Origin of the sequence: Pseudomonas sp. NPDC087342, assembly GCF_044744265.1 — a bacterium.
GTDB lineage: Bacteria > Pseudomonadota > Gammaproteobacteria > Pseudomonadales > Pseudomonadaceae > Aquipseudomonas > Aquipseudomonas nunensis.
Genome location: NZ_JBIUXZ010000015.1, coordinates 42,326 through 90,239, shown reverse-complemented (window position 1 = coordinate 90,239; position 47,914 = coordinate 42,326). Strand labels below are relative to the sequence as shown.

The window sequence follows — 47,914 nt, the reverse complement described above, 5'->3', positions numbered from 1 at the left end:
TGGCGTCCGGGTATTACATCCAGCCGACCTTGCTCAAGGGCACCAACAAAATGCGTGTGTTCCAGGAAGAAATCTTTGGCCCGGTGGTGAGCATCACCACGTTCAAGGACGAAGCCGAAGCCCTGGCCATCGCCAACGACACCGAGTTCGGCCTGGGGGCCGGCCTCTGGACCCGCGACATCAACCGCGCCTACCGCATGGGCCGCGCCATCAAGGCCGGTCGTGTGTGGACCAACTGCTATCACCTGTACCCGGCGCACGCCGCGTTCGGTGGTTACAAAAAGTCCGGCGTCGGGCGTGAAACCCACAAAATGATGCTCGATCACTATCAGCAGACCAAAAACCTGCTGGTGAGCTACGACATCAATCCGTTGGGCTTCTTCTAACTCGACGCGTGACTGCGTAACGGCTTTCGCGGGCAAGCCTCGCTCCTACAGGAGCATGGCTTGCCAGCGAAGGCGCCCTCAATCACACCGAAAATCAACGCCCTGCCCCTCTGGCACGGGCTTTGCGTGCCCGCTGTACCCGCTACACCCGAAAGTCCAACCGATCAAACAATAAAAAACAGAGAGGACTTATGACTTCTACCACACAGCTCAAACCCACACTCGGCACCCTGCACTTATGGGGCATTGCCGTCGGCCTGGTGATTTCCGGCGAGTACTTCGGCTGGAGTTACGGCTGGGGCACCGCGGGCACGCTGGGTTTCCTCGTCACCGCTTTGATGGTGGCGACGATGTACACCTGTTTCATCTTCAGTTTCACCGAACTGACCACCGCGATTCCCCACGCGGGCGGGCCGTTTGCCTACAGCCGACGGGCGTTTGGCGAGAAAGGCGGATTGATCGCCGGCATCGCCACCCTGATCGAATTCGTCTTTGCGCCGCCAGCGATTGCCATGGCCATCGGCGCTTATCTCAACGTGCAGTACCCGGAACTGGACCCGAAGATTGCGGCGGTCGGCGCCTACTTTGTGTTCATGACCCTGAACATCCTCGGCGTCAGCATCGCCGCGACTTTTGAACTGGTGGTCACCGTGCTCGCGGTCGCCGAATTGCTGGTGTTCATGGGCGTGGTGGCGCCGGGCTTCAGCTTCAGTAACTTCGTGCTCAACGGCTGGTCGGGTTCCAACGAATTCACCATGGCCTCGATCCCGGGGATTTTTGCGGCGATCCCGTTTGCGATCTGGTTCTTCCTGGCGATTGAAGGCGCGGCGATGGCAGCCGAAGAAGCCAAGGACCCGAAACGCACGATTCCCAAGGCCTACGTCAGCGGCATTCTGACCCTGGTGTTCCTGGCTATTGGCGTGATGGTGATGGCCGGCGGCGTCGGCGACTGGCGTCAACTGTCGAACATCAACGATCCGCTGCCCCAGGCGATGAAAGCCGTGGTCGGCAACAATTCGAGCTGGATGCACATGCTGGTCTGGATCGGCCTGTTTGGTCTGGTGGCGAGTTTCCACGGGATCATCCTTGGCTACTCGCGGCAGTTCTTCGCCCTGGCCCGCGCCGGTTACCTGCCTAAAGGCCTGGCCAAACTCTCGCGCTTCCAGACTCCGCACCGGGCAATCCTGGCCGGCGGCGTGATCGGCATCGCGGCGATCTACAGCGATGGTCTGGTCAATCTGCAAGGCATGACCCTGACGGCGGCGATGATCACCATGTCGGTGTTCGGCGCCATCGTGATGTACATCATCAGCATGCTGAGCCTGTTCAAACTGCGCAAAACCGAGCCCAACCTTGAACGCACCTTCCGCGCGCCGGGTTATCCGATCGTGCCGGGGATTGCGCTGTTCCTGGCGGTGGTGTGCCTGGTGGCGATGGCGTGGTTCAACACGCTGATCGGCCTGGTATTCCTGGGGTTCATGGCTGCCGGTTACCTGTATTTCCAACTGACCGCCAAGCAACGCCTCGCGGCACCGGCGGACGCTATGCTCACAGGTGTCTGAGTTGCACCGGCGCCGGGCTCGTTGCCCTATTTGAGAGCACCCCGTTCCGTAGGAGCGAGGCTTGCCCGCGAAGAACGATGACGCGGTTAATCTATCGGACCGCGTTATCGTTCTTCGCGGGCAAGCCTCGCTCCTACGGGGCAAACTTAATCAGGAGGAACCCGTCCCATGGCCGCATTTGCCCATTCCGTCGGCGCCCAGACCTACCGCTTCGAGAGCCTCAAGGAAGTCATGGCCAAGGCCAGTCCGGCACGTTCCGGGGATTTCCTGGCCGGTGTCGCCGCGCTCAACGATGGCGAGCGCGTGGCTGCGCAAATGGCGTTGGCCGACATCCCGTTGACTCACTTCCTACAGGAAGTGCTGATTCCCTACGAGTCCGATGAAGTCACCCGACTGATCATCGACACGCACGACAAACAAGCCTTCGCGGTGGTCAGCCACCTCACCGTCGGCGGCTTCCGCGACTGGCTGCTCAGCGACGCCGCCGACGAACAGAGCCTGCGCGCCCTAGCCCCCGGCCTGACCCCGGAAATGGCTGCCGCCGTGTCGAAGATCATGCGCGTGCAGGATTTGGTGCTGGTGGCGCAAAAGATCCGCGTGGTCACGCAATTCCGCGGCACCATGGGCCTGCGTGGCCGCCTATCCACCCGCCTGCAACCCAATCACCCGACCGACGAACCGGCCGGCATCGCCGCGAGCATTCTCGACGGCCTGCTGTACGGCAACGGCGACGCGATGATCGGCATCAACCCGGCCACCGACAGCATCGCCTCGATCTGCGCCATGCTGGAAATGCTCGACGCGATCATCCAGCGCTACGAAATTCCTACACAAGCTTGCGTTTTAACCCACGTCACAACGTCTATCGAAGCGGTCAATCGCGGGGTTCCGCTGGACCTGGTGTTCCAGTCGATCGCCGGCACCGAAGCGGCCAACGCCAGTTTCGGCATCAACCTGAACGTGTTGCAGGAAGGCTACGACGCCGGTTTGAGCCTGAATCGCGGCACCCTCGGCCAGAACCTGATGTATTTCGAAACCGGCCAGGGTAGCGCCCTGTCGGCCAACGCCCACCACGGCATCGATCAACAGACCTGCGAGACACGGGCCTACGCCGTAGCGCGACATTTCAAACCGTTCCTGGTGAACACCGTCGTAGGATTTATCGGCCCGGAATACCTCTACAACGGCAAACAGATCATCCGCGCCGGTCTCGAGGACCACTTCTGCGGCAAGTTGCTCGGTGTGCCGATGGGTTGCGACATTTGCTACACCAACCACGCCGAAGCCGACCAGGACGACATGGACACCCTGCTGACCCTGCTGGGCGTGGCCGGGATCAACTTCATCATGGGCATCCCCGGCTCCGACGACATCATGCTCAACTACCAGACCACCTCATTCCACGACGCCCTCTACGCCCGGCAAACCCTCGGTTTGAAACCGGCACCGGAGTTCGAACAGTGGCTGGCGAAGATGGGGATTTTCACTCAGGCGGACGGCAAGATTCACTTTGGTAACAACCTGCCGCCGGCCTTCCGCCAGGCCTTGGCGCAACTGGGATGAGTGTTGATATGGATAAACCACCCGTTGACCCACAGAACCCGTGGCTGGAACTGCGGCGCCTGACCCCGGCGCGGATTGCTCTGGGCCGCACCGGCACCAGCATGCCCACCAGCGCGCAACTGGATTTCCAGTACGCCCACGCCCAGGCCCGGGACGCAGTGCATTTGCCGTTCGACCATGCCGGGCTCAGCGCGCAACTGGCCGAGCGCGGGCGCGAGAGCTTGTTGCTGCACAGCGCCGCCACGGACCGCAACAGCTATTTGCAGCGCCCGGATCTGGGACGCAAGTTGAGCGATGAGTCGGCGCAGACCTTGCGCGATTACGCTTCCGCCCATCCGGGCGGCGTGGATTTGGTGATCGTGGTCGCCGATGGCTTGTCAGCGTTGGCCGTTCATCGGCATACGCTGCCGTTTTTGACTCGCATGGAGGAACAGTCGGCGGCGGATGGCTGGTCTTTGGCCCCGGTGATATTGGTCGAACAGGGCCGCGTGGCCGTGGCCGACGAGATCGGCGAGCTGTTGGGCGCCAAAATGGTAGTGATCCTGATTGGTGAACGCCCGGGTCTCAGCTCTCCTGATAGTCTGGGTTTATATTTCACCTACAATCCCAAGATTGGTCTCACGGATGCCTATCGCAACTGCATCTCCAACGTCCGTCTCGAAGGTCTCAGTTACGGCATGGCGGCACACCGCTTGCTGTACCTGATGCGCGAAGCCTGTCGGCGGCAGTTGTCGGGGGTCAATCTGAAGGACGAAGCCCAGGTTCAGACATTGGAGTCGGAAACTGGAGCGGACATAAAAGGAAATTTCCTACTCAGTCCGCCGGATGCCTGAACCGTTTCCGCATTGCGTTTACGACTCGGTTTCAGGCAGGATCGACGCACGGCCGCCAGGGGTTTCCCATCGCCGTCACGCACGTATGACAGCCACTTGAAGCGAGACCTACCATGCGGATTATTCAAGCGACCCTCGAACACCTGGACCTGCTGACCCCGTTGTTCGTCAAATATCGCGAGTTTTATGGCTCCCTGCCGTATCCGGACTCGTCCCGGGCGTTCCTCGAAAAACGCCTGCGTCGCAAGGAATCGGTGATCTACCTGGCCCTGGCCGATGACGACAACAACAAACTGATGGGTTTCTGTCAGCTGTACCCGAGCTTTTCGTCGCTTTCTCTCAAACGTGTGTGGATCCTCAACGACATTTACGTCGCCGAAGACGCCCGCCGCCAACTGGTTGCCGACAACTTGATCCGCACCGCGAAGAAAATGGCCAAGGAAACCAATGCCGTGCGCATGCGTGTGTCCACCAGCAGCAACAACGAAGTGGCGCAGAAGACTTACGAGTCGATCGGGTTCAAGGAAGACACCGAATTCAAGAACTACGTGTTGCCGATTAGCGACGAGTTATAACAATTCCGCGATGTGGCGAGCGCGTGTAGCGGGTGGCTTTTGTGGCGAGGGGGCTTGCCCCCGTTCGGCTGCGAAGCAGTCGTAAAACCAGGCAACACGGTGTAACTGCATGAATTGCTGGGGCCGCTTCGCGACCCAACGGGGGCAAGCCCCCTCGCCACAGCAAGCTCCCTCGCCACAGGGATTTGTATACAGCCTGTCGGACGCTGATTACCCGCGACATCCCCCGCTACAAACTCGACGCGCTTTTCACTTTTCACCCCGTATAATCCCGAGCTTCCCGGCTTGTAAGAAAAACTACATCCGCTTGTAGGCTTACATGAAGTCATACGCACAGGTCTGCTGAGTCGGACCGTCACCACAGGTGCCCCCCATGGATTTCAACCCGATCGATCTTGTCCTGCATCTCGATGTGTACCTCGACATGCTGGTAAACAACTACGGGCCATGGATCTACGCCATCCTGTTTCTGGTGATCTTCTGCGAAACCGGCCTGGTGGTGATGCCTTTCCTGCCGGGCGACTCCCTGCTGTTCATTGCCGGTGCCGTTGCGGCCGGTGGCGGTATGGACCCGGTGCTGTTGGGCGGCCTGCTGATGCTGGCGGCGATCCTCGGTGACAGCACCAACTACGTAATCGGACGAACGACGGGGGAGAAGCTCTTCAGCAACCCGAACTCGAAAATCTTCCGCCGCGATTACCTGCAACAAACCCACGATTTCTACGACAAGCACGGCGGCAAAACCGTGACCATGGCGCGCTTCCTGCCGATCATTCGCACCTTTGCACCGTTCGTCGCCGGCATCGCCCGGATGCCTTACCCGCGCTTCTTCTTCTTTAGTGTGCTCGGCACGATCCTGTGGGTCGGCGGCCTGGTGACCCTCGGTTACTTCTTCGGTAACGTACCGTTCATCAAGAAAAACCTGTCGTTGCTGGTGGTGGGCATCATCCTGCTGTCGCTGATCCCGATGATCATCGGCATCGTGCGCAGCCGCTTCGGCGGTTCGAGCTCCAAAGCCGAAACCCGCTGAGCGCCCATGTGGTCCCTGAGCGCCTGGCGTCGCCGGCGCATCTTGGCCAGGCACCCGATTGCCGATGACATGTGGCAGCGGGTGCGCCATCACTTGAGCTTCCTGGACGGCATCAGCGCCGCCGAGGACCAGTGGCTGCGTGAAGCCAGCGTGTTGTTCCTGGAAGACAAATACCTGACCGCCCTGCCCGGCGTCGAACTGCACCAGGAACAACGCCTGTTGCTCGCCGCCCAGGCACAATTGCCGTTGCTGAACCTCGGCGAGTTGAACTGGTATCAGGGCTTCCACGAAATCGTCCTCTACCCCGACGACTTCCTCAGCCCCCAGCGCCATCGCGATGCCAGCGGCGTCGAACACGAATGGGACGGCGAACACAGCGGCGAAGCCTGGCAGCAAGGCCCGATAATCCTCGCTTGGCCCGGCGTCATGGCCAGCGGCGGTTGGGAAGGCTACAACCTGGTGATCCACGAGCTCGCGCACAAACTTGACATGCTCAACGGCGACGCCAACGGTCTGCCGCCGCTGCATCCCGATATGCGCGTCAGCGACTGGGCCAAAGTCATGCAACAAGCCTACGATGACCTCAACCGCCATCTGGACCGCAACCCGGACGCCGAAACCGCCATCGACCCCTACGCCGCCGAGAACCCGGCCGAATTCTTCGCCGTCACCAGCGAATACTTCTTCAGCGCTCCGGATTTGCTGCACGAGGCTTATCCACAGGTCTACCAGCAGTTGAAGCTTTTCTATCGACAGGATCCGCTGGCCCGGCTGCAGCAACTTCTGGCCGAGAACCCGGTCTATCAGGCACACGACTAAGGTCTACACGACCCAAGGCGCATGGCATCGGCGGCGGAATATGCCTATAATCGCCGCCACTTTTTGGTCAATCCGGCCAAGTGTTTTTGGTCAACTAACGGGGGCACCGCCCAATGAGCTACAGCAAGATTCCGGCTGGCAAAGACCTGCCGAACGACATCTACGTCGCGATCGAGATCCCGGCCAACCACGCGCCGATCAAGTACGAAATCGACAAAGACAGCGATTGCCTGTTCGTTGACCGTTTCATGGCCACCCCGATGTTCTACCCGGCCAACTACGGTTTCATCCCGAACACCCTGGCTGACGACGGTGATCCCCTCGACGTGCTGGTCGTGACCCCTTACCCGGTTGCTCCAGGTTCGGTTATCCGCGCCCGTCCAATCGGCATTCTGCACATGACCGACGACGGCGGCGGCGATGCCAAAGTCATCGCAGTCCCACACGACAAGCTGTCCCAGCTGTACGTCGATGTGAAGGAATGCAGCGACCTGCCACAACTGCTGATCCAGCAGATCGAGCACTTCTTCGCGAACTACAAAGACCTCGAAAAAGGCAAATGGGTGAAGATCGAAGGTTGGGGCGACTCAGAAGCCGCTCGCACCGAGATCATGAAGTCGGTTGCTGCTTACAAGGGCTAAAGCCAGCTTCAAGCTGCAAGCTTTAAGCTTCAAGAAAACCCCGGTTGATCCGGGGTTTTTTGTGGGCGCGGATCGAGGTTTAAACGGCATGTTTAACAATCTGGGCGCTCGGTTTTTTCTTGTTTAAAACTGGCGTAAGACGTCTTACATCCGGTCTTAAAATTCCCGCGCAATTTGAACGGTTCGTTTATTCAAAGCCCTGCCCCGCGCCCGTAAACTCGCGTTCATGAAAAAGAACACTAGCGGTCCACGGTTCAAAGCGCTGCTCAAAGCAGCGAACATTACGACAACAGGATTTGCCGAATTCCTGGATACGTCGCCGCAAAACGTCCACAACTGGTACACCCGTGGCGTGCCCGCTCACTGCATGGAAGAAGTCGCGCGAAAACTCTCCGTCAACAGCACCTGGCTGAAAGCCGCCGAAGGCCCGAAAGACCTGTGCCTGTTCGACGAAACCGGCAACACCTACAACACCCAGGCCATCCGCGGCGTCTATACCGTCATCGAACCCAACGACGTCGAACTGCCCTTCTACAAAGAAACACCCATCGCCCCAGGCTCCAGCAAAACCCACGTCATCGAAGACATCAGCCACCCCATCCGCCTGCCCCGCGGCCACCTCGACTCCCTGGAAATCAACCACAAAGACGCCATCTGCGCCTACATGGTCGGCAACAGCATGGCCGAGAAGATTGCAGACGGCTCCACCATCGCCATCGATCGCGGGCTGACACAGATAGTTGATGGGGAGATTTATGCGATCGAGCATGACGGCATGCTGCGCATCAAATACCTGCACCGAATGCCGGGGAATGGGTTGCGGTTGCGCAGCCACAACAGCGCGGAATATCCGGATGAAGTGTTCAGACCTGCGCAGATTGAAGAGCAGAACATTCGGGTGTTGGGGTGGGTGTTCTGGTGCTCGACACTGAACAAACGACGGCCGCCGGTGCCGTTCTTGTGAGGCACGCCCCCGTAGCAGCTGGCGAAGCCTGCGTCCGGCTGCGCAGCAGTCGTAAACCATCATTTGCGGTACCCAAGGAAGACCGCGATTGCCGGATTTACGACTGCTACGCAGCCTGCGGCAGCTGCTACACATCTGCGCAATCGCTCTACCCGGCACTTCCTACTGGGAATTCCCCAAAAAAATCAGTATGCTGCGCCCCACATTTGCGCATCACCCCGCCCCGCGGCTCTGATCGCACCGACAAGGCAGATGATTTTCTCGCCAAGTCCCACAGCCGGACGCAAGATCCGGGTGTACGTTTTGAAGGCTGGCGCGGTTTACCAAAAATGAACCAAGCCAGTCCCCGAGAAGCCGGCCACAAGCCGGCTTTTTAATGCCTGAATATACCCACACCACCAGAATGCCCAGTCAAAGCTCAAACCGTATCCGGGTTTCGCGACGCTGTGCCTGTGGCAGATCCTCCCCCCGCTTCACGGCGGCCAGCAGTTGCTCAACTCCAATATGTACGGCATCCGCTTGCACATTGGCAGGTTTGAAATCCGCTACGTTGTCGAGGCCTTGTCGGTGCGCCTGAATTATCTTCACGTCCTGGCGAATGACGATGCGTGTGTACAAGTGGATGAACGGACGCAACATCCGCAGCGCCCAGCGGGGGAACCGAAATCGATAGGCGATGTAGGTATAAACTCGCGACTGGCGTGAATCGATGGGCGTGATCTGGCTGATGATCAAAAACGCCGAACGTTCGCCCCACGAGTAGTCGCAGCGCGTGACGTTGGGCGCATAAAAACGATCGGTGTGCACAAGTGGCTCGCCGTCGGGATTACTCAGCCAATTCATGAAACCGATCTTGTCCCCGTCATCGTGATAGGTCACTTCAATGCTCTGCGCTCTACACGCGAGCGTGGCTTGCATCGTCCGCCCCGTACTGGACCTGAAGATACCCTCGTGTACAAAAACGGTATGCGGCACGTCCATGAAGTTCTGCACCAGGCTACCGACGTCCGCCTCAAAGGCGTTGATCATAAAATATGACTGCCAGCGTTTGTCATCGTAACCCGGCAGTCTGAATACAGGCTTGGCCTGCGGGTCACCTTTACCTGTGTATACCCAAATCAATCCGTCCAGTACCTGCACCGCAAAATGACGCTGTTTGTACCGAGGCTGACGCGATGTCGATGAACACTGTTTTTCGCCGACACTGGGAATATGAACCACTTCCCCTTGAGCATCGTAGCGCCAGCCATGGTAGGGACAGACGAGGCAGTCGTCGGCGATCTTGCCGGCCGACAATCGGGTTCCCCGATGCACGCACTGGTCGAGCAACGCTGCAACCTGACCGTCACGCTGACGAAAAAGCACCAGGTTCAAGCCCAGAATTTTTGCCCTGAAGGGTTTGTTTTTACGCAATTCCTTTTGAGCGCACGCCACATACCATTGCTCGAGGGTTTCATCACAGGGTGCCTCGAGGGGACTATTTAAAAATGCGGACATGAACGTTCCGTCAGAGCGAGAATGGCTTCGGCTGTCTCAAGCCGATTGATAAGTGGGCGAGGTTTGACATCGCCCGCGCGGATGCCGCTCAACTCCGCCGCCTGTTGCAGTAACCGGGCGAGCAAATCTGCGCCACCCTCGAGCAAGCAAACCCGGACAGGCCCGAGTTGCCCCAAACTGCGTGCCTGGTTGTAGTGAAAGACATTCGATAACGCCGACTCGATAGCAAGCGCCAGCGCATTCGCCTCGATACTTTCAGAGGGCGCAACCAGCGCTACGTAATGAGGTGGCGTCGCCGAGGCATTGGGTATCAGGCACACAGTCGCCGTGGTCGGGACGCAACTGTCAAAAATGCTCTGCACGATTTGCTCATCCAGTTTTTCCCCGACCAGATCACTGGTCACCCCGGAACGCCCGACAAATTCCACACGCGGAGTAGCCCCCTGCATTCCGGTAACCCGGACCCGGTCCCCCAATGCGTAGCGATACAAACCGCCGCCGGTTGTCAGCAGGACTTGCGCACTTTCTCCCAGGCGTAACGAATGGGCCTGACGTAAAGAACCGTCGTCGCAGAGAAACTCCAGGTAATGGCTGCCAATCGCCAATGGACACCCGAATCCTTCATCAAACGGGACGCTGACAACGCCCTCGGTGGCAAACAGACCTTTGGGTAACCATTGTGCTTGAGGAAACCGCGCCGCCAATTGTGTGAAGTAGTGGCGACTGGGGCCATCCATCCAGCAACTGACGGCAGCCAGTTGCGGCCATAATTCACTGCATACGCCCTGGGATCTCGCCCGGCGCAAAGCGGATCTTCGGGCGGCTGGAAGTGCATCCTCCAGCCACGCAAACGTCTGCTCGTTTTCAGGTGTTTCGCTGTCAAACAGGGGTTGCAACAGGCTGGCCAGGAACGTCGGGCTCCACACACTGATAAAACTCAAGTCAGCATCTGCCACCAACGCAAGCAGTGTCTGTCTACGCCAGTGCGATGGATCGCCACTAAACGCAGGGATCAGCAACGTCCCGGCCAATGCCGCAATGTTACTGCCGCTCAGGTATTCCAGATCACTGGTTGAACCAACAGAAATACCATTGGGCCCCGCAACTGGTACTCGCAGTGGCGGAGACATCGACCAGTAACCTGATCCATGACCGATACCCGGAACTTGACGGTACATATCAGCAAGCCAGACATTTAGAGAACGGTGCATCTCAGACAGAAAGTCGCGGGTATAAGGAATCGCTTTTTGCTGCGCACTGCTACCACTCGTACGCTCAAAGAACAGTGGCGGACGGGAGGTCAAAATCGGCTCCGACTCATTTTGTGCCCGCTGAATCCAAGGCTGCAGTTGCGAGTAAGAGTGAATCGGTACGTTGTCGCGAAACTGCGTTGAATCAGAGATATGCGCAAAGTTGTGGGCACGCCCGAACGCACAATCACTATTGGCCTTTAACAGTCGTTGCAAGAAGCGTTCTTGCGTCCTTTCTGGCTGCGCAAGTTGTTCGTGCCACTGATCAAGCGTGGGTTGGGCGCTTTCTATAAAACTCCGCCACAGCGCGCGTTTGACGCCATCTTGAGTGCTCATCAAAAGTACGTCTTGTCGAGTTGCGTCAAGTCGCTCGGCAATCGTTGGGGCGGCAAGAAAACCTGCAGCCAGCCAAACCATAATGGGCGGGTTTCCCTCAGGTTCGATGCCCGGTGCATCTGCTGCCAGTGCAGTCCGGATTGACGATGGTGGGTGAGGTTGTAGTTAAAATTCAGGAATGCCCAACGCACAAGGCGCGGAGCCCTCATGTTGTAAGCCCCCTCAACAACGTCCAATGGCGTGCGCATGTGGTAAACCCACTGCAGCGACGACCAGGAAAAAGCAAAAACGATGTAGGCAACCAGCACAACATGCCACGTCCATCCCAGCAGTAACCCGGCCGATAACCACACCGCCACACTGGCAATCACCTCCAGGCGAATACGCTTGAAATCTCTTTTTGAAAAGTCTTTGAAGGCGGCCGCATACGTATTGACCTCTGCGGTCTGCGACCACCTGTCAGTGATACGCGCCGGCAGCAACGGCAATAAAAGACTGCCGACAAACGCCGCTAACCAGATACCGCCCAAAATCGCGAAATAGTATTCGATTCGCTTGCGCAGCAACGACTCATCCGCCACCGCGAAATCAGCCAGTTCTGCACGTGTGCGATTACGCGTGTGATGCCCAAGATGGTTGACATGGATCAGCGTGGCAGAAGCGCCAAACAGCGTTGATGCCCACCACATAACCAGGTAATTCAGCTTTTTTTCACTATGGGCCAACTCATGAAATGCCTCGTGCATCATCGAAAACACGCCTTGCATGACCAGGCAAAAAGGAATCAGAACAAGCCACTTGTACCAACCCGCTTCCGTGCAGGACAGCCAGGTCAGAGTTACCGCCCAAACTAACGTTTGCAACGTCAGTACACACAGATTTGCCACGTCGTAACGACTAGAGGGTGAAACATCACCAGAGCTGCGCATAAGGGGCCTATGGAAAGTCGGATATAAAAAGTATAACGCCCTGACCTCGGTGCTCACGACAACTGACTTGTTCTATTGGTGAACCAGGCAACGCTTAAAATATTTCGTCACTGTCAAACTGCGATATCTAAGGGCTCCGGTCGCCCTCGCACGAAAAGTCCGGGGCAGCTTTTTCAACAAAATGAATATCGGGAGGTCACGTATATCCACTCACACGACCACCGACAAAAGAGATAGCCTATAGCTTTTCAGGGCCGCGTCCTTAGATATGTCGTATCTCAAACGCCTGTTATCCAGGCGCTCGCCTGCAAAATCACCTTCCACGGAAATCCCTCGCCGACACGTACATTTTGTGCTCGACGAGAGTATTCCTCGTTATTGGTATCGGGACTGGCCTCATGTAACGCGCTTTTTTGATGGTCTGTCGATTATGTTTCCGCTCGGCGAAAAACTCTTCATTGATAGTGTCATGCACTTTCGTAAAGAGATCGAAACAGCCCCCTCACTTTCCATAGCCGTTGCAGATTTCGTTTATCAGGAGGCCTCGCATATTCGTGAGCATCGGCTGTATAACCAACTGCTCGCGGCACAAGGCGCGCCTATAGATGCGCTGGAAAAACTCCTGTTACGCCGTCAGGAGGTTGGCAACCGGTTTGCGCCCGCGACTCGTCTTGCGATGACCGCCAGCCTGGAACATTTCACAGCCATTCTTTCTGATCAGCTACTGCGCAATCCCGCGGTACTCAAAGGGGCGGATTCGAGGATGGCCATGCTGTGGCGTTGGCATGCCATAGAGGAAACCGAACACAAAGCCGTCGCTTACGACGTGTTGTGCCTGGTTGTGCGCAATTCACTTTGGCGATACCTGATGCGGTGCGGGGTCATGCTGACAATGACCGCGTACTTCGCAGTCGATGTCATGTATTTCATTTACCAACTCGCAGGCAACGACGGACAACGCCGTAACTGGCGGGGGTGGGCGCGTTTGCATTGGTGGTTACTCGTAAATCCTGGTCCGCTGACACGTGCATTTCCGAGGTGGCTAGCCTGGTTCGTTCCGGGCTTTCACCCCAACCACCTCAACAACAGTGAAGCCCTGGAAGCCGCCCGCCGAACACTTAATGAATACGCTGAGCCCAATCCATGAGGCCATTCTTGCCGAGGAAAAAACCCTGGACGCCAGAAGGCTTTGACGATTGGCCACTTCATTTTCCAGCAACAGAATTGGCGAGGCCTGCCGCACACCTTGATTGGACGGAACAATTCATATCGTGCTGGCACGCCCCCGTGCAATGCCTTCCTCGAAGTACGTTGGTGGTGCTGGTTGCCGGGCTGTTTTCCGAATGGTTGCCGCGTTGTTTTCAAGAGTGTGCCCAGACGCTACGCAGCGCGGGCTATCAGGTCCTGCGCATGTCCGTACGCTCTTCGCGTGGGGTCATGGCTCAAGGAAGGCATATCAGCAAGGTACTGACGACCGAACTCAAGCAAGAACAACGGTTTGTGATTTTGGCGCACAGCAAGGGTGGCCTCGATGCGCTCGCGGCACTGTCACACAACAAAGCCTTGAGCGACGCGTGTGATGGTATTGCGTTGGTGCAACCGCCGGCAGGTCCGTCGACCGTAATGGACGAGGTGCTGGGGTGCAGCACACAGCAACCAACCCAAGGCTACCCGTTAGACCGCGTTAGCCGGGCACTTGCGAAAACGCCTTGGATGGCCGATGGCACGCGGGACATCAGCAGCCTGCGCGACCCGCAAATAACCCACATGCTCAATCACCTGCCCGCTGACTTACATTTCGCACATGTCGTCAGTTGGACCTGCGCTCCCAGTTCGCGGTTTGACACCCATCATGCCCGCCTCAATGCACGGCGACCGGGCTGGGCCCATGACGGCCAGTTTTACCTCGACAACCAGATAATCAATGGCGTGCCGCAGATTTGCCTTCCTCGGCTCGATCACGGCCAACCTATATTGGGAGGCGGTGGCTTTGACGCCACCCGTTTCTGGCTGACGCTGTTAGACACCTTGCACGAGACCAGATCCGGACGGGGCAGTCAGACGAGGTAGATCTCAAACCCCGGAGTGCTTGCGGCATCCATCGGAGACAACGCGGGTGCATGACCGATACAGGGCGCCGTGTACAGGTCCATGGGAATGCTCACGCTGCGATAACGGTTCATGGCTGTCCAGAGTGGATCATTGTCATACAGGCACAGTTGCATCAACGCGTACTGACCACGAAGACGCGCCCAAGCGGCATCCAGCAACGCAGCAAAAATATGCGGGTTTCGTTGCCGCACCTGTAAATGGGTCAGGTAGATGTCCTGCAGCGCCTCGCCCGGTGCGGCAATCGCCGGACGCCCCAAGGCCGGAGCACAGGCGTTGAACGCGAGACGCAGCGACTTGTATGACAAGGGCAGTTTCTCCACCACCACCCGCTTGATTCGTCCGGCATCCCAAGGGGCAACACAACCGAGCACATTGTTTCGTGCGTCCAGTGCCAGGAGAAATGACGGGATACCGAAATCCGGCCAGGTTTCCAGGCGCCGGGAGAACTGCGCTTCACTAAAAACGCAACCAAAGGGCTGGTCAACCGACTCACTGTCGAGAAAAGCGCGCAATGCATCCGCATGCCCAGGCTGCGCTTGAACGATGCGAACGTTATTCACCGTTCGGGGAGTGCCACGCCACCCACGCTGGCCGTACACGGCGACGTTGCTGTAGCCCCGCCAGTGCGAAAGCATGAGTGGATTGTTCCGCCGCCCGCCCAGAAGCGAATGTGCGGCAAGACGATTGCCACGGATGACACAGCAATAGGCGTGCTGGGCGCCTGTTTCACAGGCCAACGCTTCGAGCCGCACTTTTACTTCGGCCATCCATGACTTTGAAAGACGCCTGTCCGGCACAAGTCGAAGATCCCCCAGGTAGGCTACCGGCTGAATACCGCCCTGAAGGTAGCCATCGCGCACAACCAGGCTGGCGATGCCCTTCAGCTCACCGACTGCGCTTTCGGCTATCCAGGTTCGATGGTCCGCGGAATGACAACGGTGCAGCGCAAAATAGTCCGGCCCTCGGTCAAATCGCATTGGCAAGCCGCCCTGCATCGCCCGCTGCGCCTGAAAGGCGAGCAGTCTCAGGTTATCTGCAGCGCTGGCCTGGCGGATCAACATGGCAAGTAACGCGCCGCCGAAAACAGGCGCAGAGCCATGGGCCTTAAATTATCGGGGTGCAATTCACACAAACAGACCAGCTCATCTCCCGCCGCGTAACGAGGATTTTTTTCCAGAAAATACAACACGTTTTCCAGGCGCAAGTGAGGAGCTGGAACCTGCGCCAACTCAGTGGTCAGCCGACCTTGAGGCTCTTCGAAAGACAGAATCCCCGTTTTCGGATCATAAGCCTCGCCAAAACGATCGATTGCAAGGTGGTCCATCAACGCCTGAACTCCAGGGGCCGTCACCGTGCTGGCCCGGGGTGCATAGCTCAAAGCCATGGCGCCGAGATAACGATAGGTTCGGTGGCCCTTGCAGATCAGAAACCAATAAAGGGGTATTTCAGGCTGCTCCTGCCAGATCTCACCCGTCAGTCGCATCCAGGCGAATGCAAGTTGCTGACTTCCCCAGTGTTCACGATCAATGATTGTATCGCCCGAAAAAATCACCCTTATCCGTTTGCCAGACCAGTTTTTTTCATAAAATTTGAGGGTGGTAAATCCAACGATTACTTCATCCGCGTCTCGTAATACGATGCAGTGGGTTTTCTCTTTGAAATCCTGATCAAACCTTGCGCGCGAGGTGTCGTAGTAGGACGCCGAATAAATCTCGAACATCCGATCAATTTCATTTAGATGCAGACGGGAGCATTCAACGGAGGTTGCACTCAAACTCATGGAGACCTTCAGCATCGGACGCAAGATAGATGGATTTTGGCGAGATCAATCAACCAATGCAACGTAGACTTCCCTCCCAGGACCGAGCGTCCACAGAAGCATTAAATAACTGCGCGAAAATCTCAGCACAGTGTTGTATAGAAAAGCTGAACTTGTTCTGACAAATCAGGCGCCTTATTCATGTCATCCGCATTTGCACATCGTCGTATTAATACCTCGGTTGTGACCCGCCCCTTTAGTTGGCTGGTGGTCTACACCCTCGTGACGGGCGCCCTGTATTTTCTCGTCACGCACTTCCCGATGGGGACAGTACGGATCATTCAGCCCGTCAATATTGATGCACACATTGCGCAACTGCCTTACACACTTGCACCGTACCTGAGTTATTTATTGATCATGCCCGCGCTGGTGGTTCTGGGGCGTCGTCATGAATGGTTGCTCCCCGCTTTTTTTGCTGGAGCCCTGGCTTCCGGGACCTGCCTGCTGAGCCACCTGTTCTGGCCAACCATGATCGAGCGTCCGGATAGCACCTCGCAGTGGCTCATGTGGTTTTACCGCATGGACTCACCGCTGGCGGCCTCGCCCAGTGGACATGTCGCGTTGCCGGTGGCCATCAGCGTTGTCCTCGGTTATCTGCGTGTTCGCCAGACATGGATCTTTGCGCTGTGGAGCCTGGTTCTGGCGATCACCGTTTTAACGACGGGCCAGCATGTACTGCTCGACGCGGTGTATGGCGCGGCCATTGGCGCAATGGCGGGCCTGACCACAATAACGCTGACTCGCCTGAAGGTGGACTTGCGCACCATGGCGGCCATCCTGCTCGAATGGTTATGCATCATCGTGACGTTACGCATTGCGCTTTATGTCTCGGACTGGCGCTTGTATTGCTTGGCTTTCGTCATTATTGCCGCGCGCCAACATGCACTTTTCATTCTGTACCACGACGCGACTCACTATCACCTGACTCGTCATCGCGGTATCAACGACTTTTTGATTAACCTGGCCATTGGTGTTCCGGGAACCGTCCCCGTTGAATTCTATAGGTCACTGCACCTTGAACATCATCAACACACGGGAACCACGAGAGATCCGGAAAGACGGTTTCTTTACCACCAGCAACCTTGGAAATTTCGTCCTCTGGGCGGGAAATTATTGCTTCGGCAACTGCTGGGAGACCTGTTCATTATCAATACGCTGCGTAATCTGCGCGCCTACAGAGCCGCAGGCGGGGCGTCACCGACGATGACTCGACCCGTTGTTGCATCAGGCATAATCTGGCTCACCCTGTTATCGTTCATTGCTTGGCAAACCAGTGCCCAGACGATGTTACTGATCGCGTTGCTATGGTTTGTGCCACTCGCCACTTTGGGAACTCTGCTACAGAAAATCCGCAGCATCGCCGAACACAGCGGTGGGCCTGATGTAACCCCTGGTTGGCAGGAATGGACATACGCATGGAGCGTTGGAAGTATCGGGAGGTTTTTTATTTGGCCTTACCACATCAATCTGCATCTGCATCATCATCGCAACGCCAACCACCCCTGGCACACCCTGCCCGGCCTGGTGCGTGCCGATGAACGTCTCATGGACTCACGGACTCTGCTTTTCCTGCTCTGGTCGGGGTCGAAGAAAAACAGCTGATTAACACCACGCTTCGGACGAAAAAAACCAGACCTACTACGAAGCAATAACTTGGGATACCGACGGTGCATACAAACAGGGAAGTTACAGGCGACTTGGATCTCGTCGCCGCCAATACCGCATTGATCCTCGAGACTAATAATCTGCGCGGCGGCAATGACTCACGGGAAGCGCTGGCAAGCCTGAAACGGCTAATCACCACATTGGGCCAACAAACGCTGCCAACTCAGTCGTTTGCGCAATGGATCATCACCCATGACGGTCTGGAAGCGCAGGCGTGCAAAGCGTTGTGCGAGCTGGCCGGGCGACCTATCGAATTCGTCGAAATAACCTCGCTCACCGGCTACTACGATGCAAAAAACGTCGGTTTCGAGGCGGTCGATCAGAGCCGATGCCAGTACGTTGTCTTTGCTGACGCCGACTGCATTCCCTGCACAGATTGGCTGGAGCAATTGCTCTCTCCCTTTACCCTGCCTGCCGCCACCGCACCGGTGGCGGTCGCCGGGCGCACCAGTTACGACGCGAGCATTATGGGCAGTGCATTGACCGCGATCGACTTCATGTACTTCCCCAGTCCCTTGCGTGAAGGCGCCACGCGCAATTTTTATGCGAACAACGTCGCGTTTCGCCGCGACACGTTCGAACAGCATCGCTATGAGCCACTTGATGGCGTCTATCGCGCACATTGCCAGGTCATGGGCTTGCGCCTGCAAGCCGCCGGCGTCGCAGTGGCGTATGCCCCCCGTGCGCACACTGAACACAGGCTTCCGGATACCCGCGGCGAAGTGGTTCAACTGCGCTGGCTGCGCGGTGGCGACAGCGTCGGTCTTACGCCGTATCTGGTGCGCGCTTATATGCCAGCCTGGCTCCAATGGCTCGGCCGCAGTGGCCCACTGGGGCCGTTTTGCGTAATGGCGGGGCGACTCAGCTACAGCTTGCGTGCCTTGAATCATCAGGATTTACCGCCGCTGCACGGTTTGCGCCGCATCTTGGCGACGGCGATGGTGATCGGCATGTCGTTGCTGGATACCTCCGCGGCAATCGTTCGGGGGCTGGGCATCTCGGCCGGCCGCGCGAAAGCTCGCCATTCTGAAGCACTGTCCTATCACCGAACTCTGGATTGATACCGTCTAACGTCGAATTTTTTTCGCACGTCACGTCGCGTTTACAGGAAGTAACGATGAAAACTGACTCCATCGCGTCACTCTGCTCGTACATCACCGGCCTGATCTTGTTGTCGCTGAGTATTCAAGTCTATGCCTCCCCTTCGGAGTTTGCGGGGCGTGGGGTCTACCACTTCGCCTCAACCAATGGTTGTCCGCCAGACCTTCTCGGCGGCGGCAACAGGCTCAACTCACAATGCAACCGCGTGGCGCTGGATGTCGCGGATGCCCGCGCCAGTGTCGACCCTGTGTCCCTGACCATCCTGATTTCCGCCGATGCCACGCATGACAGCAAAACCGTGATTGGCGACGTATTGCTGCACGGCAGCGGCATCGACTCTGACGGTCAGCGAGTCCCTTTGAGCCTGCATGTGTTGCTTCGTCGATCGGGCAAGGAGTGGAAGCCCGACACCTATGTACATGCGCCAGTTAGCGGAAAATTCACTGATGTCGTGATTCCCCGTTACCGGATCAACGTCCTCGAAGGTAACACCGAGCGCGTGCTGTTCACCGCCGAACAGACGCGCGATGTGCTCGCCCATCCTTCGGTCGCTGCGCGGGTCGCCAGCTATTTCATCGGCGTGCGCCCAAGCAATGCGAAAGATCCGGCCGCCAACGACATTACGATTTCCCTTGGTGTAGGCCAGTTATCGAAATCGCTGATGCGCGCCAGTTTTACCTCGCAAGAACCGGATACCGGTGACCTGAATACGCTGCTCTCCAATGGTACTTGGGGGCTTAAATTGCAGGCACTGAGCAGCCACATCCCCGTTTGGGTGGTGCAGCGCCAGCTGTTCATATTCGGTCTTGAGGACAGCCCGCTCCTGCAAGATGTGCGTCGTCGCGGTTTGAACAAACTGGACACGCTGGAATTCGGGGCCCTCAACGGCAACGGTTACTTGCGTCTCAATGGTCATGAAGAAGCGTTCTCCGGCGCCGCTGCTACGGGTTATGCCTTCATGCAGGACAGCTTTATCGGTCTGATCCTGGCATGGCACCGCGCGCCGCAAGTGCAAACAGCTGAAATCGATACTGCACAGCAGCCGACGCAATGACCGTGGTTGATCAAGTCTGTGTCGAGGCCGACTTCGCGTGCCTGGCCACCCCGAAAGCACAAGGGCTGATCGCTCTGCAAGCGCGCTGGGTCGACCGCATCAAGCGTGCGGCACTGACGCGCTTGCACGGCAGCCGGCGCGGCGAGAGGCTGTTGCTGCGTATGTACCTTGCCGGAGAAGACGCGACCGAACGCGCACTCCTGGAAGAGTTACTGCCTCAGTCACCCGACTGGCTAGAACGTCAGGTCGAACAACATCTGGCGGATGAACGCCGGCATGTGACGCTGTTCAGCGATGCATTACGCGCCGCCGGGGATGAGGGCCAAACGCGCCTCGAGCCAGACTGGCTCAGCCGCCGCAAGATACGGCGCTGGCAGCGCCTGGCGCATCGCTATAAAAAGCATTTCGAGCAGGGCCTGTTAGTGCCCGCCTATGCGACGGGGCTGTGCGCCGAGCAGATGGCAGAGCGCGTACTCAGTCGCCATTGCTCAGTCATCGGTGCCGAACATGGCTTTTATCCGCTGTTATCGCGGGTTCTGGCCGACGAAAAAGCACACGTCCGGCTGTGCGAACACACCTTGCGCAAAATCGTGGCGCCCCATGAAACGGGCCATCTGGCCATGTTGCTGGCCGAGATTCGGAGCATCGAATCAGGTTTCGGTGTCACCGGCGCACTCGCGATGTACCTGGCGGGTTGGGTCTATGGCGGCTCAAGCCGCTTGAGCGGTGGCGAGCGATGAAACCACGCATCCTCTACCTCGCCACCGCCGACGCACGCGGTCATTTAATGCGCGCGCAATTGCTGGTGCACGCACTGCGCAAGGTCGGCGCACACGTCGAGGTGCTGACCACTTCGGATCAAGGGCAGCGCTTTCTGCAGAGCTTCGGTATTGATAGCGAAGTACTCTCGCCGCACTACGCCGTTCAGTTCGACAGCGGCCAGAACATGCTGCGCAAGGCGACCAACAGCAATGTGGCGCATTATGTTTTCCGCCCGGGCAGGATGCTGCGGGACATCATCCGCTTGCGCCGCAAACTGCATGACGTAGACCTGTTGATCAATGACTCCTTTCACCCGGCGTTACTGTTCATGGGCACATTGCCGGGTTGGCGGCGCAAGGTCGTGCATGTGTATGGCGCAAGCTTGAAGGTCGCGCTGATCAACAACTTCGAGGGGATGTGGCCGCGGGTCTTCGGGCAGATATTTGGCTGGATCGTTGGCCGACAGATCGACGCCGCACGGTCGTGTATCGAACATGATTTCGCCTATGACATCGACGATACAGCGGCACCTGCGCTGTTTCGATTGCCGACACCCGTCGCCCTGGCCGACGTTCAATCGACGTCACACCGAGATGGCGCGGCGGTCTATCTGAATCCGCATTTCAGTGACCCTCGCCTGGCCGAAGCGTTAGGTGCAGGTATCGCCGATGCAGGCCTGAGCGCGCACTTAGTGGGCGAAGGCTATACACACCTTCGCGACTGGCTGGGCGTTGACCCGAACTGGGCTAGCCGTGCGGCGCGGGCGCAACTGATCGTGTCGGCACCCGGGATGGCCGCGCTGTCAATTGCGCGGATTTATCAGCGCCCGATCATCCTGGTCCTCACTGATCAGCCCGAACAGGCTACCAATGCCGCGCGCGCGGCCCGATTAGGGTTGGTGCATCGCGTGGTGACCTGGCGCGGCGATACCGCTGATTTTCGCCGTCAGGTGGCACACGCCGCCACAGAACTGACCCTCACACCAATGTTTGATCCCGACGGGTCAGCCGGTAATGCGTACGCTCAGGCGCGGATCGACGCGTGGGTCAGCCGCCTGCTCACCTTATGAGTCGGGTGTCCCCGCAACCCATCGACAAGGAGATGATGCAGGTGCTCAAACCGAAGTCTCGTGCAGGCGACAATCCGGCGCTGAATGCGTTTATCCCGCCCGCCGAGCTATTCGCCTTGAAACCGTGGCGGGCCTTGCTGGCGTTACTGGCCGACTGGGGATTGATTGCCGCGTCACTGGTAGCGGCGGCGACTTGGCCACACCCCGTCACGTACCTGTTGGCAGCGATCATCATTGCCCGCAGTCAACTTGCGCTGGCGGTGATCATGCACGAGAGCGCCCATGGAGTTTTACTGCGCCGCCAAGGCCTGAATGATCTGATCGGGCAATTGTTTGCCGCTGGCCCGTTGTTTCTTTCGCTGAAAACCTACCGCGCCGGTCATTTGAAACATCACTTGGCGCCGATGCAGCATGACGACCCGGTTGTCGCTGTGTTTGGTCTGGGTGACTTCCCACTACCCAGGGGCAAACTGGCCATAAAGTTACTGGCTGACATAGGTGGGGTGGGCTACTTCATCAGTGCCTGCAAATTTGCCCGAGGCGATTATCGCGAGATCATGCCCAAGGTCGAAAAATCACCGGGTTATATGGCGTGGGAAATCTTTTCAATGCTGCTCAGCAATGGCCTGCTGTTCGGCGTCCTGAGCGCGTACGGGCACGCTGGTCTGTACTTGGGCTTGTGGTTGTTACCGGCCATTACCCTGCTGCCATTCATGGGCCGCGTCCGGGCAATCATGGAACATGCCGGCTTGCCCGCCTGCGATGACCAAAGCCAGAATGCGCGCAGCATTGTCCGTGCGAACTGGCAGACCTTTGTGTTCGGCCCGCATGCCGTCCACTACCACATCGAGCATCACCTCTTTGTGCGCATGCCCTTTTACCATCTGCACCGTGTGAATCAGCAACTCGTGGCGCAACAACTCGTGCCCGCCGGCAACCTCTATAACGGCTACGTCGAGGTGTTACGAGACGTCAGTTAATCCCTTTGGCGCATTGAGCTGTTCCTTCGTCAAAAAGTGAAAAAGCCGAAGATGCTTTACGCGTCCTGCCCCGGCTTTCATCTGTTGAACACATCGTTATTCAACTACCGCATAACAGGTGCCACGGAAGCAGATCAGTCGCCCTCCCGCCTCACGGATAACTAAACCCCTTAACCAACGTCAACTCCCCCACCGCCCGCATCGGCACCAGGACCGTCTCCATCTTCTCGTTAGGCGTCCCCTCTTCCGTAATCACCGTCACCTGCGCCGTGGTCAGCGCCTGCACCGCGTCCTCCTGCCCTTCTTCATCACTCCGATACCCACCGCCAAAGTAGTTCACGTAAACCAGGTACTGCCCCTTGATCGGCGCCGGCATGGAGAAGATCTCCGGGCCATACCCCGTGGTCACGTCAACATCGAGCGCCGCGCCGTTGGGTGCAACCCGATCGCCATACCAGATGTGTGCGCCGTCGGGCGTCACCAGGTGCAAATCCAGGTCCGTGTTGTCGCTGTCCCACGACAACAACACCCGCAACTTGGCCGGTGTAGCGCCACCGCTGGTGTGAAGGAATTGCGTGCGATGCCGCTGTTGCCCATCCGGGCTACGAACTTCAACGCTGTTGCTGCCGTTGGGGAACGAGTACGGGCGATCAAAACGTCCGGCAGCGTCGATTTTCAGCGGCATGCTGATGCCGTTGACGATCAACCGGCCAGGCTCGCCCGACTTCGGTGTGGCTTTGATCTGGCCGCTGATGCGCGCGGTGTTGGCCTGGCCGACCGGGGTGTTGACCGAGGATGCGGGGTAGTTGACGGGCTGGCGGTAGTTTTCGCCTTCGCCTTCAACCGCACCGGTTCGCCAACCGCCCACGGGGGTATCGAGATCGACTGCGGCGGCGAAGGTCGTCGGCAGTGCGCAAAAGGTACAGAGGAACAGGAAGACCTGTGGATAACGGAGTTTCATGGCCTATTCCAGCAAGAGGTGGCGGGCGAGCCCTTCGATGTAGGTTTCATCCTGGCCGTTCGGATGTGCTTCGAAGGCCAGGTGCAGGTATTCGTGGGTCAGGTCGAGACGGTCCTGGAGGGACAGCACGCCGCGCACGTAGATGCGTTGGCGTTCGCGGTCGACGTAGGGGCGGCCGAAGGCCAGGCGGCAGACGGCGAAGGTGTTGACTTCGTTGTAGCCGACTTCGTTTTCGAGACGTTGGTGCCAGCCGCGGCGTTGGGTTTGTAGCCAGTCTTGCGCAGCGGGCAACGCTTCGCAGGAGGCGACGGGGTTGTCCCAGCGGCTGAGGCTGGCACGCGGGTAGGCGTGCTGCAGGATCGCGTCGTAGCGTTGGCCGGCGTTGGCTTGTTCGACGGCTTGTTGCCAGGAGAGTTTGTCCGGGCCGGATTGATCGGAGTGGTAGGTGACGGTGCTGCCGGCCAGGACCAGGTCGCTGGTCCACGCGGCAATGTTGCGCGATTCGGCGGTGGCAGGGCGCGGGGCAACGCGTTGACGGCTGCTGCTGTCGTCGATGCTCAGGCAGTCACCGTTGCGCGTGGCGTTTTGTAGAAGATACGTGCGGATAGCCACGGCCAGAGCCTTGGCAGCCTCTAAAGGTTCGGCTTTGGCTTCGCGTTGTAGGACGCGGGCGACGTATTCTTCGCGGTCCAGACGGGCGACGAGCTTGTCCTTGAGCAGAAACAGTTCGCCGTCGCTGTGGATATCGAGTTGATTGCCATTGGCGAATTCAACGCGATAGTCGCCCTGCAACGGCCCATCGGAAACAACCCGATCCCCTGCCAGAACGCGACCCACCGGATAGCGCGAAAACAGCCCCACCTCGACACAACGCCCCGCATCCAACGGCCAATCCACCGGCACCACCGCAGCCAGCGCCGCACCATAATGCCGAAGCACCATCTGGCTGGTCCCGCGCCCACCGGCCCAGATCGGCGTGCCATCCAGCGTCCAACCGGCAAACCCGCCCTGACGCGACGCCGGGTCCTGATCCCCCAGCCAGCTCCAGGTTTTCACCCGCAACCGGCCACCGAGTTCACCGACGACATTGCCGTCAGCGGCATTCAACACCACGTCCAACAACACGCGCCGCGCTTGATCCTGCGCCGGCATCACGGCCAGCACCTTCAACAATTCAACAACCGAAACCCGCGTCGAAGGCTGTAGCGACGGCAAATTCAGCAACCACTCCGGCGCCTGTCGCGCCTGCCAATACGTGCGCCAATCAGCGCCCACAATGCCAAGCCGCGCGGGCTCGAAGTACAACCCGCAAGATTTCACCAACGCCTGATCGCGACCAATCTTGCCGCCAGCCGTGCAGCAATAAACCTCTTCCTTCGATTGCCCGCGACATTCATACGCCGGTTCACGGGCACCGGTATCCACCAGCCAGCCGTAGACAAACAACTTCCACAAACTGCCTAACGGCGTCTGCAGATCTGAAGGTAACGGCTCGCGTGAAATCACCTGCGTCGGGCTCAACGAAATCAACTCACCCTTGAAGCCCAGCCGCAGCGGTTCGTCCTGCGCTGTCGCCAGCGCAGGGAGCAAACACAGCAGCAACCAGACCAGAGGTCGGGTCATGTCAGTTGACCGTGACCTGGCCGAGCGCCGGTTTCTGTTCCTGGGCCTGATGCTGTGGCGCATAGACCTGAGTGAAACGCACCGGCGGCAGGTTGAACTGACCTTTCTGCGAGAAGCGCACCAAGTGACGCACGCGTAACTCTCCGCTCAAGGCGTCCACCGGAATCGCGTAAGCCAGTTGGCCCGGTTCGAAACGCGCCTTCTCCAGCGCGGTCGGTTCGGTGCCAGCCTTGCCCATCAACTTGATGCCCCACGTGGTGCGCTCGACATCGGCGCCCGGTGGCAGCGGCACTTCGATCATGCCGTAGCGCAGCGGTTTCGCGGCTTTGCTGGTGATGATCACTTCGTCGAGGTACAGGCTGTCGCTGGACAACGGCTTGGTGCCGACCGCTTCGAGTTTGAACTCGAACGCTTCGTCACCTGGCACCAGACGCGACAGGCGACGGGTGATGGTCACGGCCATCGGATCGATTGGCGGTTGCTTGGTCTGATAGCTCAACGCGGCGCGCAGCGGACGTTCCTGGGTCCCGGCCAGCGACAACACTGGCGGCACCGGTGTAGCGCCCTGCCAAATCCAGTACATTTCGCCGGTATCACCGTAGCGTTTCTTCCAGCCTTCACCCGGTGCGAGGGCGATGGTCGGCGAAGCCTGCTCGATGCTGCGTTGCAACCAGCTCAGGGCCAAGGCGCGTTCCAGGGTCGATTGCTGTGGCAGCAGACGTTGCAACAACTGTTGCGCGTGAGCCTGATCGAAAGCTTGCAGCGACAGGTTCAGCGCTTCGGCAAACGGCTGCGAACTCACGGCCAGACGTTGTTGCGCATCCGGCAATTGACGATTGAACGCCTCCGGCAGCGTCACTTTGGACTGCTTGGCCAACGAAGCCGTCAGCGCACGCGCCGCCGCCAGGCCCAGCGCCGAATCCGGGTCACTCATGACCAGACTGTCTTCGCCGTCGTCCATCAGGTTCGCCGCGTTGCCGTCGCCGGCCTTCGCCAGGTCATCCATCAAGCCACTGAGCAAGGTATTCACCGGCAATTGCATCTGCTTGGCGAACGACAGGATCAGCGCCCGTTGCAACAGCGGCGTGTTCTTCGCTTGCTTGGAATACACCTCCAACACCCGCTGCCAATGCTCCGGCGGCAGGCTGAGTTCCAGCGCTTTGCTGGCGTACCAGTCGGCGTAATAGGCGTAAGCGGTGAGGAACGCATCCGGCTCGCCGTCCATGCCCCACCAGGTGAAACTCGCCGAAGGCTCGGCCATTTGCACCAGGCGCAGACGGCTGTTTTGCATGATCAGGCGCAAGCGATCGCGGATCTGTGGATTCGACGACAGCGATGGATAAGCGATGCTCAGCGGCAGCAAACGGCTGGCGGTTTGTTCGACGCCGCCGTACGGGTAGCTCAGCAGATCATCGAGGGCCGAACGGAACAGCGCTTGCGGACTGTCATCCAGGCGCAGGCGAATATCCGTCGCGTCTGCCGGCAAGGTCAGCGGCGTATCACCGCTGGCCACGTCCAGACTTTGGCTTTGCGTGACCTGCCAGCCTTCGCCGGTCGCGGTCAGGCGCACGGCCAGGGCGTCGGCGGTTTTGCCGTCCTGCACCAGTTCCGCCGTCCAGTCGCCACTCGCGAGTGCGAACGACGGCAGTGCGATGTAGTTGATGCCGTTATTCAGGGTCACAGGCACACGCTGCTCGGCGCCGCCGTAATGAATTACCAGCTCAGCCTTGACCGGTTTGTCGGCCTGGCTGAAAGCGAACACGCCGAGATTCGGTTTGTCGCCAGTACGGAATTTGCTCGGGCCGCTCCACTTCAGATACAGCGGTTTTTCCGAACGAACGAATTGCTTCTTCTGCCCGACCTGGCCGTCATCGGCGATGGCCCGGGCAGTGATACGCCAGCGGGTCAGCGAGTCCGGCATCTTGAAGGTGAAGCGGGTTTTACCGTTGGCGTCAGTGATCAACTCCGGCTGCCACGCGGCGGTGTCGACGTCTTCACGACGCGGCCGCTCCAGCACCTTCACGCCCCGCTCGCTGCGGTTGGCTTTGCCCGGCGCGCCTGGGCTGCCCGGCAACGCCACGTCGTAGCTGATGAACGACAGGCTGGCGCTGGTGCGCACGTTGTTGCGGCGCGGGTGGTAGAAGAACTGGTCGATGGTCGGCGCGACTTCCGGTTGCAGCGCGTAGATCATTTCATCGACGACGCTGACCGTGAGGTGCGCCGGAATCGGTTTGCCGGCGAACTGGGTGCTCAGGTCCACCGACACGGTATCGCCCGGCTGATACGACTCTTTGTCCGTGGCAATCGCCACGTCGATCTGCGGCGTAATCACCTTGATGCCAGCGTTCTGGAAGCTGTACTGACCACCCTTGGTGTACAACACCGAGAACGTCAGGTTCGGCGCGAAGTTGTCCTTCACCGCAATCCGCGCGCGGTATTGGGTTTCGCTGAGTTTTTCCATCTTCAACCAGTCAGCGCCCTTGGACAGCAGCGCCGTGGCCTCGACCTTGTCACGTTCCAGGGACAGCAGCGCATCGCTGATCGGTTCCGGGAACGTGATCAACGCCATGGCTTCGTCGCCGGCCTTGTACTCGGGTTTGTCGAGGACGATTTCCACGGTGCCCGGCACGGCTTTGACGCCTTCGCCGGTGACCGAATGCCCGGTCGCGCCAACCACGCGGCCGTGGTCATCCTTCAACGTCAGGTTGTAGGTGCCCGGGCGGGCGAACGCGAGGCTGAAGCCTTTGTCTTTCGCCGTGAGTTTGCCGTCGCCGGTGGTCTGATCTTCCAGACGCACCCAGCTGTAGCTGCTCGGGGTGACGGCTTTGCTTTGCTCGCTGCCGCCTTCGTTCACGTAGCGGAATGCAACCTTGTCGCCGACTGCGCTGAAGCGTTGCGGTGCGCGCAGGCTGAAGCTGGCGGCGCCACGGTCGATGAGGATTTCCTTGGTGGTCTTGACCCGATACGCCGCGCCATCGCTGGCGAACACGGTGAGCATGTAGCGGCTCGGTTTGTCGGCGGCCGGCAGGTCGAGGGTCGCGTTGCCCTTGGCGTCGGTGGTCAGTTCGGTGCTGGTCAGCTCAATCGGGAATTGCCCGAGGTATTGCAGCTCGTTATCGACCATCGACAGCTGTTGGGCGCGCAGGCTCAGGGTCAATTTGGCATCGGCCACCGGTTTGCCGTCCGGGTACAGCAGCACCAGGCTGCCTTTCACCGGTTCGCCAGTGCGGTAATCCTGTTTGGCCAGGTTCAGCGAGATTTCGAAGTGCGGCTTGATGTATTCAGCAACACGGAAGGCGCTGCTGTAGGCCTGGTCCTTGTAGCTGAAACGCAATTCATAACCGCCCGCCACCGCGTTGTCCGGCAACTGGAAACGGCCCTGGGTGCCGGACTTGGAATCGAGCTTCAGCGCCAGCGATTGCAGCGCGGTGCCGGTGGCATCGAGCACGGTCACGTTGACGTCGGCAGCGGTCGGCGCCACGGAATCCCGGGCGTTCTTGAACTCGCGACCGACGATTTTCAGCGACACCCAATCTCCCGGCCGGTATAGCGGCCGGTCAGTGAACGCATAGAGTTTGGTGTCGTAGATTTCGCTGTCGTAGTAGAAGTTTTCGGAGACAAACACCCCGCCCTCTTCGTCTTCGCCGATCACGAAAGAACGCTCGGGGCTGACGTGTTTCAACCGCAGCAAACCATCGGCATCGGTGGCGCCGCTGCTCATCACGCCGAGGCCATCGGTCCACAGCACATTCACTTTTGGCACCGAACTGCCTTCGTGTTTGCGCGCCGCCCACACCAGCAATTCATCACCGGCAATCTTGCTCACGGCCACGGTGTTGGAAACGAAAACCATGGTGGTTGCGCGGTACTTGCCGATCAGCGCTTCCACCAGGTACAGACCCGGTTTCAGGTGACCCAACGGGATGTACACGTTGCCCGGCGCGACGCTGACAAATTCACTCGAAGAGCCGGCCAGGTTCACGCCAGCGGGCGGCTGGATCGGTTTGGCTTCCCACAGCGGATAACGGAACTGGCTGACAACCGGCAGGCCCGGAATCAGTGCGAATTGCGGCTGAGCGTCGTAGGGCGTTGGCGCGGCAATCGCGGTGCCCATCTTCAGCTCAGGCACTTCCTCGGTGACTTGTTTACGGGACTCGTAGGAAAACGCCCGTTGCATCACGCGACGGGATTTGCGGTACCAGTTGTCCCACAGGTACGCGAGGGTGTTCGACAGGCCTTCGCCTTTGAACTGGCCGTCGCTGACCACGCGGTGCAGGTTCTTCTGGCGCTTGAGGAAATCCAGCGGCTTGTCGATGCGGTACACACGAATGTCGGCGCCGCCATAAGGCTCCATGCGGAAGCGGCGATAGTCGCGGCCCGGCGCTTCGAGGCGCACCATCGCCTGTTCATCGGCGGCGAAACTGCTGTCCGCCAGCAGGAAAAAGCTTTCACCGGCCACCGGCGTGTAGCCGCTTGGCTCGACGGTGTCTTCGGCGTTGACCGCCGAAAACGGCAGCACTAAAACCAACAGCAGAGGCAGTAAACGCAGCATGCGGGCACCGATCATTGGGAGAGAAAGTTCAGTCGATAGACGCCGATGAAGTTGGGGTTGGCTGCGTCGGGTATCCATCGGGTGTCCTTCCATGTCATGAGTTGCTGCAGGCTCGCGGATCGCATGCCGTTGTCAGTGGGGGTGGTGGTGCCGGTGTGATAGGCGATGTAGCGGCCCATCCAGATCATCAGGTGCTGGTCGTCGCCCTGATCGAAAAACATCAGGTCGCCGGGCCGGGCCTGCGACACGTCGCGGCCCACCAGATGACTGTTGAACTGAATCAGTTTGATCGCGTTGACGTACGCCCCGACCTTGCCGCCGCCCTGCTGCCATTGCTGGGCGAGACCGCGTTGGGCCTCGCTCAGTTGCAGTTCCGGCGGCAGGTAGCGGTTGGACAGGCCATTGCTGCGCAGCCATTTGTCGTCATGCACTTTCAACGCTTCGTTGGCGGCGAAACGCACCAGGCCCGCGCAATCCTGCTGATACCAGCGCGGGCTCGGGCCTTGGGTCAGTTGCTCTTGGGCGATGCGCACGAACCAGGCGCGGAACACCTGGGATTGCTGCGCATCCAGCGGCGCGGCTTCAGTGGCAAACACCCGACTGCCGAGCAACATCGCCAGCAGGCCGAGGCCTCGGATAAGGGCTGTCACAGGGCTTTCCACTCCAGCGGCAGCCATTGCCAGTGGCCGTCCGGCTCGCTGCCTTCAGGCAGGGTCAGCGCGTATTTGCCGTAACCGCCGAGCTTGCGCAGTTTCGGGATCAGGTAGGTTTGCGCGGCGTTGTAGAACACCGGCTCCATGTCCTGCGGCAGGCTGTCGAGGGTTTCCTGTTGCATCAGCTGCGCCATGGAATCCGGGCCGAAGTAGACCGGCATCAGCAGGTCTTTCGGCACCACGTCGGCCATCGGCGGGAAGCGTTTGTCGAGGGTGCCGAGGGCTTTATCCACCAGCTTGTCGTCGAGGGAGAACAGCAGCGCCGAGCCGTGGCGGGCGAGGCTGACTTTCATGAACGCCTTGCCGGTGATCGCGTCCGGGTTCTCGGCATCCTTGGCTTTATAAGGGCCGAAGTTGGAACTGACCTGGCGCTGCCACTGATGGCTTTCGCCTTCCTTCTTCTCAACCACTGGGAACGCGTGTTCTTCGACGTTGCCTTCATAAGCGCCGACCATCGAGCCGAACAGGTTGCCCAGGTCGCCATCGAGTTTGGCGCTGTCGCTGTCGTTCAGGCTGGCTACCAACAGCGGCGTGTACAGACGCGAATCGGCGTACCAGCACAGGCCCGCCGCGCCGGCCATGTGTTCAGTCAGGGCCTGGGCGACTTTTTCTTCGGCGCCGAGTTTTACCAGCAACGGTTTCTGTTGCTCGGCGGCGAGTGGCAAAGCTACGCAAGCACTGGCGCCCATCGGCATGGCTTGCCAAATCGGTTTGAAATCGAAGTCCGGTTGGTTGTCCAGTTCATCCATGGCCAGGAAGCTGTGCCAGCCCTTGTCGTCCATGTCAAAACGCAGACCGGCGAAGTTCGGGATGAAACGCTGGTAACCCATGGCCAGGACGCTGGAGTTGACCGACAGGCGTTGTTTTACCTCAGGCAAGCGCGGTTGCAGGCCGAAGGCTTCGGGGAACAGTTTTTGGCCCCCGAGCAGTGCTTCGAGCGACTGAGTCGAGACCATTCCCGGTTCATCGACCGGACCATGGCCGCCTTCGTACAGCTTGGCCGGGTTCGACAGCACCACCAGTTTGTCGCCATGGGAGGCAAACAGCAGCGCCTTCGTTGCGTTATAGGTCAGTTGATACAACGCCACATCATCAGCGCCGACTTTCACCGTGCCGACCTGGGTCAGTTGCGTGTCGCCCAGTGCGACCTTGGCCAGCGGCTCCAGCATCTTGGCCAGACCACCGCGATCCATCACCAGCAAGAAGTCTTTCAGGCGACCATCCGCCCCACGCCACAGCGCCACGTCTGCCGGTTGATCGAAAAGCTGCTCGATCAGGCTGTCCTGCAGCTTCAGGTCATGCTCGTAGATGATCCGCCGCAAGCTGCCGATCAAGCCAAGGCGATCGGCGTGGGCTTCGTAATAGAAGACGAAATCTTCGGTCAGGGTTTCCTTGAGGAACGGCACGGCCAGCAAGTCCTTGGGCAATTGGCTCAAGGAGTTGGTTTCCAGCAGACCGTCCGGACGGCTCATGCCCAGTTTGTCACTGGCCAACGCCGCCAGCGGCTCTTTGGGTTTGTGCATGAACCAGCCCAACCCGGCCGCCACGCCGGCCACCAGGCACAGCCCGATCAGCACCGCAGGCCAACGACGTGAAGGTTTGGCTGCAGGCGTTTCGGCTGCCGGGGAAACCGCTGGTGAATTCGTGTTATCGCTCATGTTCACGCTCATGTTCCCAAAGCTCAGCAATTCATCCGTGGAGCGGGATGCTTAATAGTTGAAAGTCTTGACCAGCAACAGGTCACCGATGGCCCGCAGGGGCACGATGAAGGTCTCGCGTTTTTCGTCGACGGTGTTTTCGTTGAGCACCAGGTTGATCTGCGAGGTGATGACCTCGTTCTGGTTGCTGGTCTCATCGAAGTTATAGCCTTCGCTGCCGAAGTTGCCCCAATAGTTCACGTAAACCAGATAGGTGCCATGCATCGGCGCGGTCATGGTGAACATTTCCGGGCCAGGGCCATCGACGCCATCCGGGTCGAGACCGCCGCCGTTGGTCAACGCCGTGTGGGCGAAAAACGCGTGCTGGCCGTCGGGGGTGATGATGTGCAGGTCGAGCTCGGCTTTGGGATCGTCCCAACCGAGCACCACACGAATCCGCGCCGGGGTGCGCAGGTTGTTGGCTTCATAGAATTGAACGCGCTTGAGCGATTTGCCCTCGGCGCTGCGAACTTCGACGCTGTTGGAACCGGCGCCAAACGCATACGGCCGGGCGAAACGCCCTTCGTCGTCGGTGTACAGGTTCAGTGGATTGCCGTTGACCGCCAGGGTGTGCGGCCCGCGCTGAGTGCCGATGGCCTTGAGCTGGCCTTCGATCATCGTGCGATTGCGCTGCACGCCCCGGTCGATGGGCGGTGTGGGATAGGCGACTTGAGGGTTTTCACTGCGATCGAGCAAGCCGTTAAAGCGCCAGCCGCCGACCGGTTCCGACAGTTCAGCCGTCGGCTCGGCCGAGGCAGCGGAGGCCCAGGCCAGCATTATCAGCAGTGAAAGAAAGCAACGCATGTGACGCCTCCTGCCATGCACAACGAAACCTTGCGCCCGATCCTCGGCGCGTTACAGATGCAAAAACTGCGTTTCGTCAGAAAGACCCGTGACTATTGGGTCGTAGAAGGCGCGAAGGTTAGCTATTCGGCAGTTTTTTAACAATCAGATACATGTTTATTTGTGGTGAAAATCACGATGATTATTGGACGTGAGCCGAATAGCGCGGTTATTCGGCTCACGGAATGAGCCGAATAGGCCACTGAGCTGATTTGCACTCCAACCTGTAGCAGCTGGCGAAGCCTGCGTTCGGCTGCGCAGCAGTCGTGAAATCGGAACGGACGGCACATCAGGTGTACCGTACAAACAGGGTTGACGACTGCTGCGCAGCCGAACGCAGGCTTCGCCAGCTGCTACAAAGGTGCATCGAAGCTGAAACAGGTGCTGCCGGAACAGAGGCAAACACCCCCGCCCATTTGCCCATAACCCCCATGTCTGCTAGTGTCGCGCCGGTTTAACGTCAACCGGAAATAGCCGCCATGGCCCGCAAAAAAGCTGCACTGGATTTCGAACAATCCCTCGCTGACCTGCAAACGCTGGTGGAGCGACTGGAGAACGGCGAGTTGTCGCTGGAAGATTCGCTGACGGCTTTCGAGCAAGGCATCGGTCTGACCCGCGATTGCCAGGCAGCGCTGGCCCAGGCTGAGCAAAAGGTCCAGGTGCTGCTCGAGCGTGATGGCGAGCTGGCCGAGGAACCCTTCGACGCGGATCAGCCAGAATGATTGCAGCGTATTCGGCGACCAGCCAGGCCCGCGTTAACGCAGCACTGGACACCCTGTTCAACCCGCCAAGCCCCGAGCTCGCCCGCCTCTATGAAGCCATGCGCTACAGCGTAATGAATGGCGGCAAGCGCGTGCGCCCACTGCTGGCCTACGCCGCGTGCGAAGCGTTGGGCGGCAAGGCTGAGCAGGCCAACGGTGCGGCTTGCGCGGTGGAGCTGATTCACGCGTACTCCCTGGTGCACGACGATTTGCCGGCGATGGACGACGACGATTTGCGTCGCGGTCAGCCAACTACCCACAAGAAATTCGACGAAGCCTGCGCGATCCTTGCCGGTGACGGTTTGCAGAGTCTGGCGTTCAGCGCCCTGCTCGACCCGCGCCTGAGCACACCGGAAACCGAAATTCGTCTGCAAATGGTCAGCGCATTGGCGTTGGCCGCAGGCCCGGCAGGCATGGTCGGCGGCCAGGCCATCGACCTCGGTTCGGTTGGCCTCAAACTCGATCAAAAAGCCCTCGAAACCATGCACCGGCACAAGACCGGCGCGTTGATCGAGGTCAGCGTCAAGCTCGGCGCCCTGGCCAGTGGCCGCGCCGAGAAAGACGAACTCAAGTCGTTGCAGACCTATGCACAGGCCATCGGCCTGGCGTTCCAGGTCCAGGACGACATTCTCGACGTCGAAAGCGATACCGAAACCCTCGGCAAACGCCAGGGCGCCGATATTGCCCGGGACAAGCCGACCTACCCGGCCCTGCTCGGTCTCGACGCCGCCAAGGCCTACGCCCTGGAACTGCGCGATCAGGCCCTGCATGCGCTGCGACCGTTTGACGCGGCAGCCGAGCCTTTGCGCGATCTGGCCCGCTATATCGTCGAACGGCGTAGCTGACAGCGTATCCGCCAAAAAAGAGCAACGCGTGGGCAGGGGCCGATGCATCAGGTAAACTGCCGCCTCTTCTATACCTATAACGATTCGCCTGATGCCCACGACGTTTCATGAGATTCCCCGCAAGCGCCCGACCACGCCCCTGCTCGACCGCGCCAACACGCCGGACGGCCTGCGCCGGTTAGGTGAAGCCGAGCTGGAAACCCTGGCCGATGAATTGCGCCTGGAATTGCTCTATACGGTCGGTCAGACCGGCGGGCATTTCGGTGCCGGCCTGGGCGTCATCGAGCTGACCATCGCGTTGCATTACGTGTTCGACACCCCGGACGACCGGCTGGTGTGGGACGTGGGTCATCAGGCTTATCCGCACAAAATCCTCACCGGCCGTCGCGAGCGCATGGGCACCCTGCGCCAGAAGGACGGCGTCGCAGCCTTCCCGCGGCGTTCCGAGAGCGAGTACGACACCTTTGGCGTCGGCCACTCCAGTACCTCGATCAGCGCAGCGCTGGGCATGGCGATTGCCGCCCGCCTGCAAAACAGTGATCGCAAGGCGATTGCCGTGATCGGCGACGGCGCACTGACCGCCGGCATGGCTTTCGAGGCGCTGAACCACGCGCCGGAAGTCAACGCCAACATGCTGGTGATCCTCAACGACAACGACATGTCGATCTCGCGCAACGTCGGTGGCTTGTCGAATTACCTGGCGAAGATCCTCTCCAGCCGCACTTACGCGAGCATGCGCGAAGGCAGCAAGAAGGTCCTGTCGCGCCTGCCCGGCGCCTGGGAAATCGCCCGACGTACCGAAGAATACGCCAAGGGTATGCTGGTCCCGGGCACGCTGTTCGAAGAGCTGGGCTGGAACTACATCGGCCCCATCGATGGCCACGACCTGCCAACCCTGATCGCGACCCTGCGCAACATGCGCGATCTGAAAGGCCCGCAATTTCTCCACGTCGTCACCAAGAAAGGCAAAGGCTTCGCCCCGGCAGAAGTCGACCCGATCGGTTACCACGCGATCACCAAACTGGAACCGGTCGATGCGCCGGCCGCTGCGCCGAAGAAGTCCGGCGGGCCGAAGTATTCCGGTGTGTTCGGCGAATGGCTGTGCGACATGGCCGCGTCTGATCCGCGTCTGGTCGGGATCACTCCGGCGATGAAGGAAGGCTCGGATCTGGTGGCGTTCAGCGAGCGTTTCCCGCTGCGCTACTTCGATGTGGCGATTGCCGAGCAGCACGCCGTTACGTTCGCCGCCGGTATGGCCTGCGAAGGCGCGAAACCGGTGGTGGCGATCTATTCGACGTTCCTGCAACGCGGCTACGACCAACTGATTCATGACGTCGCGGTGCAAAACCTCGACGTGTTGTTCGCCATCGACCGTGCCGGTCTGGTGGGTGAAGACGGCCCGACCCACGCGGGCAGTTTCGACCTGTCATTCCTGCGCTGCATCCCCGGCATGCTGGTGATGACCCCGAGCGACGAAAACGAACTGCGCAAAATGCTCACCACCGGCCACCTGTACAACGGCCCGGCGGCAGTGCGTTACCCGCGTGGCAACGGCCCGAACGCAACCATCGAGAAAGACCTGCAACCGATTGAAATCGGCAAGGGTGTGGTTCGCCGTCAGGGCAACAAAGTCGCCCTGCTGGTGTTCGGTGTGCAACTGGCCGAAGCGCTGAAAGTCGCCGAGACGCTGGATGCAACCGTGGTCGACATGCGTTTCGTCAAACCGCTCGATGAAGCACTGGTTCGTGAAATCGCCGGCAGCCATGAGTTGCTGGTAACCATCGAAGAGAACGCAATCATGGGCGGCGCCGGTGGCGCGGTCAGCGAATTCCTCGCTCGCGAGAACATCCTCAAGTCGATGCTGCACCTGGGCTTGCCGGACAGCTATGTCGAACACGCCAAGCCTGCGCAGATGCTGGCGGAGTGTGGTCTGGATGAAGCCGGGATTGAAGCGTCGGTGCGTGAGCGCCTGCAGTTGCTGGCCAAGTAACCCCCCGACCTGTAGGAGCGAGGCTTGCCCGCGAAGAGGCCGTAACATTCAACATTTATGTTGCCTGTTAGATAGCCTTCGCGGGCAAGCCTCGCTCCTACAAGGACCGCGTTTTTCTTCGATTTTTACGAATACATCATGAATCTCCCCCGCCTAGCTCTTACGCTGACCTTGCTGCCAGCCGGTCAACTCCTGGCCGACACCTTCGAACGCGACCAAGCCCTCAAGCTCCCCGACGTGTTGATCAGCGCCAACCGCCAGGTCGAAGCGCGCAACGACAGCAGCGCCGCCAACACCGTGTTCACCCGCGAAGACATCGACCGCCTGCAACCGAGCAGCGTCACCGACCTGTTGCGCCGTGTACCGGGCGTGCAAGTCGGGCAAACCGGTGGGCGCGGCAGCTTGCCGGGGATTTACATTCGCGGCACCAAGTCGGCCCAGAGCCTGGTGCTGGTGGATGGCCAGCGCATCGGCAGCACCACGTCGGGCGACAGCAACCTGCAACACCTGAACATCGAACAGATCGAGCGCGTGGAAGTGTTGCGCGGCTCCCGTTCGGTGATTTATGGCAGCGATGCGATTGGCGGGGTGATCCAGATTTTTACCCGTCGCGACGGCGAACAAGGTCTGCAACCGCGTCTGCATGTGGGGTTTGGCAGCAATCAGACGTGGGAACGCAGCCTCGGCTTGTCCGGTGGCGATGAGAAAACCCGCTTCAATCTCGGCGCCAGCCTTGATGAAACCGCCGGAATCGACCGCACTCACGAGTCATATCCCAGCGACAGCGATCACGATGAGTACCGCAATAAATCCGTGAGTTTGAGCCTCAGCCACGCCCTCACCGATGACATCGAGATCGGCGCGAACGTGCTGGATAACCACGGCAAAAGCGAGTTCGACAACCCGTTCGGCCGCTTCGACATGAACACCTTCGAATCACTCCAGCAGCAGCCTTACAGTGAGTTCGATGTCAGCAGCGTCAGCAGTTACGTCGACGCGCGTATCAACGATGTGTGGAAAACCCGCGTCGAATTCGGCCACAGCGAAAACCGCGAGAAGACCCTCGATAAACTCAGCGATGAGCGCACGGTGTTCAACACTTACCGCGATTCGGTGAACTGGCAGAACGACCTGACCCTCAATGATCGCAACAGCCTGATCCTCGGCGGCGACTGGTACGAAGATCGGGTCAACAGCAGCACTGCGTTCGACGAAGACAGTCGCTGGAACCGCGCGGCTTTCATCCAGCATCGCTATCAGGCGGACAGTTTCTCCACGGAACTGGGCCTGCGCCGGGATCAGAACCAGCAGTTCGGCGGCCAGAACAGCTGGAGCGGCACCTTCACCCTGCCGTTGAACCCGGACAACGATGTGTTGCTGACCTACAGCGAAGGCTTCCGCGCGCCGACCTTCAATGACCTGTATTACCCGGACTTCAGCAACCCGGACCTCAAGCCTGAAACCTCGAAAAGCTATGAGCTGCAATGGCGCAGTCAGTTGACCGAAAGCAGTCGCCTGGAAGCGTCGCTGTACCGCACCGATCTGGAAGACGCGATTATCTTCGGCAGCAACAACCGCCCGCAGAACGTGGCTTCAGCACGGATCAATGGTTTCGAAGCGGCGTTGAAACAGGAACTGTTCGGCTGGCAGAGCAACCTCGGCGTGGCGATCATCGACCCACGGGATCGCGACAGCGGTCACACCCTGGCCCGGCGCGCACGGCGCACGTTGAGCCTGGATCTGGATCGGCAGTTTGATCGTCTGGGTCTGGGGGTGAGTTGGCAGGCGGTGAGTGGCAGTTATGACGACGAGAACAATCTGCAGCCGTTGGGTGGATATGCCTTGCTCGGGTTGCGCAGCAGTTGGGCGTTGAACCGGGAAGTGAAGCTTGATCTGAAGGTCGATAACCTGCTGGACAAGGGCTATAGCCGGGCGTTGTACAGTTATGACGGTGGTCAGTATGGGTATCGCGAGGAAGGACGGGCTTGGATGTTTGGGGTGACCTGGACGCCGGATCTCTGATCCTGAATTTGCGGTGTCTGGACTGGCCTCTTCGCGGGCAAGCCTCGCTCCTACAGGGGATTTGTGGCGTTCACAGATGCAGTGTGGGAGCGAGGCTTGCCCGCGAAGGCCGCACCTCGGTCTCAACGGTCGGGCGCTATCACCTGACACAACTTGGCCGTCGCCTCGATCATCTGCCCACTCGGCCGCTCCAACCCCTTGTCCGTCACCAACAACAATTGCCCCCGCGCCACCGCCGTCACCTGCGGCCAGGCTTTCCACGCGTCCAACTGCGCCTGATCACTGGCCAGAATCACTTCGGGATTGCGCTGTAACACCGCCTCAATGCTGACCTGCGGCGCCGGCAATGTCAGGTCGGCAAACACGTTACGCGCCCCGCACACTTCCAGCGCATCGCTGATGATCTGCCCGCTGCCGACGGTGTACAGCGGCCGATCCCAGACCTGATAGAACACTTGCAACGGCTTGTCCCGGCGATAGCGTTGGCGCAAGTTTTCCAGCTTCTGGCGCAGATCAGCCGCCAACCTGACACCCCGCTCCGGACGCCCAAGTTGCGTGGCAATCGCTTCAATCTGCGCGCTGAGTTGTTCGAGGTTGTGGGGTTCGGCGACGTAGGTGGGAATGTTCAGGCGTTTGAGTTGTTCACGCTGGGCCGGGCCGACGCTGCCGGGCCAGAGCAATAGCAGATCGGGTTTGAGGCTGAGCAAGCGCTCCATGTCTAACTGACCATAGCGCCCAACGGAAGGAAGATCCTTGAGTTCGGCAGGACGCTCGCCGGCATCCAGCACACCGACCAACAAGTCGGCGGAGCCCAGCTCTACAACGATTTCAGACAGAGAAGGCGCGAGGCTGACCACGCGCTCAACCGCATAGACCGAGCCGCTGACGGCCAGCAGCAAAACCGCCAGCCAATGACGAAGCATCAGCCGAGTTGACGCGGAATACGGTAGAGGTAGAACAGCACCGCAGTCGACAACGCCAGCAGCATCAGCGGCACGGCTTCGAGGCCGACGAATACCGCCAACGCACCGACCCAGGCCGGCAGGCTCGCGGCCAGGAATGCGATACGGCGCTTGGCGGCCAGGACAATCCAGGCGGCGGGTTCTTCAGGGGTGTCGAGGGCTTTCTGGGTGGCGATCAACGCGTGTTTGTAGCCATTGAAAAACTTCAGGCTGACAAACATCGAGGCCACACCGGCAATGAACAGCGGCATCGCCAGCACCGGCAGGATCGCCTCGCTCTGGGCGAACACGCCGTTGATCACGAACAACGGCAGCAACGCCAGCGCCAGGTATTGCCACCAGCTGAAGGACAGTCGCCGCCGAACCTGGCCGCGGGTCACGCCCGGTCCGCCTCGCCCTGATGCTCGTTGCCCATCATGTGGTCGAGCTTGCTCGCCTTGGTGGCCAGGTAGAGTTTGTTGTGCGGGTTATGGCCGGTGTGCAACGGCACGCGCTCGGCGACCACAATGCCCATGTCGGTCAAGGCTTTGACCTTGCGTGGGTTGTTGGTCATCAGCCGCAGGGATTTCACGCCCAGGTGCTGGAGCATCGGCAGGCACATGGCGTAGTCACGCTGGTCGGCAGCAAAGCCCAGACGCTCGTTGGCTTCAACGGTGTCGGCGCCGCCATCCTGCAATTCGTAGGCGCGGATCTTGTTCAGCAGGCCAATGCCACGGCCTTCCTGACGCAAGTAAAGCAACACGCCACGGCCTTCACGGGCGATGGCCTGCAACGCTGCTTCAAGTTGCGAGCCGCAGTCGCAGCGCTGGCTGAACAAGGCATCGCCGGTCAGGCATTCGGAGTGCAAACGGCCGAGTACCGGGGCGCCGTCGGCGAAGTCGCCCAGGCTGAGCACCACGTGCTCGCGTCCGTTCTCTTCATCGAGAAAGCCGTGCATGGTGAATTGCGCAAAAGGCGTTGGCAGCTTCGAAGCGGCGACAAAAACGACAGGCACCGGTGTGCTCCTGATCAATAAGTACTGGAGTTTCGCAGAGGCGGCATTGTAACAGCAGCTTTCTTCAGACGCTTAGGCTGAATTATGGGGCATAACGATCAAAAAGTTTGATCTGAGATGTCTACGCCCAGCCTGCGCACACTCCGTAGTCGCCGCCGAAGGCAACGTTCGACTTGTAGCAGCTGCCGAGCCCGCGAGGCTGCGTTCGGCTGCGCAGCAGTCGTAAAATCTGAGAACACGGTCTTCCTGATACACCGAGCGGCCTGATTTCACGACTGCTGCGCAGCCGAACGCAGCCTCGCAGGCTCGGCAGCTGCTACAAATGCTAACCGCTCCTACACTTGACCGTTCAGTTCGCATCAAACGGATAAGGCTGTTTCCACTTCGCAAAGATCGGTTTCAGCTGGCCGCTTTTCACCAGCAGTTCCATGCGCTGGTCAAACAACGCCATCAGCGCCCGGGCCTTGGGGTTGTCGGCGAAGCACAGGTACAGCGGCAACTCGGCGATGTGGGTGCGGCGGAACTGCGACGGATCCCTGGCCCGGGCGACCACGTAATCGATTTCGGTCAGGGCATCGATGTAATAGTCAGCACGGTTATGGGTCAGCATCGACAGGATGCCGGTTCGCCGCACCACTTCGTTGAAGCGTTGCACGTTCGGCAGGTAATCCTGGTACTTGTAGCCGCGCACCCAGGCCAGTCGATAGTTGCCGAGGGTTTCCGGGGTCGGCGCCGGGTTGCTCGCCAGGCCGAGGGCATAGATGTGGTCGGTGTCGAAGTTCCAGTGCGGATAGAGCACGTCACTGTTTTCATTGTGATAAGCGCCAACGCAGGCATCCACTTCGCCACGCTGGGCCAGGCCGACGGCGCGGGTGTAGGGTTCGGTGCGGATGTCCAGTTTGACCCCGGCCGGCTCGAAGATCGCTCGTAACACGTCCCAACCCAGGCCATGCCCGTCAGCGGCGGTGTAGTCTTCCCAGTCTTCGCTGGCCAGATGAATCACGGACGGCGGCGCGGTTCCCCCCGCCAGGGCGAGCGAGCAAAACAACGCGAAAACCATCATCAACCAGCGTCGAGCCATCCCTAGTCCCCTGCTTCACCACTCAGGCGAAAAACCACACCAGGCCCTGCATCCCCAGCCACGCAAAGACCCCGGCCAGGACGTCGTCGAGCATGATCCCGACGCCGCCATGTACATGGCGGTCGATCCAGCGAATCGGCCACGGCTTGAGAATGTCGAAGAAGCGGAACATCAGGAAACCCGCCAACAACCAGTACCAGCCTTCCGGCACCAGCCACAGGGTGATCCACATCCCGACCATCTCGTCCCAGACGATGCCTTCGTGGTCGTGCACTCGCAAATCGTCGGCGACTTTGCCGCACAGCCAGAAGCCGAACAGCATGGTGACGCCAAGCATCAGCCAGTAACCCCAGTCGGGCAGCATCTGCCACAACGGGATAAAGGGTAGCGCAACTAACGACCCCCAGGTGCCCGGTGCCTTTGGCAAGGTGCCCGAGCCGAAGCCGAACGCCATGAAGTGCCAGGGATTGCGCCAAACCGAAGGCGGAACGAATTCCGCCGGGACCTGTTTGGGATGATCTGTCACGGTGTCTCCCGAAAATGTTGATAGCCCCGGGTTGGCGGGGTGATGTCGTGTCCATCGGCGTCCAGCAGCACAACGCCCTGCCCCGCCACGACCTGACCCACCACATGGATCGGCCAGCCGTCCGCCAGCAATCGAGGCAATTCGACGGGCGGCAAGGTAAAGGCCAACACGTAATCGTCACCACCGCTCAGGGCGGCGTCTTCAGCGCCTGTCTGGCCGAGGAACGCGACTAACGCAGCGGCCAATGGCAGCTTGCTCCGCTCGACCTGAATCCCGACCTTCGACGCGAGCGCAATGTGCCCGCAATCGGCGAGCAGACCGTCGGAGATATCCAGCGCCGCCGTGGCTCTGCCACGCAACGCCTGACCGAGGGCCAGTTGCGGTTGCGGCGACCAGTAATGACGCAGCAGCGGATCGGCGATGCCTGCATCAGCAGTCCGTTGCCCCAGTACCAGCGGCAAGGCGCCAGCCGCATTGCCCAGCTCACCGCCGACGCACAGCAAATCACCCGGCTGCGCACCGCTGCGCGTCAACGCCTGACCGGCCGGCACTCGCCCAAACACAGTCATGGTCAAACTCAGCGGTCCACGGGTGGTGTCGCCGCCGATCAGCGCCACGCCACAGCTCTGCGCCATCACATTCAAACCACGGGCGTAGGCGTCCAGCCAATCGGCGGTCACCGTCGGCAACGTCAGGGCAAGGGTAAAGGCAACGGGGGTGGCGCCCATGGCGGCCAGGTCACTGACTGCGACAGCCAGCGAGCGCTGACCGAGCAAAAACGGGTCGCAAGGATCTGCGAAATGCACACCCGCAACGAGGGTGTCGGTAGAAATCGCCAACTGTTCCCCGAGAGGAACAGCCAGCAAGGCGCAGTCATCACCGATCCCAAGAGCAACACCCTCGCCGCCCTGCGCACAAGGCGCGGCGGCGAAGAAATTGCGGATCAGCTCAAACTCGCCCATGGCAACTACAAGCGCTTGTTAGCGCTTGAACGCCTTCACTTCAGCTTCACGCAGGCGCGGGGCCAGCTTGTCGAGTACGCCGTTGACGAACTTGTGGCCGTCGGTGGAACCGAAGACTTTCGCCAGCTCGATACCTTCGTTAATCACAACGCGGTAAGGCACGTCGACACGCTTGATCAGCTCCCAGGTGGACAGGCGCAGAACGGCCAGTTCAACCGGGTCCAGCTCTTCGATCGTAATGTCCAGGCAAGGGGCCAGGGCAGTATCGATCTCGGTGCGGTGCGCCGGAACGCCGTGCAGGATGTCGTGGAAGTAGGCAGCATCGACATCGCTGAAATCGTTATCGACCCGGAATTGCGCTTCGATCTCGTTCAGCGACTGCTTGGCCATGTGCCATTGGTACAGCGCCTGAGTCGCGAGCTGACGGGCTTCGCGACGCTTGACGCTTTTCGATGGCTTGCCGGCATCCGCAGGCTTTGGATCGCGCGGGTTGAACTGATCGCTGTCGTCGCTAATCACTTGGCCTCCAACTGCGCCAGCAGGCTGACCATTTCCAGAGCGGACAGGGCAGCTTCGGCACCTTTGTTACCGGCCTTGGTGCCGGAACGTTCGATGGCTTGCTCGATGGAATCAACGGTCAGCACGCCGAATGCGACTGGAACGCCGAACTCCATGGACACCTGGGCCAGGCCCTTGGTGCATTCGCCCGCCACGTATTCGAAGTGCGGAGTACCGCCACGAATGACCGCGCCCAGGGCGATGATTGCCGCGTATTCGCCCTTCTGAGCGACTTTCTGCGCAACCAGCGGGATTTCGAAGGCGCCAGGCGCACGGATGATGGTGATGTCGCTTTCGCTCACGCCATGGCGAACCAGGGCATCAACTGCACCGCTGACCAGGCTTTCAACGACGAAGCTGTTGAAACGGCCCACTACCAAAGCGTAGCGGCCTTTAGGGGCGATGAAGGTACCTTCGATGGTCTTCAGGGTCATTCGTTAGATCTCTTAAAGAGCCGGGACGCGTTTTCTACGCGTCCCTCAGTGATGTGTTAACCGCGAATCAAGGACTGGAAACAACCGGTCATTATTCGGAGGGCACGTATTCTACAACTTCCAGATCGAAACCGGATATCGCATTAAATTTCATTGGCGCACTCATCAGGCGCATTTTGCGTACGCCCAGGTCCCGAAGGATCTGCGAACCGGCACCGACAATGCTGTAGGTGGTCGGTTTTTTCGCCGGGATGTGCTCCGCGGTTTCGCGGATGTGCGCCAGCAATACGTCGCCATCGAGCGGGTGACCGAGCAGCAAAACCACACCGCTGCCCGCCTCGGCAACCGCGGCCATGGCGGCGCGCAGGCTCCAGCGCCCCGGTTGCTTGACCATCAACAGGTCGCGCAACGGGTCCATGTTGTGCACCCGGACCAGGGTCGGCTCTTCGGCGCACACGGTGCCCAGGGTCAGGGCCATGTGCACGTCGCCTTCCACGGAATCACGATAGGTCACCAGGTTGAATTGGCCCAGTTCGCTGTCCAGCGGCTGCTCGGCAATCCGCTGAACGGTACGTTCGTGGATCATCCGGTAGTGAATCAGGTCGGCAATGGTGCCGATCTTGATGTTGTGTTCGGCGGCGAAGGTTTCCAGTTCAGCGCGACGGGACATGGTGCCGTCGTCGTTCATCACTTCGCAGATCACGCCGCTCGGCTCGAAACCGGCCATGCGCGCCAGGTCGCAGGCGGCTTCGGTGTGGCCGGCGCGAGCGAGGGTGCCGCCCGGTTGGGCCATCAGCGGGAAGATGTGGCCCGGGCTGACGATGTCTTCAGCCTTGGCATCCTTGGCGGCGGCAGCCTGCACGGTGCGCGCGCGGTCGGCGGCGGAGATGCCGGTGGTCACGCCGGTGGTGGCTTCGATCGACACGGTGAACTTGGTGCCGAAACCGGAACCGTTGCGCGGTGCCATCAATGGCAGCTTCAACAGTTCGCAGCGTTCGCGGCTCATCGGCATGCAGATCAGGCCACGGGCGTGCTTGGCCATGAAGTTGATGTGTTCAGGCTGGCAGCACTCGGCGGCCATGATCAGGTCGCCTTCGTTCTCGCGGTCTTCGTCATCCATGAGGATGACCATCTTGCCTTGGCGGATGTCTTCAACCAGTTCTTCGATGCTATTGAGCGCCACAAGGCACCCCCTTGAGTCAGGATTTGAGGTAGCCGTTGGCGGCCAGAAAGCTTTCAGTGATGTTCCCGGATGTCGGCTCTGCGGCCTTGTCGCCCAGCAACAGGCGCTCCAGATAACGTGCCAGCAAGTCCACTTCCAGATTCACCCGGCGACCTGGCTGGTACGACGCCATGATGGTTTCGCTCAGGGTGTGGGGAATGATCGTCAGCAAGAACTCGGCGCCATCGACTGCGTTCACGGTCAGGCTGGTGCCGTCGACGGTGATCGAGCCTTTATGGGCGATGTACTTGGCGAGGTCTTTCGGCGCGCGGATGCGGAATTCCACCGCGCGTGCATTCTCGGTGCGGGCAACCACTTCGCCCACGCCATCGACGTGACCGCTGACCAGATGCCCGCCAAGGCGAGTGGTCGGGGTCAGGGCTTTTTCCAGGTTGACCGGGCTGCCGCTTTTCAGATCATTCATGGCGGTGCAGTCGAGGGTTTCACGACTGACGTCTGCCGCAAAGCCGTTGCCTGGCAATTCAACCGCCGTCAGGCACACGCCGTTGACCGCGATGCTGTCGCCCAGTTTGACGTCGCTCAGGTCGAGCTTGCCGGTTTCTACGTAGACCCGCACATCTCCGCCTTTTGGGGTCAATGCACGAATACTGCCGATGGATTCGATGATGCCGGTAAACATGAAGTCCTCCTCGAGAACAAAGCCGTCGCGTGGCGCAGGCCGGGAATTATACGCTCGCTGCCGGCACAGGAATGGCGATGACTCGCCAGTCATCGCCAACCGCGCGAATTTCGGTGATTTTGAGCTCAGGCGCGTCTTTCATTTGCGCCAGCGGCCAGTCCAGCAATGGCCGGGCCGTAGAGCCGAGGAACTTGCCCGCGATGAAGATCTGGAATTCATCCACCAGGCCTAGCTGGGCAAAAGCCCCGGCAAGGCGCGGACCCGCTTCGACCAACACTTCGTTGGTCCCACGATTGGCCAGCTCGACCAGCAGTTTGCGCAGGTCCACCAGACCATCATCGCCGGCCACGATCAGGCATTCCGGGCCGTTGGCGTATTGTTCTTCAATCGCCATGCAGGTGGCGACCAGCACCGGGCCAGCCTTGAAGAACGGCGCATCCAGCGGCACGCGCAGGCGACCGTCGATCAGCACGCGCAGCGGCGGACGGCTCATGGCCAGGGCAGTTTGCTCAGCGTCCAGGCCCAGTTCAGCGGCACGCACGGTCAAACGCGCGTCATCCGCCAGCACCGTGTCGGCGCCAGTCAGCACCACACTGGCCTGGGCGCGCAGGCGTTGTACCGCCGAACGTGCGGCCGGGCCGGTGATCCATTGGCTTTCGCCACTTTCCATCGCCGTGCGACCGTCAAGGCTCATGGCCAACTTGACCCGCACGAACGGCAAGCCGTGTTCCATGCGCTTCAGGAAACCTTCATTGAGTTTGCGCGCTTCGCCTTCCAGCACGCCGCTTTCAATGACGATGCCGGCCTGGGCCAGACGCTGCATGCCGCGACCGGCCACCGACGGGTTCGGATCCTGCATCGCCGCGACTACACGGGCGAGGCCGGCATTCACCAGCGCATCGGCACAGGGCGGCGTGCGGCCATGGTGGCTGCACGGTTCGAGGGTCACGTAAGCGGTGGCGCCCCGAGCCTTGTCGCCAGCGGCGCGCAAGGCGTGAACTTCGGCGTGGGGTTCGCCGGTGCGCACATGCCAGCCTTCGCCGACAATCTGCCCGTCCTTCACGATCACACAGCCAACCCGTGGGTTGGGGTGCGTCGTGTAGTGACCTTTGCGCGCCAGTTCGAGGGCGCGGGCCATGTAATGGGCGTCGAGGATGGCTTGTTCGGGGGGGGTGGTCATTCTTTCACCGGCTCACGGGCCAGGCGATCGATCTCTTCGCGGAACTCGTTCAAGTCCTGGAAGCGCCGATACACGGAGGCAAAACGAATGTAGGCGACTTCGTCGAGCTTTTGCAGCTCGGCCATCACCAGTTCACCGACCACGAGGGATTTGACCTCACGCTCGCCGGTGGCGCGCAGTTTGTGTTTGATGTGCACCAGCGACGATTCGAGGCGCTCGACACTCACCGGGCGCTTCTCCAGCGCCCGCTGCATACCGGCGCGGAGTTTTTCTTCGTCGAACGGCTGACGGCTGCCGTCGGTTTTGATCAGGCGCGGCAACACCAGTTCGGCGGTCTCGAACGTCGTGAAACGCTCGCCGCAGGCCAGGCATTCACGCCGGCGGCGCACCTGTTCGCCCTC

The 47,914-nt window shown here is 59.8% G+C and carries 43 protein-coding genes and 1 pseudogene; 21 read left to right on the top strand and 23 right to left on the bottom strand.

All coding sequences use genetic code 11. The annotated features are described in order from the left end of the window. The 9 genes and pseudogenes from adh to ACIOYV_RS23710 form a co-directional block, all read left to right on the top strand. Positions 1–386, top strand: a pseudogene (gene adh / locus ACIOYV_RS23750) (aldehyde dehydrogenase); the annotation flags it as partial. A gap of 191 nt (positions 387–577) precedes the next feature. Further along, on the top strand, positions 578–1,948 hold the full coding sequence (eat, locus tag ACIOYV_RS23745; RefSeq protein WP_401327532.1) for an ethanolamine permease: 1,371 nt from the start codon (positions 578–580) through the stop codon (positions 1,946–1,948). A 168-nt stretch (positions 1,949–2,116) separates the two neighbouring features. Next, a complete protein-coding gene (locus tag ACIOYV_RS23740; RefSeq protein ID WP_054052386.1) occupies positions 2,117–3,511 on the top strand; it encodes an ethanolamine ammonia-lyase subunit EutB in 1,395 nt (464 codons plus the stop codon). Between the two features lie 8 nt (positions 3,512–3,519). Next, complete coding sequence (gene eutC, locus ACIOYV_RS23735) at positions 3,520–4,344, top strand: ethanolamine ammonia-lyase subunit EutC (protein ID WP_401327529.1); 825 nt, start codon at positions 3,520–3,522, stop codon at positions 4,342–4,344. A 113-nt stretch (positions 4,345–4,457) separates the two neighbouring features. Next, positions 4,458–4,919, top strand: coding sequence for an N-acetyltransferase (locus ACIOYV_RS23730; RefSeq protein ID WP_054052383.1), 462 nt, complete (start codon positions 4,458–4,460; stop codon positions 4,917–4,919). 373 nt (positions 4,920–5,292) lie between these two features. Continuing rightward, entirely contained in the window at positions 5,293–5,949 is a 657-nt protein-coding gene (locus ACIOYV_RS23725; protein ID WP_401327526.1) for a DedA family protein, read from the top strand. 6 nt (positions 5,950–5,955) lie between these two features. After that, the gene (locus tag ACIOYV_RS23720) at positions 5,956–6,768 is read left to right on the top strand and encodes a zinc-dependent peptidase (protein WP_401327523.1); all 813 of its coding nucleotides are present in this window, start codon (positions 5,956–5,958) and stop codon (positions 6,766–6,768) included. Positions 6,769–6,881: 113 nt separating this feature from the next. Then, positions 6,882–7,409, top strand: coding sequence for an inorganic diphosphatase (ppa, locus tag ACIOYV_RS23715; protein ID WP_054052377.1), 528 nt, complete (start codon positions 6,882–6,884; stop codon positions 7,407–7,409). Between the two features lie 226 nt (positions 7,410–7,635). After that, the gene (locus ACIOYV_RS23710; RefSeq protein WP_401327520.1) at positions 7,636–8,373 is read left to right on the top strand and encodes a S24 family peptidase; all 738 of its coding nucleotides are present in this window, start codon (positions 7,636–7,638) and stop codon (positions 8,371–8,373) included. A 411-nt stretch (positions 8,374–8,784) separates the two neighbouring features. On the opposite strand, the gene ACIOYV_RS23705 is transcribed toward ACIOYV_RS23710, so the two are convergent. The 3 genes from ACIOYV_RS23705 to ACIOYV_RS23695 are packed head-to-tail and all read right to left on the bottom strand — an operon-like array spanning position 8,785 to position 12,385. After that, positions 8,785–9,870: a Rieske 2Fe-2S domain-containing protein gene (locus tag ACIOYV_RS23705; protein WP_401327517.1), complete on the bottom strand. Its 1,086-nt coding sequence runs from the start codon at positions 9,868–9,870 to the stop codon at positions 8,785–8,787. Further along, the gene (locus tag ACIOYV_RS23700; RefSeq protein ID WP_401327514.1) at positions 9,855–11,456 is read right to left on the bottom strand and encodes a GH3 auxin-responsive promoter family protein; all 1,602 of its coding nucleotides are present in this window, start codon (positions 11,454–11,456) and stop codon (positions 9,855–9,857) included. The genes ACIOYV_RS23705 and ACIOYV_RS23700 overlap by 16 nt, the downstream gene beginning before the upstream one ends. Then, complete coding sequence (locus ACIOYV_RS23695) at positions 11,456–12,385, bottom strand: fatty acid desaturase family protein (RefSeq protein ID WP_401327511.1); 930 nt, start codon at positions 12,383–12,385, stop codon at positions 11,456–11,458. Before ACIOYV_RS23695 ends, ACIOYV_RS23700 begins: the two co-directional genes overlap by 1 nt. Positions 12,386–12,653: 268 nt before the next feature. Between ACIOYV_RS23695 and ACIOYV_RS23690 the strand changes: the two genes are divergently transcribed. Continuing rightward, positions 12,654–13,532 carry a metal-dependent hydrolase gene (locus ACIOYV_RS23690; RefSeq protein ID WP_401327509.1) on the top strand — a complete coding sequence of 293 codons (879 nt, stop codon included), beginning with the start codon at positions 12,654–12,656 and terminating at the stop codon, positions 13,530–13,532. After that, positions 13,529–14,455, top strand: a complete 927-nt coding sequence (locus ACIOYV_RS23685; RefSeq protein WP_401327506.1) for an esterase/lipase family protein — start codon at positions 13,529–13,531, stop codon at positions 14,453–14,455. The genes ACIOYV_RS23690 and ACIOYV_RS23685 overlap by 4 nt, the downstream gene beginning before the upstream one ends. Here the strand turns inward: ACIOYV_RS23685 and ACIOYV_RS23680 are convergent. Together ACIOYV_RS23680 and ACIOYV_RS23675 are read right to left on the bottom strand one after the other, a co-directional pair. Next, on the bottom strand, positions 14,443–15,558 hold the full coding sequence (locus tag ACIOYV_RS23680) for a hypothetical protein (protein WP_401327504.1): 1,116 nt from the start codon (positions 15,556–15,558) through the stop codon (positions 14,443–14,445). The genes ACIOYV_RS23685 and ACIOYV_RS23680 overlap by 13 nt on opposite strands. Then, entirely contained in the window at positions 15,552–16,277 is a 726-nt protein-coding gene (locus ACIOYV_RS23675; RefSeq protein WP_401327502.1) for a hypothetical protein, read from the bottom strand. Before ACIOYV_RS23675 ends, ACIOYV_RS23680 begins: the two co-directional genes overlap by 7 nt. Positions 16,278–16,457: 180 nt before the next feature. Between ACIOYV_RS23675 and ACIOYV_RS23670 the strand changes: the two genes are divergently transcribed. The 6 genes from ACIOYV_RS23670 to ACIOYV_RS23645 all read left to right on the top strand — a co-directional run bounded on the left by ACIOYV_RS23670 (position 16,458) and on the right by ACIOYV_RS23645 (position 22,947). Continuing rightward, the gene (locus ACIOYV_RS23670; RefSeq protein ID WP_401327499.1) at positions 16,458–17,918 is read left to right on the top strand and encodes a fatty acid desaturase; all 1,461 of its coding nucleotides are present in this window, start codon (positions 16,458–16,460) and stop codon (positions 17,916–17,918) included. 95 nt (positions 17,919–18,013) lie between these two features. Then, the gene (locus tag ACIOYV_RS23665; protein WP_401327496.1) at positions 18,014–19,042 is read left to right on the top strand and encodes a glycosyltransferase; all 1,029 of its coding nucleotides are present in this window, start codon (positions 18,014–18,016) and stop codon (positions 19,040–19,042) included. Positions 19,043–19,098: 56 nt separating this feature from the next. Beyond that, positions 19,099–20,136, top strand: a complete 1,038-nt coding sequence (locus ACIOYV_RS23660) for a hypothetical protein (RefSeq protein WP_401327493.1) — start codon at positions 19,099–19,101, stop codon at positions 20,134–20,136. Further along, the gene (locus tag ACIOYV_RS23655; protein ID WP_401327490.1) at positions 20,133–20,876 is read left to right on the top strand and encodes a hypothetical protein; all 744 of its coding nucleotides are present in this window, start codon (positions 20,133–20,135) and stop codon (positions 20,874–20,876) included. Before ACIOYV_RS23660 ends, ACIOYV_RS23655 begins: the two co-directional genes overlap by 4 nt. After that, complete coding sequence (locus ACIOYV_RS23650; protein WP_401327487.1) at positions 20,873–21,967, top strand: hypothetical protein; 1,095 nt, start codon at positions 20,873–20,875, stop codon at positions 21,965–21,967. The genes ACIOYV_RS23655 and ACIOYV_RS23650 overlap by 4 nt, the downstream gene beginning before the upstream one ends. Positions 21,968–21,972: 5 nt before the next feature. Beyond that, positions 21,973–22,947: a fatty acid desaturase family protein gene (locus ACIOYV_RS23645; protein ID WP_401327485.1), complete on the top strand. Its 975-nt coding sequence runs from the start codon at positions 21,973–21,975 to the stop codon at positions 22,945–22,947. 151 nt (positions 22,948–23,098) lie between these two features. Here ACIOYV_RS23645 and ACIOYV_RS23640 read toward each other — a convergent pair whose 3' ends face one another. The 6 genes from ACIOYV_RS23640 to ACIOYV_RS23615 are packed head-to-tail and all read right to left on the bottom strand — an operon-like array spanning position 23,099 to position 33,297. Further along, the gene (locus ACIOYV_RS23640; RefSeq protein ID WP_401327482.1) at positions 23,099–23,908 is read right to left on the bottom strand and encodes a YfaP family protein; all 810 of its coding nucleotides are present in this window, start codon (positions 23,906–23,908) and stop codon (positions 23,099–23,101) included. A gap of 3 nt (positions 23,909–23,911) precedes the next feature. Then, on the bottom strand, positions 23,912–25,531 hold the full coding sequence (locus tag ACIOYV_RS23635) for a DUF2300 domain-containing protein (protein ID WP_401327479.1): 1,620 nt from the start codon (positions 25,529–25,531) through the stop codon (positions 23,912–23,914). Between the two features lies 1 nt (position 25,532). Further along, a complete protein-coding gene (locus ACIOYV_RS23630; RefSeq protein ID WP_401327476.1) occupies positions 25,533–30,098 on the bottom strand; it encodes an alpha-2-macroglobulin family protein in 4,566 nt (1,521 codons plus the stop codon). Beyond that, the gene (locus tag ACIOYV_RS23625; protein ID WP_054052367.1) at positions 30,095–30,760 is read right to left on the bottom strand and encodes a DUF1175 domain-containing protein; all 666 of its coding nucleotides are present in this window, start codon (positions 30,758–30,760) and stop codon (positions 30,095–30,097) included. Before ACIOYV_RS23625 ends, ACIOYV_RS23630 begins: the two co-directional genes overlap by 4 nt. Continuing rightward, positions 30,730–32,454, bottom strand: a complete 1,725-nt coding sequence (locus ACIOYV_RS23620) for a DUF2138 domain-containing protein (protein ID WP_401327473.1) — start codon at positions 32,452–32,454, stop codon at positions 30,730–30,732. Before ACIOYV_RS23620 ends, ACIOYV_RS23625 begins: the two co-directional genes overlap by 31 nt. Before the next feature lie 51 nt (positions 32,455–32,505). After that, positions 32,506–33,297, bottom strand: coding sequence for a YfaP family protein (locus ACIOYV_RS23615; protein ID WP_401327470.1), 792 nt, complete (start codon positions 33,295–33,297; stop codon positions 32,506–32,508). A 518-nt stretch (positions 33,298–33,815) separates the two neighbouring features. Here ACIOYV_RS23615 and ACIOYV_RS23610 point away from each other — a divergent pair. From ACIOYV_RS23610 to ACIOYV_RS23595, 4 genes are all read left to right on the top strand, one after another. Beyond that, a complete protein-coding gene (locus ACIOYV_RS23610) occupies positions 33,816–34,058 on the top strand; it encodes an exodeoxyribonuclease VII small subunit (protein ID WP_007894317.1) in 243 nt (80 codons plus the stop codon). Then, positions 34,055–34,942, top strand: a complete 888-nt coding sequence (ispA, locus tag ACIOYV_RS23605; protein ID WP_054052361.1) for a (2E,6E)-farnesyl diphosphate synthase — start codon at positions 34,055–34,057, stop codon at positions 34,940–34,942. Before ACIOYV_RS23610 ends, ispA begins: the two co-directional genes overlap by 4 nt. Positions 34,943–35,033: 91 nt before the next feature. After that, positions 35,034–36,932 (top strand): 1-deoxy-D-xylulose-5-phosphate synthase, encoded by a 1,899-nt coding sequence (gene dxs, locus ACIOYV_RS23600; protein ID WP_290024424.1) that lies wholly within the window; start codon positions 35,034–35,036, stop codon positions 36,930–36,932. Positions 36,933–37,070: 138 nt separating this feature from the next. After that, the gene (locus ACIOYV_RS23595; protein ID WP_401327467.1) at positions 37,071–38,954 is read left to right on the top strand and encodes a TonB-dependent receptor domain-containing protein; all 1,884 of its coding nucleotides are present in this window, start codon (positions 37,071–37,073) and stop codon (positions 38,952–38,954) included. Positions 38,955–39,076: 122 nt separating this feature from the next. Here ACIOYV_RS23595 and ACIOYV_RS23590 read toward each other — a convergent pair whose 3' ends face one another. The 12 genes from ACIOYV_RS23590 to nrdR form a co-directional block, all read right to left on the bottom strand. Then, complete coding sequence (locus ACIOYV_RS23590; RefSeq protein WP_401327464.1) at positions 39,077–39,877, bottom strand: cobalamin-binding protein; 801 nt, start codon at positions 39,875–39,877, stop codon at positions 39,077–39,079. Continuing rightward, the gene (locus ACIOYV_RS23585; RefSeq protein ID WP_401327462.1) at positions 39,877–40,296 is read right to left on the bottom strand and encodes an MFS transporter; all 420 of its coding nucleotides are present in this window, start codon (positions 40,294–40,296) and stop codon (positions 39,877–39,879) included. Before ACIOYV_RS23585 ends, ACIOYV_RS23590 begins: the two co-directional genes overlap by 1 nt. Next, positions 40,293–40,910 carry a GTP cyclohydrolase II gene (gene ribA, locus ACIOYV_RS23580; protein WP_054052350.1) on the bottom strand — a complete coding sequence of 206 codons (618 nt, stop codon included), beginning with the start codon at positions 40,908–40,910 and terminating at the stop codon, positions 40,293–40,295. The genes ACIOYV_RS23585 and ribA overlap by 4 nt, the downstream gene beginning before the upstream one ends. Positions 40,911–41,259: 349 nt before the next feature. Continuing rightward, positions 41,260–41,991 carry a substrate-binding periplasmic protein gene (locus ACIOYV_RS23575; protein WP_401327458.1) on the bottom strand — a complete coding sequence of 244 codons (732 nt, stop codon included), beginning with the start codon at positions 41,989–41,991 and terminating at the stop codon, positions 41,260–41,262. A gap of 22 nt (positions 41,992–42,013) precedes the next feature. Beyond that, on the bottom strand, positions 42,014–42,517 hold the full coding sequence (locus tag ACIOYV_RS23570) for a phosphatidylglycerophosphatase A (protein ID WP_054052346.1): 504 nt from the start codon (positions 42,515–42,517) through the stop codon (positions 42,014–42,016). Then, positions 42,514–43,479 (bottom strand): thiamine-phosphate kinase, encoded by a 966-nt coding sequence (gene thiL, locus ACIOYV_RS23565; RefSeq protein ID WP_401327455.1) that lies wholly within the window; start codon positions 43,477–43,479, stop codon positions 42,514–42,516. The genes ACIOYV_RS23570 and thiL overlap by 4 nt, the downstream gene beginning before the upstream one ends. Before the next feature lie 18 nt (positions 43,480–43,497). Further along, positions 43,498–43,998, bottom strand: coding sequence for a transcription antitermination factor NusB (gene nusB, locus ACIOYV_RS23560; RefSeq protein WP_054052342.1), 501 nt, complete (start codon positions 43,996–43,998; stop codon positions 43,498–43,500). Continuing rightward, the gene (gene ribE, locus ACIOYV_RS23555; RefSeq protein ID WP_003185938.1) at positions 43,995–44,471 is read right to left on the bottom strand and encodes a 6,7-dimethyl-8-ribityllumazine synthase; all 477 of its coding nucleotides are present in this window, start codon (positions 44,469–44,471) and stop codon (positions 43,995–43,997) included. The genes nusB and ribE overlap by 4 nt, the downstream gene beginning before the upstream one ends. 91 nt (positions 44,472–44,562) lie before the next feature. Continuing rightward, positions 44,563–45,654 (bottom strand): bifunctional 3,4-dihydroxy-2-butanone-4-phosphate synthase/GTP cyclohydrolase II, encoded by a 1,092-nt coding sequence (gene ribBA / locus ACIOYV_RS23550; protein ID WP_054052341.1) that lies wholly within the window; start codon positions 45,652–45,654, stop codon positions 44,563–44,565. A 16-nt stretch (positions 45,655–45,670) separates the two neighbouring features. Beyond that, positions 45,671–46,333, bottom strand: coding sequence for a riboflavin synthase (locus tag ACIOYV_RS23545; RefSeq protein ID WP_054616781.1), 663 nt, complete (start codon positions 46,331–46,333; stop codon positions 45,671–45,673). A gap of 46 nt (positions 46,334–46,379) precedes the next feature. After that, positions 46,380–47,513: a bifunctional diaminohydroxyphosphoribosylaminopyrimidine deaminase/5-amino-6-(5-phosphoribosylamino)uracil reductase RibD gene (ribD, locus tag ACIOYV_RS23540; protein WP_401327450.1), complete on the bottom strand. Its 1,134-nt coding sequence runs from the start codon at positions 47,511–47,513 to the stop codon at positions 46,380–46,382. Next, on the bottom strand, positions 47,510–47,914 hold a 405-nt coding region (gene nrdR, locus ACIOYV_RS23535), incomplete at its 5' end, for a transcriptional regulator NrdR (RefSeq protein ID WP_401327448.1). The genes ribD and nrdR, both read right to left, overlap by 4 nt.

Coding starts and splice junctions, on each gene's coding strand:
- eat (WP_401327532.1), top strand. CDS start 578: ATGACTTCTACCACACAGCTCAAACCCACACTCGGCACCCTGCACTTA.
- ACIOYV_RS23740 (WP_054052386.1), top strand. CDS start 2,117: ATGGCCGCATTTGCCCATTCCGTCGGCGCCCAGACCTACCGCTTCGAG.
- eutC (WP_401327529.1), top strand. CDS start 3,520: ATGGATAAACCACCCGTTGACCCACAGAACCCGTGGCTGGAACTGCGG.
- ACIOYV_RS23730 (WP_054052383.1), top strand. CDS start 4,458: ATGCGGATTATTCAAGCGACCCTCGAACACCTGGACCTGCTGACCCCG.
- ACIOYV_RS23725 (WP_401327526.1), top strand. CDS start 5,293: ATGGATTTCAACCCGATCGATCTTGTCCTGCATCTCGATGTGTACCTC.
- ACIOYV_RS23720 (WP_401327523.1), top strand. CDS start 5,956: ATGTGGTCCCTGAGCGCCTGGCGTCGCCGGCGCATCTTGGCCAGGCAC.
- ppa (WP_054052377.1), top strand. CDS start 6,882: ATGAGCTACAGCAAGATTCCGGCTGGCAAAGACCTGCCGAACGACATC.
- ACIOYV_RS23710 (WP_401327520.1), top strand. CDS start 7,636: ATGAAAAAGAACACTAGCGGTCCACGGTTCAAAGCGCTGCTCAAAGCA.
- ACIOYV_RS23705 (WP_401327517.1), bottom strand. CDS start 9,870: ATGTCCGCATTTTTAAATAGTCCCCTCGAGGCACCCTGTGATGAAACC.
- ACIOYV_RS23700 (WP_401327514.1), bottom strand. CDS start 11,456: ATGAGCACTCAAGATGGCGTCAAACGCGCGCTGTGGCGGAGTTTTATA.
- ACIOYV_RS23695 (WP_401327511.1), bottom strand. CDS start 12,385: ATGCGCAGCTCTGGTGATGTTTCACCCTCTAGTCGTTACGACGTGGCA.
- ACIOYV_RS23690 (WP_401327509.1), top strand. CDS start 12,654: ATGTCGTATCTCAAACGCCTGTTATCCAGGCGCTCGCCTGCAAAATCA.
- ACIOYV_RS23685 (WP_401327506.1), top strand. CDS start 13,529: ATGAGGCCATTCTTGCCGAGGAAAAAACCCTGGACGCCAGAAGGCTTT.
- ACIOYV_RS23680 (WP_401327504.1), bottom strand. CDS start 15,558: ATGTTGATCCGCCAGGCCAGCGCTGCAGATAACCTGAGACTGCTCGCC.
- ACIOYV_RS23675 (WP_401327502.1), bottom strand. CDS start 16,277: ATGAGTTTGAGTGCAACCTCCGTTGAATGCTCCCGTCTGCATCTAAAT.
- ACIOYV_RS23670 (WP_401327499.1), top strand. CDS start 16,458: ATGTCATCCGCATTTGCACATCGTCGTATTAATACCTCGGTTGTGACC.
- ACIOYV_RS23660 (WP_401327493.1), top strand. CDS start 19,099: ATGAAAACTGACTCCATCGCGTCACTCTGCTCGTACATCACCGGCCTG.
- ACIOYV_RS23655 (WP_401327490.1), top strand. CDS start 20,133: ATGACCGTGGTTGATCAAGTCTGTGTCGAGGCCGACTTCGCGTGCCTG.
- ACIOYV_RS23650 (WP_401327487.1), top strand. CDS start 20,873: ATGAAACCACGCATCCTCTACCTCGCCACCGCCGACGCACGCGGTCAT.
- ACIOYV_RS23640 (WP_401327482.1), bottom strand. CDS start 23,908: ATGAAACTCCGTTATCCACAGGTCTTCCTGTTCCTCTGTACCTTTTGC.
- ACIOYV_RS23635 (WP_401327479.1), bottom strand. CDS start 25,531: ATGACCCGACCTCTGGTCTGGTTGCTGCTGTGTTTGCTCCCTGCGCTG.
- ACIOYV_RS23630 (WP_401327476.1), bottom strand. CDS start 30,098: ATGATCGGTGCCCGCATGCTGCGTTTACTGCCTCTGCTGTTGGTTTTA.
- ACIOYV_RS23625 (WP_054052367.1), bottom strand. CDS start 30,760: ATGGCTGCCGCTGGAGTGGAAAGCCCTGTGACAGCCCTTATCCGAGGC.
- ACIOYV_RS23620 (WP_401327473.1), bottom strand. CDS start 32,454: ATGAGCGATAACACGAATTCACCAGCGGTTTCCCCGGCAGCCGAAACG.
- ACIOYV_RS23615 (WP_401327470.1), bottom strand. CDS start 33,297: ATGCGTTGCTTTCTTTCACTGCTGATAATGCTGGCCTGGGCCTCCGCT.
- ACIOYV_RS23610 (WP_007894317.1), top strand. CDS start 33,816: ATGGCCCGCAAAAAAGCTGCACTGGATTTCGAACAATCCCTCGCTGAC.
- ispA (WP_054052361.1), top strand. CDS start 34,055: ATGATTGCAGCGTATTCGGCGACCAGCCAGGCCCGCGTTAACGCAGCA.
- dxs (WP_290024424.1), top strand. CDS start 35,034: ATGCCCACGACGTTTCATGAGATTCCCCGCAAGCGCCCGACCACGCCC.
- ACIOYV_RS23595 (WP_401327467.1), top strand. CDS start 37,071: ATGAATCTCCCCCGCCTAGCTCTTACGCTGACCTTGCTGCCAGCCGGT.
- ACIOYV_RS23590 (WP_401327464.1), bottom strand. CDS start 39,877: ATGCTTCGTCATTGGCTGGCGGTTTTGCTGCTGGCCGTCAGCGGCTCG.
- ACIOYV_RS23575 (WP_401327458.1), bottom strand. CDS start 41,991: ATGGCTCGACGCTGGTTGATGATGGTTTTCGCGTTGTTTTGCTCGCTC.
- thiL (WP_401327455.1), bottom strand. CDS start 43,479: ATGGGCGAGTTTGAGCTGATCCGCAATTTCTTCGCCGCCGCGCCTTGT.
- ribE (WP_003185938.1), bottom strand. CDS start 44,471: ATGACCCTGAAGACCATCGAAGGTACCTTCATCGCCCCTAAAGGCCGC.
- ACIOYV_RS23545 (WP_054616781.1), bottom strand. CDS start 46,333: ATGTTTACCGGCATCATCGAATCCATCGGCAGTATTCGTGCATTGACC.
- ribD (WP_401327450.1), bottom strand. CDS start 47,513: ATGACCACCCCCCCCGAACAAGCCATCCTCGACGCCCATTACATGGCC.